The organism is Paenarthrobacter sp. OM7 (assembly GCF_029873575.1).
Classification (GTDB): domain Bacteria; phylum Actinomycetota; class Actinomycetes; order Actinomycetales; family Micrococcaceae; genus Arthrobacter.
On sequence record NZ_CP123579.1, the window covers coordinates 3,494,415 to 3,552,085 of the forward strand.

At 62.4% G+C, this 57,671-nt stretch carries 48 protein-coding genes and 1 pseudogene (2 of these 49 cut by a window edge); 22 read left to right on the forward strand and 27 right to left on the reverse strand.

The window, feature by feature from the left end:
• Nucleotides 1-442, forward strand: partial view of a hypothetical protein gene (locus QEH68_RS16085; RefSeq protein ID WP_242703372.1) — the 3' portion only. 77 nt of this gene lie to the left of the window's left edge; the window shows 442 of its 519 coding nt (coding positions 78-519); its start codon lies beyond the left edge, outside the window; the stop codon is at nucleotides 440-442.
• A 122-nt stretch (nucleotides 443-564) separates the two neighbouring features.
• On the forward strand, nucleotides 565-972 hold the full coding sequence (locus QEH68_RS16090) for a MarR family transcriptional regulator (RefSeq protein WP_280623390.1): 408 nt from the start codon (nucleotides 565-567) through the stop codon (nucleotides 970-972).
• A 339-nt stretch (nucleotides 973-1,311) separates the two neighbouring features.
• Here the strand turns inward: QEH68_RS16090 and QEH68_RS16095 are convergent, their stop codons facing one another.
• Nucleotides 1,312-2,775 carry a protein adenylyltransferase SelO family protein gene (locus QEH68_RS16095; RefSeq protein ID WP_280623391.1) on the reverse strand — a complete coding sequence of 488 codons (1,464 nt, stop codon included), beginning with the start codon at nucleotides 2,773-2,775 and terminating at the stop codon, nucleotides 1,312-1,314.
• Nucleotides 2,776-2,990: 215 nt separating this feature from the next.
• Here QEH68_RS16095 and QEH68_RS16100 point away from each other — a divergent pair, with 215 nt between their 5' ends.
• Nucleotides 2,991-4,085 carry a hypothetical protein gene (locus QEH68_RS16100; protein ID WP_280623392.1) on the forward strand — a complete coding sequence of 365 codons (1,095 nt, stop codon included), beginning with the start codon at nucleotides 2,991-2,993 and terminating at the stop codon, nucleotides 4,083-4,085.
• Nucleotides 4,086-4,319: 234 nt separating this feature from the next.
• On the opposite strand, the gene QEH68_RS16105 is transcribed toward QEH68_RS16100, so the two are convergent.
• The 7 genes from QEH68_RS16105 to paaA are packed head-to-tail and all read right to left on the reverse strand — an operon-like array spanning nucleotide 4,320 to nucleotide 10,208.
• Complete coding sequence (locus QEH68_RS16105) at nucleotides 4,320-5,264, reverse strand: lipid kinase (RefSeq protein ID WP_280623393.1); 945 nt, start codon at nucleotides 5,262-5,264, stop codon at nucleotides 4,320-4,322.
• Between the two features lie 41 nt (nucleotides 5,265-5,305).
• The gene (locus tag QEH68_RS16110; RefSeq protein WP_280623394.1) at nucleotides 5,306-6,085 is read right to left on the reverse strand and encodes an enoyl-CoA hydratase-related protein; all 780 of its coding nucleotides are present in this window, start codon (nucleotides 6,083-6,085) and stop codon (nucleotides 5,306-5,308) included.
• A gap of 8 nt (nucleotides 6,086-6,093) precedes the next feature.
• Complete coding sequence (gene paaE, locus QEH68_RS16115) at nucleotides 6,094-7,299, reverse strand: 1,2-phenylacetyl-CoA epoxidase subunit PaaE (RefSeq protein WP_280623395.1); 1,206 nt, start codon at nucleotides 7,297-7,299, stop codon at nucleotides 6,094-6,096.
• Between the two features lie 8 nt (nucleotides 7,300-7,307).
• On the reverse strand, nucleotides 7,308-7,868 hold the full coding sequence (gene paaD / locus QEH68_RS16120) for a 1,2-phenylacetyl-CoA epoxidase subunit PaaD (RefSeq protein WP_280623396.1): 561 nt from the start codon (nucleotides 7,866-7,868) through the stop codon (nucleotides 7,308-7,310).
• Between the two features lie 5 nt (nucleotides 7,869-7,873).
• Nucleotides 7,874-8,791, reverse strand: coding sequence for a 1,2-phenylacetyl-CoA epoxidase subunit PaaC (gene paaC / locus QEH68_RS16125; protein WP_207594427.1), 918 nt, complete (start codon nucleotides 8,789-8,791; stop codon nucleotides 7,874-7,876).
• Nucleotides 8,788-9,216, reverse strand: a complete 429-nt coding sequence (gene paaB, locus QEH68_RS16130) for a 1,2-phenylacetyl-CoA epoxidase subunit PaaB (RefSeq protein WP_207594428.1) — start codon at nucleotides 9,214-9,216, stop codon at nucleotides 8,788-8,790. Before paaB ends, paaC begins: the two co-directional genes overlap by 4 nt.
• Nucleotides 9,213-10,208 (reverse strand): 1,2-phenylacetyl-CoA epoxidase subunit PaaA, encoded by a 996-nt coding sequence (paaA, locus tag QEH68_RS16135; RefSeq protein ID WP_011775851.1) that lies wholly within the window; start codon nucleotides 10,206-10,208, stop codon nucleotides 9,213-9,215. The genes paaB and paaA overlap by 4 nt, the downstream gene beginning before the upstream one ends.
• A 125-nt stretch (nucleotides 10,209-10,333) precedes the next feature.
• Here paaA and QEH68_RS16140 point away from each other — a divergent pair, with 125 nt between their 5' ends.
• The 3 genes from QEH68_RS16140 (at nucleotide 10,334) to QEH68_RS16150 (ending at nucleotide 15,111) form a co-directional block, all read left to right on the forward strand.
• Nucleotides 10,334-11,989: an alkaline phosphatase D family protein gene (locus QEH68_RS16140; protein ID WP_280623397.1), complete on the forward strand. Its 1,656-nt coding sequence runs from the start codon at nucleotides 10,334-10,336 to the stop codon at nucleotides 11,987-11,989.
• Between the two features lie 192 nt (nucleotides 11,990-12,181).
• Entirely contained in the window at nucleotides 12,182-13,258 is a 1,077-nt protein-coding gene (locus tag QEH68_RS16145; RefSeq protein WP_280623398.1) for an LCP family protein, read from the forward strand.
• Nucleotides 13,259-13,647: 389 nt separating this feature from the next.
• On the forward strand, nucleotides 13,648-15,111 hold the full coding sequence (locus QEH68_RS16150; RefSeq protein ID WP_280623399.1) for a sugar transferase: 1,464 nt from the start codon (nucleotides 13,648-13,650) through the stop codon (nucleotides 15,109-15,111).
• Here the strand turns inward: QEH68_RS16150 and QEH68_RS16155 are convergent.
• Complete coding sequence (locus tag QEH68_RS16155; RefSeq protein ID WP_280623400.1) at nucleotides 15,105-16,493, reverse strand: O-antigen ligase family protein; 1,389 nt, start codon at nucleotides 16,491-16,493, stop codon at nucleotides 15,105-15,107. The two genes, QEH68_RS16150 and QEH68_RS16155, sit on opposite strands and share 7 nt — an antisense overlap.
• A gap of 84 nt (nucleotides 16,494-16,577) precedes the next feature.
• A complete protein-coding gene (locus QEH68_RS16160) occupies nucleotides 16,578-17,687 on the reverse strand; it encodes a hypothetical protein (protein WP_280623401.1) in 1,110 nt (369 codons plus the stop codon).
• Between the two features lie 410 nt (nucleotides 17,688-18,097).
• On the opposite strand from QEH68_RS16160, the gene QEH68_RS16165 reads away from it, so the two are divergent.
• The 4 genes from QEH68_RS16165 to QEH68_RS16180 are packed head-to-tail and all read left to right on the forward strand — an operon-like array spanning nucleotide 18,098 to nucleotide 22,351.
• Nucleotides 18,098-19,123 carry a glycosyltransferase gene (locus QEH68_RS16165; RefSeq protein WP_280623402.1) on the forward strand — a complete coding sequence of 342 codons (1,026 nt, stop codon included), beginning with the start codon at nucleotides 18,098-18,100 and terminating at the stop codon, nucleotides 19,121-19,123.
• Complete coding sequence (locus tag QEH68_RS16170; RefSeq protein WP_280623403.1) at nucleotides 19,120-20,163, forward strand: glycosyltransferase family 1 protein; 1,044 nt, start codon at nucleotides 19,120-19,122, stop codon at nucleotides 20,161-20,163. The genes QEH68_RS16165 and QEH68_RS16170 overlap by 4 nt, the downstream gene beginning before the upstream one ends.
• Entirely contained in the window at nucleotides 20,160-21,218 is a 1,059-nt protein-coding gene (locus QEH68_RS16175; RefSeq protein ID WP_280623404.1) for a polysaccharide pyruvyl transferase family protein, read from the forward strand. The genes QEH68_RS16170 and QEH68_RS16175 overlap by 4 nt, the downstream gene beginning before the upstream one ends.
• On the forward strand, nucleotides 21,215-22,351 hold the full coding sequence (locus QEH68_RS16180) for a hypothetical protein (protein WP_280623405.1): 1,137 nt from the start codon (nucleotides 21,215-21,217) through the stop codon (nucleotides 22,349-22,351). The genes QEH68_RS16175 and QEH68_RS16180 overlap by 4 nt, the downstream gene beginning before the upstream one ends.
• Nucleotides 22,352-22,379: 28 nt before the next feature.
• On the opposite strand, the gene lepB is transcribed toward QEH68_RS16180, so the two are convergent.
• The 4 genes from lepB to QEH68_RS16200 all read right to left on the reverse strand — a co-directional run bounded on the left by lepB (nucleotide 22,380) and on the right by QEH68_RS16200 (nucleotide 26,077).
• Nucleotides 22,380-23,084: a signal peptidase I gene (gene lepB / locus QEH68_RS16185; protein ID WP_280623406.1), complete on the reverse strand. Its 705-nt coding sequence runs from the start codon at nucleotides 23,082-23,084 to the stop codon at nucleotides 22,380-22,382.
• Between the two features lie 2 nt (nucleotides 23,085-23,086).
• Nucleotides 23,087-24,205, reverse strand: a complete 1,119-nt coding sequence (locus tag QEH68_RS16190) for a PqqD family peptide modification chaperone (protein ID WP_280623407.1) — start codon at nucleotides 24,203-24,205, stop codon at nucleotides 23,087-23,089.
• 151 nt (nucleotides 24,206-24,356) lie between these two features.
• Nucleotides 24,357-24,998, reverse strand: a complete 642-nt coding sequence (locus QEH68_RS16195) for a hypothetical protein (protein ID WP_280623408.1) — start codon at nucleotides 24,996-24,998, stop codon at nucleotides 24,357-24,359.
• Nucleotides 24,999-25,189: 191 nt separating this feature from the next.
• On the reverse strand, nucleotides 25,190-26,077 hold the full coding sequence (locus QEH68_RS16200) for a helix-turn-helix domain-containing protein (RefSeq protein ID WP_280623409.1): 888 nt from the start codon (nucleotides 26,075-26,077) through the stop codon (nucleotides 25,190-25,192).
• 140 nt (nucleotides 26,078-26,217) lie between these two features.
• Between QEH68_RS16200 and QEH68_RS16205 the strand changes: the two genes are divergently transcribed.
• Nucleotides 26,218-27,747, forward strand: coding sequence for a polysaccharide biosynthesis tyrosine autokinase (locus QEH68_RS16205; protein ID WP_280623410.1), 1,530 nt, complete (start codon nucleotides 26,218-26,220; stop codon nucleotides 27,745-27,747).
• Nucleotides 27,744-28,373, forward strand: a complete 630-nt coding sequence (locus tag QEH68_RS16210) for a hypothetical protein (protein ID WP_280623411.1) — start codon at nucleotides 27,744-27,746, stop codon at nucleotides 28,371-28,373. Before QEH68_RS16205 ends, QEH68_RS16210 begins: the two co-directional genes overlap by 4 nt.
• Here the strand turns inward: QEH68_RS16210 and QEH68_RS16215 are convergent.
• Nucleotides 28,370-28,792, reverse strand: coding sequence for a VanZ family protein (locus tag QEH68_RS16215; RefSeq protein ID WP_280623412.1), 423 nt, complete (start codon nucleotides 28,790-28,792; stop codon nucleotides 28,370-28,372). The genes QEH68_RS16210 and QEH68_RS16215 overlap by 4 nt on opposite strands.
• Before the next feature lie 221 nt (nucleotides 28,793-29,013).
• On the opposite strand from QEH68_RS16215, the gene QEH68_RS16220 reads away from it, so the two are divergent.
• The gene (locus QEH68_RS16220) at nucleotides 29,014-32,463 is read left to right on the forward strand and encodes a response regulator (RefSeq protein WP_280623413.1); all 3,450 of its coding nucleotides are present in this window, start codon (nucleotides 29,014-29,016) and stop codon (nucleotides 32,461-32,463) included.
• Complete coding sequence (locus QEH68_RS16225; protein ID WP_280623414.1) at nucleotides 32,460-33,371, forward strand: diguanylate cyclase; 912 nt, start codon at nucleotides 32,460-32,462, stop codon at nucleotides 33,369-33,371. The genes QEH68_RS16220 and QEH68_RS16225 overlap by 4 nt, the downstream gene beginning before the upstream one ends.
• A 56-nt stretch (nucleotides 33,372-33,427) precedes the next feature.
• Here the strand turns inward: QEH68_RS16225 and QEH68_RS16230 are convergent, their stop codons facing one another.
• From QEH68_RS16230 to QEH68_RS16255, 6 genes are all read right to left on the reverse strand, one after another.
• Nucleotides 33,428-34,618 (reverse strand): hypothetical protein, encoded by a 1,191-nt coding sequence (locus QEH68_RS16230; RefSeq protein ID WP_280623415.1) that lies wholly within the window; start codon nucleotides 34,616-34,618, stop codon nucleotides 33,428-33,430.
• A gap of 135 nt (nucleotides 34,619-34,753) precedes the next feature.
• Nucleotides 34,754-35,533 carry a PIG-L family deacetylase gene (locus tag QEH68_RS16235; RefSeq protein WP_280623416.1) on the reverse strand — a complete coding sequence of 260 codons (780 nt, stop codon included), beginning with the start codon at nucleotides 35,531-35,533 and terminating at the stop codon, nucleotides 34,754-34,756.
• 30 nt (nucleotides 35,534-35,563) lie between these two features.
• On the reverse strand, nucleotides 35,564-36,601 hold the full coding sequence (locus tag QEH68_RS16240) for a glycosyltransferase family 4 protein (RefSeq protein WP_348537377.1): 1,038 nt from the start codon (nucleotides 36,599-36,601) through the stop codon (nucleotides 35,564-35,566).
• A gap of 110 nt (nucleotides 36,602-36,711) precedes the next feature.
• Nucleotides 36,712-39,738, reverse strand: coding sequence for an oligosaccharide flippase family protein (locus tag QEH68_RS16245; RefSeq protein WP_280623418.1), 3,027 nt, complete (start codon nucleotides 39,736-39,738; stop codon nucleotides 36,712-36,714).
• 46 nt (nucleotides 39,739-39,784) lie between these two features.
• Nucleotides 39,785-41,245: a glycosyltransferase family 4 protein gene (locus QEH68_RS16250; protein ID WP_280623419.1), complete on the reverse strand. Its 1,461-nt coding sequence runs from the start codon at nucleotides 41,243-41,245 to the stop codon at nucleotides 39,785-39,787.
• On the reverse strand, nucleotides 41,242-42,039 hold the full coding sequence (locus QEH68_RS16255) for a glycosyltransferase (RefSeq protein ID WP_207594437.1): 798 nt from the start codon (nucleotides 42,037-42,039) through the stop codon (nucleotides 41,242-41,244). The genes QEH68_RS16250 and QEH68_RS16255 overlap by 4 nt, the downstream gene beginning before the upstream one ends.
• Nucleotides 42,040-42,232: 193 nt before the next feature.
• Here QEH68_RS16255 and QEH68_RS16260 point away from each other — a divergent pair, with 193 nt between their 5' ends.
• Nucleotides 42,233-44,452 (forward strand): S9 family peptidase, encoded by a 2,220-nt coding sequence (locus tag QEH68_RS16260; RefSeq protein WP_280623420.1) that lies wholly within the window; start codon nucleotides 42,233-42,235, stop codon nucleotides 44,450-44,452.
• A gap of 7 nt (nucleotides 44,453-44,459) precedes the next feature.
• Here the strand turns inward: QEH68_RS16260 and QEH68_RS16265 are convergent, their stop codons facing one another.
• Together QEH68_RS16265 and QEH68_RS16270 are read right to left on the reverse strand one after the other, a co-directional pair.
• Nucleotides 44,460-45,269, reverse strand: a complete 810-nt coding sequence (locus QEH68_RS16265; protein ID WP_280623421.1) for a class I SAM-dependent methyltransferase — start codon at nucleotides 45,267-45,269, stop codon at nucleotides 44,460-44,462.
• A gap of 19 nt (nucleotides 45,270-45,288) precedes the next feature.
• Complete coding sequence (locus QEH68_RS16270; RefSeq protein WP_089596025.1) at nucleotides 45,289-45,672, reverse strand: STAS/SEC14 domain-containing protein; 384 nt, start codon at nucleotides 45,670-45,672, stop codon at nucleotides 45,289-45,291.
• A gap of 208 nt (nucleotides 45,673-45,880) precedes the next feature.
• On the opposite strand from QEH68_RS16270, the gene QEH68_RS16275 reads away from it, so the two are divergent.
• A complete protein-coding gene (locus QEH68_RS16275) occupies nucleotides 45,881-47,518 on the forward strand; it encodes an ATP-binding protein (protein WP_280628029.1) in 1,638 nt (545 codons plus the stop codon).
• 161 nt (nucleotides 47,519-47,679) lie between these two features.
• Here the strand turns inward: QEH68_RS16275 and QEH68_RS16280 are convergent, their stop codons facing one another.
• Complete coding sequence (locus tag QEH68_RS16280; RefSeq protein WP_207594441.1) at nucleotides 47,680-47,850, reverse strand: hypothetical protein; 171 nt, start codon at nucleotides 47,848-47,850, stop codon at nucleotides 47,680-47,682.
• 107 nt (nucleotides 47,851-47,957) lie between these two features.
• On the opposite strand from QEH68_RS16280, the gene QEH68_RS16285 reads away from it, so the two are divergent.
• Together QEH68_RS16285 and QEH68_RS16290 are read left to right on the forward strand one after the other, a co-directional pair.
• The gene (locus QEH68_RS16285; RefSeq protein WP_207594442.1) at nucleotides 47,958-49,010 is read left to right on the forward strand and encodes a hypothetical protein; all 1,053 of its coding nucleotides are present in this window, start codon (nucleotides 47,958-47,960) and stop codon (nucleotides 49,008-49,010) included.
• Nucleotides 49,011-49,012: 2 nt separating this feature from the next.
• Nucleotides 49,013-50,566: an EAL domain-containing protein gene (locus QEH68_RS16290; RefSeq protein WP_280623422.1), complete on the forward strand. Its 1,554-nt coding sequence runs from the start codon at nucleotides 49,013-49,015 to the stop codon at nucleotides 50,564-50,566.
• On the opposite strand, the gene QEH68_RS16295 is transcribed toward QEH68_RS16290, so the two are convergent.
• Nucleotides 50,559-51,137 (reverse strand): GNAT family protein, encoded by a 579-nt coding sequence (locus QEH68_RS16295; protein ID WP_207594444.1) that lies wholly within the window; start codon nucleotides 51,135-51,137, stop codon nucleotides 50,559-50,561. The genes QEH68_RS16290 and QEH68_RS16295 overlap by 8 nt on opposite strands.
• Before the next feature lie 108 nt (nucleotides 51,138-51,245).
• Between QEH68_RS16295 and QEH68_RS16300 the strand changes: the two genes are divergently transcribed.
• The 4 genes and pseudogenes from QEH68_RS16300 to QEH68_RS16315 all read left to right on the forward strand — a co-directional run.
• Nucleotides 51,246-51,710, forward strand: a complete 465-nt coding sequence (locus QEH68_RS16300) for a hotdog fold thioesterase (protein ID WP_207594445.1) — start codon at nucleotides 51,246-51,248, stop codon at nucleotides 51,708-51,710.
• Nucleotides 51,711-51,717: 7 nt separating this feature from the next.
• Nucleotides 51,718-53,067, forward strand: coding sequence for a phenylacetate--CoA ligase PaaK (gene paaK, locus QEH68_RS16305; protein WP_280623423.1), 1,350 nt, complete (start codon nucleotides 51,718-51,720; stop codon nucleotides 53,065-53,067).
• Between the two features lie 30 nt (nucleotides 53,068-53,097).
• Nucleotides 53,098-53,700, forward strand: coding sequence for a TetR/AcrR family transcriptional regulator (locus QEH68_RS16310; RefSeq protein WP_089596031.1), 603 nt, complete (start codon nucleotides 53,098-53,100; stop codon nucleotides 53,698-53,700).
• A 99-nt stretch (nucleotides 53,701-53,799) separates the two neighbouring features.
• Nucleotides 53,800-54,386: pseudogene (locus tag QEH68_RS16315) on the forward strand (IS21 family transposase); the annotation flags it as partial.
• 403 nt (nucleotides 54,387-54,789) lie between these two features.
• On the opposite strand, the gene paaZ reads toward QEH68_RS16315, so the two are convergent.
• The gene (paaZ, locus tag QEH68_RS16320) at nucleotides 54,790-56,889 is read right to left on the reverse strand and encodes a phenylacetic acid degradation bifunctional protein PaaZ (RefSeq protein WP_280623424.1); all 2,100 of its coding nucleotides are present in this window, start codon (nucleotides 56,887-56,889) and stop codon (nucleotides 54,790-54,792) included.
• 171 nt (nucleotides 56,890-57,060) lie between these two features.
• Nucleotides 57,061-57,671: the 3' portion of a glycosyltransferase family 2 protein gene (locus QEH68_RS16325; RefSeq protein ID WP_242703379.1), read on the reverse strand. It continues 406 nt past the right edge of the window; only the last 611 of its 1,017 coding nucleotides appear in the window; its start codon lies beyond the right edge, outside the window; it ends in the stop codon at nucleotides 57,061-57,063.

The following is a 57,671-nucleotide window of genomic DNA, read 5'->3' on the forward strand; positions in this document are numbered from 1 at the left end:
GGTGGAAGCTGCGTTGGCTGGCGAATGTCCACCGGTGGAGCGCGTCCGGTACTTGGCGCTGTTGGGCCGGGACAATGAAGCCCTCGACGAAGGCTTCAAGCTGCTGCCCCACACGCCTGACCGCCGCGAGCTGTTGCTCATACTTGCGCAGGTCAATCAACGCCAGTACCGCTGGCACGACGCAGCCGTTCTCCACGAAAAGGCGCTGCGAACAGTCCAGTCACCGGAAGAAGAGGCCTACGTTCGCCACCACATCGGCCGACGCCTTTTCGACGAAGCCCGTTTCCGCGCCGCTGCCGATGAGTTTCAGTGGGCAGCGGACCTCTACCGGGTCGCCGGCCAGCCTGAACTTGCCGAAGACAACCGCCAAGCCATGCGGCACGCCCTGCAGGTGCACGGCGCCGAACGGGCCGTGGGACGTTCTGCATTCGACCTCTCCTGAACCCAACGGCGAGTCCCGCCGTCGCACGCCCACTGCAACGCAACCCCAGCTCAGCACCGTCCTGATGTAACCTAGTAAGGAAGCTGACTATTCTGGAGAGCCTGGGGGCCTGAATGCCTGACATGGACCGATGGCCAACCAGCCGGCTGCTGTCCACGGCGGCACGACTGGTGGAGCTGGCCTGGAACGATGAGTTGCGGCCTCTGGGGCTGACCTATCCGGCAGTATTGACGCTGGAAGCCGTAGCGATGGCAGGGCCTATTGCCCCCGGGAAACTTGCCCAAAGCGTCCGCGTTCAAGCGCAAACCATGGGACCGCTGCTGTCCAGGCTGGAATCCCGGGGCTATATCCACCGACAGCCCAATCTCTTCGACCGCCGCAGCCAACTGGTATCGATTACCGATCTGGGGTTGGCGCTGCTGGAACAATCCCACCATTTGGAGAACGATGTTCTGTCCGCCATCATGTCGGATTCGGGGAACTTGCGCGAAGAGTTGCTGGCAATCGTTCGCCATTCCAACTTCAGCTGAGAGTTAGGCAGTCCCACGTAGACGGAAGTCATCCATCAGGGCAGTATGGAGTTATCCGCTGATGAAGCCCGGCGTCCCAAGGAGAAAACTCTCTCTCCACCACCACACCGGGCCGGCCGCATTATTGGTGACACCCGGGCGAACCAAAAGGACACCATGAGTGATCTTCGAATCGGCGACACCCTTCCAATAGATCTCCTGAGCTTCAGGGCCACAGAATGCCTGGTATCAACACGTGCTCCAGAGGCAGAGGACGTCTGCATCCTTGATGCAGGGCATACCGGGCAACATCTCGCGGCAGGCGCAGACATGGTGGTTCGAGCCGCCTGGAGCTAGCCCCTAGGTGCCGCAGAAGGTTCGGTAGGGTCCGAAGCTCTCCGGCGCCGGCAGTGCGTACTCTTCCAGGCCGGGACGTTCGGTCCAAGGGTCGGAGACGGCTGTAAGCAAGCGCTCTACCGGTCCCATCTCTCCCTCAGTTGCGGCAGCGAGCGCCTCCTCCACCAAGTGGTTGCGTGGAATATAGACAGGGTTGATGCTGTCCATGGCATCGGCGTCCGGCGTGAGTGCACGCCAACGCTCCAGCCATGCGTCAAACGCTGCCAGGTCAAGAACGGTCCCGCGGGCGGGCTCAACCTGCCCTCGGGCCGCTTTGCCGAGATTGCGGAAAAACGAGGTGTAATCCGCGCGCGCCTCCTGGACCAGCTCCAGCAGATCATCCACCAAGGGTGAGGCAACGTCGTCGTCAATGTTCTCCGGCAGCCCAAGCTTGGCTTTCATGCCGTTGAACCAGGCAGCGCTGTACTGCTGGCGGAACCCGTTAAGCGCCTCGACGGCGAGGGCCACTGCCTGCTCCTCATCCTCGTGGATGAGCGGCGCGATCGACTCGGCGAAACGGGCCAGGTTCCACTCCGCCACAACAGGCTGGCTACGGTAGGCGTAGCGTCCCATCTCGTCAATGGAGCTGTACACGGCTCCCGGATCAAAGCCTTCCAAAAAGGCGCACGGACCATAATCGATGGTTTCGCCGGACACTGTCATGTTGTCCGTGTTCATGACCCCATGCACAAACCCGACCAGCATCCACTTCGCCATCAGGGTCGCCTGGACCGAAATTACGCCCCTGAGGAGGCCAAGGTAGCGGTTGCTTTCACCGGCCGCCGACGGGTGGTGGCGCTCGATCGCATGGTCAGCAAGCCGGCGAAGCAAATCCAGGTCATCTGTGGCTCTGGCATATTGGAAACTGCCCACCCGCAGGTGGCTGCTGGCCACCCGCGTCAGAACCGCCCCAGGAAGGAGCCTCTCACGCTGAACCTGACGCCCTGTCCCGACGACGGCAAGGCTCCTGGTGGTGGGAATGCGCAAGGCATGCATCGCCTCGCTGAGGATGTATTCCCGCAGCATCGGACCAACGGCCGCCCGGCCGTCCCCATTCCTTGCGAAAGGCGTGCGCCCCGATCCCTTCAGGTGGAGATCGCGGAGTTTCCCGTCAGCTCCGGTCACCTCGCCGAGCAGCAGCGCCCGCCCATCGCCAAGCCGCGGAGAGTACCAGCCGAACTGGTGGCCCGAGTAGGCCTGTGCCACCGGAGTTGCTTCTTCCGGGACCGCATTACCGATCAACAGCCCAATACCCTCGGGGCTCCGGAGGAACGCAGGATCAAGACCCAGCTCGACGGCGAGTGGCTCGTTGAGTGCCAAAAGCTGCGGTTCGGGAGCCGCCTCCGCCCGCCAGGGAACAGCGAGCTCGGGGAAGTCCCGGGCGAAGTGCCCCTCGAAAGCGATGGTGGAACGCGCTATGTCACTCATCACTCAAGGATATAGATGCTGCTGCCGGCGCGAAATGACGGTACGGTCCGGCTAGCATGTGAACCACTGCCTGTGGCAGGAGATCCATTGGGGGCGGTTTCCGCCAAAAGGTGAGGTAATACGTGGGTTCATTTGCGCAAGTGCGCCGTTTTTCAGCTTCAAGGCGTTGGGCCGTAGGGTGCGCAGCGGCATCTTTGCTCGGGTTCCTGGGCGCTATGGTCCTCTTATTCAGCGGTACTTTCTCCCTACCGTGGACGGAACCCCTACTCCTCATTCTGTCCCGATTCGTCGGCCCGCTCGCGGGGACGTTGTCCGGCGTCGTGCTGTTGCGTCTTGCCGGACGGCTGACTCCTCGTGCCGCGTTGTTCACAGCGGTCGCCGCGGTGCCGGCATGGGCCCTGGCACTGACCGCAGCGGCAAGTTGGTCCGTGGGTTTCGACCAAGCTGATGCGGGCCAACGCCTCAGCTGGTTTGGATCATCAAGCTTGCTGTTCATGATCCTGGGCTGGGTTGCCGGGACAGTGTGCCTTGCGGTTCCGTTGACCGCCCTGCTGGCAAGCCGACGTTCGCTTCCCATCCGCATAATGCAAGCCGTTCTGCTGGCTGCACCAGCCGCGCTCATACTCGGAGCCCTCATGATGATGCCCCCGATGCTGGGTGTTTTGGGCGCGGCGGTGCTTCTCATTGCAGCGTTGCGGCAGGGGCGGCCCGTACCTCCGCCGGCCACGACACCTTCACCATCGATCCCCCTCACCGTGGTCGCAACTAACCGCCGCGGTGTGGGCGCAGCGGCGCTGGCGTTGCTCGTGATGGGTTTGGCGTGCGCCGTCTTCGCTGTCACGGGAAGTACTTGGGCGCCCGGGGTCACCAACTCCACCCATGCCATGAACCTCGGCTTGGCCTACGGCGCTTTCGCCGCTATCCCCTTGCTGGTTCTTGCCGGTGGCGTGCTTGCTCCGCGTCTCGGTCCCACTACGCCGTGGGCTGCCCTTCTCTCTTCTGCAGCCATGGCCGTTGAGGGGTTCGCGCAACTCCTTGGGGCGGGGCACCCATCGCAGTGGCCCGCCACTCTGGTTGCAGCATTGCTCATGGGTTTCGCCATTGCGCTCCCGCTGGGACGCTTGGTCATTGGCGGCCGTTTTACCCGCATCGCCGTGGTCACCTTGATGGGGCTGGCCGCTTCCACAGTCGGCTTCCCACTGGTAGCGATGTCCGCTTTCCTCGCCCCGGTTGGCTCGGCCCTCCTGCTCATCTGGGCCTGGAGGTCCGGAAACGCGCGGCAACCTGAGGCGGGCAAAGTCAGTGCATGAAACCGCTACCGTCCCAGTCGCGATCATATTTACCGCACCTGGTGCAGCGCCTGTAACGCCCGCTGCCATCCTCTGCTGACTCCACATGCCAGTGGTGGTGGAGGTTTAGTTTGCACATCATCTTCTGGAGCATGGCCATCTCCGTTCGAAGCACGCTCGGACTGCACTGCGCATTCAATGCGTGTCCTCAAAGTTTAAGCCGCTGATGCCTGCGGCGGCAGTACTCGTTGTGGGTCAGCCCCGCATCGGTCCATCTAACGAAGCGCTGTTGCTGCCCTGCGGCACCATGACATGCACCGCGTTCCGCTGAACACTGAATTCGGTGGGAGTTACCGCTGCGATTTCGCCGTCGAGGTTCACGGACATGGGCGGCTCCGTGACCAAACGGACCTTTCGGGTCGCCAGGTGGTGGACCCGATCGTGATCAATAAAGCTGCCATCCTTGAGTAACCGTGCAATCTTGACGTGCTCTTTAAGCGGTGCCGCCAGGATCGCGTAGACATCCAGAGTGTGATCGTCGATCCCCGCCATCGGAGCAACCATGTTCCCGCCGCCGTAGTGCTTGCCGTTGCCCACTGCCACCTGAAGCACGTGGTCGAGGTCCATCGGCTCGTGATCGCCGTCCGGGAATTCCAGGCGAGCCCGGAAAGGTCGGTGCCGTGTGTAAGCCCGGATGGTCGCGATGCCGTAAGCCAAAGGCCCCATGTGCCGCTTCAGGCGAGGACTAAGAGCTTCCGTGACACCCACCGACAGCCCCACCGACGCTACGTTGAGGAACGGTTCGCCATTGGCCCGTCCAAGGTCAATGTCCACCACCTTTCCATCCGCGATAACGGCGCAGGCCTCAGCAAGCCCACTCGGTATCTCAAGCGTTCGGGCCAGATCATTGGCCGTACCCAATGGAAGGACACCGAGTATGACGTCCGTCCCGGCAAGGAGTCCGGCAGCAGAGGTCACGGTGCCGTCACCACCACCCACAACCACCAGGTCATGTCCTTCTGAAATCACTTGGCGCAGGGCATCGAACAATCCCGCGCCCGAGGTCACCGGATGCACGGAACGGACTGGCACGCCGGACTTCTTCATTGCGTCCACGGCCAGTTGGCTCGCTGCAGCCCCGCGACGTGATGCCGCATTAATCACCACGGCCGCTGAGCGCACTTGTTTAGGAGCCATCATGTGACCAATGCTAGGCCGAACTACCTTGGAAGAACCTGCGGCTACCCCTTGAAAACCGGCGCCCGCTTCTCCTGGAACGCCCGGAAGCCCTCCGCGTAGTCGTCGGTCTTGCACAGCCGTGCCTGCTCGGCGTTTTCCTCGGTCATTGAAGCCCAGAGGCCCAGGCGCTGATCGCGGATGTGGGCCACGAGTTCCTTCGACGCATTGAAAGCTTCAGTGGCGCCGACGGCCACCCGCGCAACAATCTCCCGCGTCTCGTCCAGCAAAACATCGGCTGGCATGGCACGGCTGAACATCCCCTGCGCCACGGCTTCGGCCCCGGACATGAGGTCGGCCGTGTAGATCAGGTCCAGCGTGCGGTGCATGCCCAGGCGCTCGGTGAAGTACCAGTGCCCGCCCGAGTCCAACGTGGCCCCCAGCTTGGCAAAGGGTGAGCCGAACTTGGCGTTGTCCGCCACGTACACAACGTCGGTGGCCAACAACAGCCCCAGCCCAACGCCCAGGCAAGCGCCATGTGCGGCAGCGAACGTGGGTGTCGGGAAGGCGGCCATCTTCTTCAACAGCGGTTCCACGAGGCCGCCGAGGTAAGCCTGGGCGTCATCGGTTTCGGGAGTAACGGCAGCAATGTCACGGCCCGCGCAGAAGGCACGGCCCTCGCCGCGAAGGAGCAGGGCCCGCACCTCACCACGTGAGGCGGCGGCAGCAGCGTCGTCGTACGCCTTATCCAGGCCGGCCAGCGCGTCCTCGTTAAGCGAGTTCAGCTTTTCGGGGGCATTGAGGACAATTTCGGCAATGCCGTTGGCAATGGAGAGCTCGATCATGGGACTCCTTAGACGTCGAAGTCGACGGTAACTTCTTCGCTGGTGGGGTGGGACTGGCAGGTGAGGACGTAGCCCTTATCCAACTCGTCCTGTTCAAGGGCGTAGTTCTCATCCATGGTCACCGTACCGGTGATCAGCTTGGCGCGGCAGGTGCCGCAGACGCCCCCGGCACATGCGAACGGAACGTCCGGGCGGACACGCAAAGCGGCGTTGAGGATGGATTCGCGGGCATGGGTGGGACTTGCGACGTCGCCGGTCAGGCCATCCAGCGTGAAGGTGATCTTGTACGTATCCTGCGACTCGTCCTCCACAACCGGGCGGCCGGCGTTGCCCTCGGGGCGGTCCGGACGGCCAGTGGTGAACAGCTCGAAGCGAACGTGCTCGGGCTCAACTCCGCGGGCAGCCAAGGTGTCGCGGCACAGCTGAACGAGCTCGAACGGCCCGCACAGGAACCACTCGTCCACATCCTCGGCACGGATGGCACTGCTGAGCAGTGCCTGCAGCTTCTCGGAATCAATACGCCCGGTCATCAGCGGCGCGATCCGCTGCTCGCGCGACAACACGTGATGCAGCGCCAAGCGCGCCGGGTATTTGTCCTTCAGGTCAGCCAGCTCTTCAAGGAACATGACGTCCATGGCAGCCTTATTGGCGTAAACCAGGTCAAACGTTGTTTCAGGATTGGCCGCAAGCAGCGTGCGCGCAATCGCGATGACCGGGGTAATCCCGGAGCCAGCGGCGATCGCCACGAAATTACCCGGCTCCCCCGCCAGTTCCTCCGGGTGGTTCATGGAGTTCATGACGTTGTGCTGAACGGCCGAGCCGTCCTTGCCGTGCCGCGAAATGAACGCACCCTGCGGGCTCATCACGTCCAGAACGTCACCGGCCTTCAGCTCGGCATTGGCCCACGTGGAGAAGACGCCGCCGAGGTCTTTCTTGATGGCTACGCGGATCTCGCTGCTGCCGTCCTCGAAGCTGCGCGGCTCTGCGCAAATCGAGTAGCTGCGGCGGACCTCGTGCGGCTCACCGTTCTCATCCGGCAGCGAGGTGCGCAGGGCCACGTACTGACCGGGAAGGTAGTCGTATTGCCCGGCCAGCTCGGCGGGCACACCGAACGAGACTTCAATGGCATCGTCCGTGAGGCGCCGGACTTCCGAGACGGTCAGGTTATGGAAAGACGCACGACGGCGGCTGGCTGTCTGGGTTTCGGTGGTCATGGAGTTCCTTAGAGGACTTTGAAGTAGTCGAACGGTTCCTTGCAGTCCTGGCAGACAAACAGCGCCTTACAGGATGTGGAACCAAAGCGGGTGAGTTCCTTGGTGTTCAACGACGAACACTGCGGGCATTTCACGGCCAGGCTCAGGCGGACAGGACCGGAATGGCCACCCGCGGCAGCCATACCGCTGGGCGGGGCAATCCCGTATTCCTCCAGCTTGGCCTTGCCGGAATCCGTCATCCAGTCAGTGGTCCATGCCGGGGACAACACCAGGTTGATGCGCACGCTCGCGTAGCCCTCCTTCTCGAAGGCTGTCCGCAGGTCGTCGCCAATGGCGTCCATCGCCGGGCAGCCCGAGTACGTGGGCGTGATGGTGACCTCGACGGCGCTACTTGGCGTGCCGTCGTCGTGCTGGTCAGTTGTTTCGGCCGCCGGGACAACCCGGACGCCGCGCAGGATCCCCAAGTCCTCAATGGTGAGGACAGGGATCTCCGGATCGCAGACCGTGGATGCTATGTCCCAGGCCCGCTGTTCAGCGGTTTTTGACTGCGTCCCTGACAGGGCGGTCATGCCGGTCACCAACTCGCGCCCGGGTGTTCGCGGGCCAGGACCTGCATTTCAGCGAGGATGTAGCCCAGGAACTCGGAGTGCTTGCCACGGCGACCGCCGCCCAGGGCCTGCGGGACGCCGGGAATGTCCAGCTCCGCTTCGGCCATGATCCCGCCAGTGAGGCGATCGAACCCAGCACGGAGGGTGGAGGGCTGAACGGTGACGCCGGCCTCGGCCAGTCGGGTGGTCAGCTCGTCGTCTTCGAAGAGTTCGTCCACGTAAGGCCACACAAGCTTGAAGCCCTGGATGATGCGTGCGCGGGACTCATCTGTGCCGCCGGCAAGGCGAAGCACCCACTGCGCGCTGTGATCGCGGTGGTAATCCACTTCCTTCACGGCCTTCGCGGAGATGGCTGCGAGGGTGGGATCGCTAGATGCCGCAAGCGCCGTGTAGAGCTCGTACTGGTAGTAGCTCACAATGAACTGCCGGGCGATGGTGACTGCGAAGTCGCCGTTGGGCTGCTCAAAGAGGTGCGCGGAACGGAACTCGTGCTCGCGGCGGAAGTACGCCAGATCGTCCTCGGACTTGCCCCACGCGGCGCCGGCATAGGTCAGGAAAGAGCGTGCGTGGCCCAACTGGTCAAGCGCAATATTGCCCAGCGCAATGTCTTCCTCGAGCTCAGGGGCACGGGAAATCCAGTGGCCCAGACGCTGGGCGAGGATCAGGCCGTCGTCGCCGATGCGCAGGGCGAACTCTGCAACATCCTCGGTGGGCTTGACCTGTCCCCGGCTGATCTCGAGCGCGATGTCCTCCGGGCGCAGTGCGTTGCCCGGCGTGATGCGGGTGGCGCTGGCCGAACCGTCGCCGGAGGCACCGGCACCGTGGACGCCGACGGAAATGTCGCCGTGGCCGTCGATGGCGAAGTCAGTGTCTTTTGTATTCACAGGTGCTTCACGCCTTCGCTCTTGGTGTAATACGTTGCGTGGCGGTAATCCTTGCCCTGCGGGGACTCGAAGAACGAGCCCTTGGAGTCAGGGTCGCTGGAGGAAATCGCCTCGGCCGGAACAACCCAGATGGAGACGCCTTCGTTGCGGCGGGTATAGAGATCGCGGGCGTTCCGGAGCGCCATGGCCGCATCCGGTGCGTGCAGGGAACCGGCATGCACGTGGGACAGGCCGCGGCTGGACCGCACAAAAACCTCCCACAGTGACCACGGCGTTTCTTCTGCGGCGCCACGCGGGGTGACGGCCGGGCCTGAGGCGGGTGCCGGCGTCGTGCTTTCAGCGTTGGTGGCCGCAACCTTGGGGGCCTCGCGGGCGATTTCGCTGGCGGCGCTGGCCGGTGCTTCCGGGTTACCGTGGGGGCTCATGCTGCGTGTTCCTTCTGTGCTTGCTTACGGGCGTAGGCCACCGCGGCTTCGCGAACCCAGGCACCGTTTTCGTGGGCCTCTCGGCGCCGCTCGACGCGCTGCGAGTTGCAGGGACCGCGGCCGGCCAGGACTTCCTTGAACTCGTTCCAGTCCAAAGGTCCGTGCTCCCACTTCTTGGTTTCTTCGTTGAAACGGATGTCCTTGTCGGGCAAGGTCAGGCCCAGGACCCGGACCTGCTCCACCATCATGCCGACAAACCGGCTGCGCAACTCGTCATTGCTGAAGCGCTTGATGTTCCAAGCCATGGACTGCTTCGAGTTGGGTGAATCGTCATCCGGTGGGCCGAACATCATCAGCGACGGCGCGTACCAGCGGTTCACTGCGTCCTGGGCCATCTGCTTCTGCGCAGGCGTACCGTTGGCGAGCTCCAGCAGGATCTCGAAACCCTGGCGCTGGTGGAACGATTCTTCCTTGCAGATGCGCACCATTGCGCGTCCGTAAGGACCGTAGGAGGCGCGGCACAGGGGAACCTGGTTGCAGATGGCAGCACCATCAACAAGCCATCCGATGGCTCCCATGTCCGCCCAGGAAATCGTGGGGTAGTTAAAGATGGACGAGTACCGTGCCTTGCCGGCAATCAGGTCTTCCATCATCTGGTCCCGGGACTGGCCCAGGGTCTCGGCGGCCGAGTACAGGTACAGGCCGTGGCCGGCCTCGTCCTGGACCTTGGCCATGAGGATGGACTTGCGCTTCAGGCTTGGTGCCCTGGTGATCCAGTTGGCTTCCGGCTGCATGCCGATGATTTCCGAGTGTGCGTGCTGCGAGATCTGGCGCAGCAAAGTCTTGCGGTAAGCCGCCGGCATCCAGTCGCGAGGTTCAATGCGCGAGTCCTCCGAAATGATGCGATCAAAATACGCCTGTCCGGCTGCCTCCCGCTCCTGCTCTTCCGGGGACAGCTCAGCGGGCACTGACTGCAGATTCTGCGATGCCATGGTTGCTCCTAATAAATTACCGACCGTTCGTTCAGAATATGCGGAGCGGGCGTTTTCAGTCAAGGTCCAGGTTCCTTTACCTCCACCTCACTTTCCGTTCACGGGTGCTGACAAGAGTGGACTGCATGACTGACCTCACACGCCGCACCCTCGTCAAGACATCCCTCACCGGCATCGCCCTGGCCGGCCTTGCCACCAACGCGGCTCCCGCCACCGCCGCACCATCCGCTGTACCGCTGGTCCGCAAGCGGCTGACGCTCCCTACCGGCATTGCAACGGGCGACGTCACCACCGATTCCGCCGTCCTCTGGTCCCGCGCATCAGGCCCGGGCCGGCTGACGGCCCTGCTGCAGGCAGTGGACAAGTCCGGCGAAATCCTGCGCGGCCGCTACGGTTTCAGCCGCACCATCCGCGGCCCCCTCGCCACCGAAGCCAGCGACTTCACGGCCAAAATCCACGCCACAGGGCTCCCCGCCGGCACCCGATTCGCGCTGGAGCTGAACTTCGAGGACGAGAACGGAGCCGGCGAAGCAGTGCGCGGCACGTTCAGCACAGCGCCCGGAAAGCACGACGACGGTCCGAAAGACGAGCACGGAGGCGGCAGGCCGTCGTCGTCCTCGCAGTCCTTCGTCTGGACAGGCGATACCGCCGGCCAAGGCTGGGGCATTAACGAGGACCTCGGCGGGATGCGCGGCTACAAGGCCATGCATGCCACCGGCCCGGACTTTTTCATCCACTCGGGGGACACCATCTACGCCGATGGCCCCATCGCCGCCACGGTCACGGAAAAGGACGGCCAAGTGTGGCGGAACATCGTCACCGAGGAAGTCGCCAAGGTAGCCGAGACCCTCAAGGAGTACCGCGGCCGCCACCGGTACAACTCCCTTGATGCCAACATGCGCGCCATGTTCGCCGACGTCCCCGTGATTGCACAGTGGGACGATCACGAAACCACCAACAACTGGTACCCCGGTGAAATCCTGGACGACCCCCGCTACACCGAACGGAACGTCAATGTCCTCGCCGCCAGGGGCCGCCAGGCTTGGCAGGAGAACATGCCGATCGCCGATGCAGCGGCGCTTTGGCGCCCCGGAAAGGTCGACGACGCCGGGCAGTACCAGCCGGCGCGCATCTACCGGAAGATTTCGCGCGGACCGCAACTGGACATCTTCTGCCTGGACATGCGGACCTTCAAATCGCCCAACACCGACGGCAAGGAACCCTACGCCACCAACATCCTGGGCCAGGAGCAAGTGGACTGGCTGATCAAAGAAGTCCGGAAATCCAAGGCGACCTGGAAAGTGATCGCCGCAGACCTGCCACTGGGCATCATCGTGCCCGACGGCGCCGTGAACCAGGAAAGCCTGGCCAACCGGGATCACGGCGCTCCCCTGGGCCGCGAACTGGAGATCGCCGGCGTGCTTTCAGCGTTCAAGAAGTACGGGGTCAAGAACACGGTATGGCTGACCGCTGACGTGCACTACTGCGCGGCGCACCACTACTCCCCGGAGGGTGCCTCCTTCACGGACTTCGACCCGTTCTGGGAGTTCGTGGCCGGGCCGATCAACGCAGGCTCATTCGGCCCGAGCGAAATGGACGGGACCTTCGGGCCCGAGGTGTTGTTCGCCAAGGCAGGGCGCTTCCCGGGCGAGTCACCGCGCAATGGCGAGAACCAGTACTTCGGCCATGTGGATCTGGCGGCCGACGGCTTGTTTACTGTGAGCCTCCGTAACGCCAACGGTGCGGTTCTGTATTCAAAGGCGCTTACTCCGGAGCGCTGAGCAGGGAATCTTCCTTGGCGGAGCCCCGGTCGAATTTCCCGTGACCGGGGCTCACCTCGCATTATGCTCATCCAATACCGCAATTGGATGAGAGCCAGCAGCGGGCTTAACTGTGCCAAAACTTTTTGAGCTCAAGCCGCTTGTTTTCCGGTTGATAGAATCAACGTTGCTGATGCCGACACCGAGGAACACATGACACTCCCAACAGATACCGACAATTCACCTGAAGCCTCCCCTTCCGGACGTCGAAAGAGTGGCAAGAAAACCGGACGAAACGTACTCCTCGGCTTCGCCGCCGCGGTACTGGTGGTCGGCCTGGTGGCCGGAGCTTACATATTCAATCTGGCCCAGACCTTCAATTCCGGGACCACCAAGATCGATGTCGCATTTCCGGACGAGTCCACCCGACCCCAAAAATCCGAACCCATTAACGGTACAGCTGCGATGAATATCCTCGTCATGGGCAGCGACACCCGGGGCTCCTCCGAGGTAGACGTGGAAACCGACGCTTCCACCGATCAACGCGCTGACACCTTGATGCTGGTGCACATCCCTGCTGATCGAAAGAACGTCTACGCCGTGTCCCTGATGCGGGATCTTTGGGTTGATATTCCAGGGAAGGGCGAATCCAAAATCAACGCGGCCCTTGCCTACGGCGGCGTCCCACTGATGGTTCAGACAGTGGAATCCCTCTTTCAGCAACGCATCGACCACGTGGCAATGGTGGACTTCGAAGGCTTCAAGGGCCTCACAGACGCCCTCGGCGGAGTGGAAATCGACGTCAAGATTCCCTTCTCACCCAACTCCGGCCCCATGAAGGGCCATGTCTATGAAGCCGGCCCACAGACATTCAATGGCGATGAAGCACTCGCCTTTGTCCGCGAACGGAAGTCCTTCAGCGACGGGGACTACCAGCGGGTGCGGAACCAGCAGGCCTACCTCAAAGCGATCATCAGCAAGACCATAGCCAGGGAGACCCTGACCAACCCGATCACGATCAACAACATGGTCTCCTCAGTGTCACCCTTCATCAGCGTGGACAAGAGCCTGGATGCGGCCGCAATCGGAAGCCTTGCCCTGGGAATGAAAGACATCCGGGCCTCCGACACCGTGATGTTCACCCTCCCGACGCTGGGAACGGGCACCTCTGCCGATGGTCAATCCATTGTTGTAACGGACACCACCGCAATCTCTGACATCGCATCAGCGCTGGCCAAGGACCAGTTGGGCCAGTACGTGACGGCGCACGGCCTCGAAAAGGGCAACTGACCAGTCGGGATTCACCGCCATCGACGCAAAAAGTACCATTGATTGCGCAATATGGACCTTATCAGCAGCCTTTGAATGCGCGATTATTATTATTTTCTGCGCGCAATAGACCTTCCCAGCAACCTTGCAATTCATGGCTTGAGGAAAATCACGCAGTGGGCATCTGCCGTAATTTGAGATGCATCTAAAGTCCCTTTACGATTACTTTGAAACGTCAAGTCACACCGCCTGGTGTTACGACGCATTCAACTTTGTTCGCTCCGCAGGGGGCGTTGGGGGCATGGCTATGGGGGCTGGTTCGTGAATAAAACTGTTGTGTTGTGGTACGGGGTATCACGGATCACCACAAGGAAACTCCGCGCTGCCACTCTGTTCTTGAGCTGACCGCAATGACTGCCTTTGTTTCTGCCTCCCGCGACGTCGCTTTCGCTGCGGGCTCTACATGGTTGCGCACCCAAAGCATCAAGATGAGATTCCTTGATCTTGCCTGCGTTGTCATAGCTGTAGGTGGAGCCCATCTGCTGCGGTTCGGCACCGAAGATGTGACCGTTGCCGGCGGAGACGCGGAGCTGTCGTACTCGACGCTCTCCGTTGTCCTCATTCTCACGTGGACTGCCGCGTTGGAGTTCGGCGGCACGAGGGACCGCAAAGTCCTCGGCACCGGAACTGACGAGTATAAGCGGGTCGCCGTATCATCACTGTGGCTCTTCGGATGCCTGGCAGTCGTCTCCTACGTCTTCCAACTCCAGACGGCACGGGGATACGTTTCAGTGGCTCTCCCCCTTGGCGTCGTGCTGCTCCTTTTGGTCCGGTTCGCCCAACGGCGGACCCTGCACCGAAGCCGGCTTGAGGGCCGGAATCTTCACAAAGTGCTCCTGATCGGTGCGTCCAACAACGTCAATCACTTGTCAGACAAGCTGAATCAGCACATAGTGTCCGGGTACAAACCCGTTGCAGCCCTCCTCACCGAACCAGGGTCGACGGCCAGAACAAATTTGCCCGTCCTTGGCTCCTCTCCCAGCGTGGACATGGTCCTCGACTCCATCGGTGAGTCCGGAGCAGACACAGTGGCGGTCTGCGGCGGGGCACACTTGGACCCTGCCTTCCTGCGGCAGCTGGGGTGGGCACTCTCCGCCCGCGACATCGGCATGATCGTAGCCCCTGCACTCACTGACATCTCTGGTCCCAGGATCCACATGCAGCCGGTAGCGGGGCTACCACTGATCCATGTCACAACACCGAAGCTCAGTGGCATGAAGGCGTTCGCAAAACGGGCTTTGGACGTTTGCCTTTCCTCCTTGTTGCTCCTGCTGCTCTCCGTGCCGATGTTGGTGATAGCCATCCTGGTCAAACTGGACAGCCCCGGGTCTGCCTTCTTCTTCCAAGAGCGGATCGGCAAAGGCGGCCAGTCCTTCAAAATGATCAAGTTCCGCTCGATGCGCAACAATGCTGAGACCTTGCTGGAGGCTTTCCAAGCCCAAAGCCAGGACAGCGTCATCTTCTTCAAGATGAAAGACGATCCCCGGGTCACCCGTTTGGGTGCATGGATTCGGCGATACTCCATCGACGAGCTGCCACAACTCCTCAACGTGCTCAACGGAACCATGAGCCTTGTTGGCCCGCGCCCACAGGTGGCCCGCGAGGTGGAAATGTATGACTTCGCCTCCGTCAGGCGACTCTTGGTCAAGCCGGGCATGACCGGACTGTGGCAGGTGAGCGGCCGCAACGATCTTTCACTGGAAGAGTCCATCCGCCTGGATCTTTACTACGTTGAAAACTGGTCCTTGGCCCAGGACATCGTCATCCTCTTCCGGACGGCCAAGGCCGTGGTTGGGAAAGACGGAGCCTACTGACCCCGTGTTTTCATCAACGGTTGCTTCGACTCGACGTCGTCAGCCGCCAGCAGGGCGAAGAATGTCCAGATCGGCAAGAACGTCCATGACGACTGTGTGGAGACACCAAGGGCTGTGAAGACAGCCAGCATGCCCAGCAAGGATGCATTCCTGAAGTTTCGCCACAGAAGGACCAGAATAAGGAGTCCAAAGGCGATAAGAGCGACGTAGCCAAGTTCAGCCGCTACGTGGGCGTACGCATTCTCCGCAATGGGACGCGTCTGGTCCGTGGAGTAAATCCACGGCAACTGACGGCCGCTGACATATTGATCGAAATAGGCGCCATAGCGTCCAGGACCCACTCCAAAAATGGGATTGTCGGAACTCATATCAAAGGAAATCTGGGATTTCACTCCGCGCAGGTTCAATGACGTTGTGGCGTATTGGTAGTCCGGAGCAAATTCGGTAAAACCGATCTTTGCCAACTGCCTGCCAAGGGTGGTCCTCAGGCTGTCAGAAAAAAGCAGCGCCAAAACCCCAACCAGTGCCGTCGCGATCAAGGGAACCAGCACCTTGGAAAACTTGAGGATGACTATCATCGCAATTCCAACAGCAAGTCCTGCATAAGCCGTGGTCGATTGCGAATACAGAATTGACAGGGCCGCAACCACCGCAGCCAGGTAGCTTCTGTTGTACAGGGCCACCAAAATTGCTGCCCCGGCGAAGAAGCCCAGGTGTTGCCCCTCCAGGAAGGGTCCTGAACGAAGAGTCTCCACCGTGTCATCGACGCCCAGTGTCCGGAAGCCAAGGGCGCCGATCAGTTGGGTGTTTCCGGACAGGGCTGAGGCCCACTGCATCAGGACTGCCGCTCCGCAGAGCCAGATCGATGCGACGATTGCCCGCACAGTCCTTTGTCGATCCACACGCCGGAGGACAGACCAGTAGCACAGCGCCAGAAGAGCGTATCCGCTGTACAGAAGGAGATCGGTTTCGTAGCCCCTGTCATAGCCAACCGATCTGAGGCCACCGCTGCCGGGGGTGAAATTGACCAAGGCAGAGAAGACGGTCGCAATGGCAAGGACAGCCACGGCCACACTGGCGAAGTCCCGTTTTCTCCTCATGGATCTCCGGCCAAGCACATACGTGGCGATGCCCATGATCCCGAAAATTTCACTGATCTTGAGGGGGAAACCCACCGGCACGGTCAGCGCATACTGGAACGGCATGAAGACAACGCTGAGCAGCATGAAGCGCTGGAACCACGGCCCTGTGGTCAGTATCTCCCCAAGAGTCTCCGGCTTGGACCTCGGAAGCACTGGTGGCTTTTCCGGTGAGGCGTCCGTGCCCTTCGCCGCGATGTTCGTGCTCACAGCGCCCGCACCGTAACTGATCTGATTCTGCATACAATCGCCCCTGAATTCCTTCGGCCCCCATGACCGATCATTCGCCCTGCATTCCCGCAAACTTCACTCGTTCAACACCCTCTCCTACCAACGGAAGAGCTTCGCAATCCGCCGGAACCTGGCGCCGACGAGACTTGGTGTGGAACGTCCCGCCCGGCCGTCGGAAGCTGCCAGGACCTCAGCCTGAGGCCATACCGCACGCCTGATGAAAAGCAGGCGTTCTTCGGCTGGAAGGGAGCGGAAGATCATCCAGTAGGCCCGCCACCAGCCTTTGCTTTCCCGCCATTTCCAGTTCAGGGGAACTTCGTGATCAACCCGAAGATGGGCCGTTGGGAAGGCAAGCCGCAGGGCGGGCTCGAGGACGGCTGAAGCCTTCACGCTGTTGGCAAACTGCAGCACCTTCTCTCCCCCGAGCCTCAGCGTTTCAGCGTGCTCTCCAGCTCCCACCGCCGTTTTCCCATGCCTTGCTTCCGGCCGGAGATCGTGGAGGGCGAAGATGACTGCGTGTGCCGGGAGGTCGGGCGTCAGCATCGGTACCCCTGCGAACAGCGTGGCTTGAGAGCTTTCCCTCACCCTGCCGAAAACGGCAGCATCGTCTTCCGCGCATCCAGGAATGTGGCGATGCACGTCCAGCTCACAGCCCCACGACCCAGGTTCAAGGGCCACCGAATGGTTGAAGGAGAGCCCGGACCACTGGTCCGTCCTTCCGTTCCAACCCCATGCTTCGAGTGCGGAGCAAAGAACCTCAAGATGTGCGGGATCGGCCCAAACATCCACGTCACCGGAATGCTCCCTTTCCCGCAAACCTTGGCGGTGGAGCATTGGCCCCTTAATGGATATGGCGTCAACTCCATGGTCGCGGGCCACGCTGGCAACCAACGCGTAGACCATCTCATGGACGGGCGAGGACATCCACGGCACCCTGAGTTCGAGTATCCGTGCCGGATGTGACGGGTCCTCGGATGCGATGCCCGCCGCCGCGAACTCCCGGACCAAGGCCTGCTCAGCATCATCGAGGCCAGTGTCAGGCACCGGACCATCCATAAGCTTCCGCCAGAGGACGGCCGGCACGTCGGCCAAACCTATGGGTTCCGACGGCATTGTTGGCAAAAGCATCAGTTCAACGTCCGTCTGATTCTCGTGCCAGCCACGGAGGTCCAGTGCGCCATAGGCGATTGCTACCCAGCTCGTCATTCGCCGCCCTCCCCTGGGACCGTGTGAACGGCGTGGAACAGCTCGAGATTCCCGCACGCATCTGTAATTTTCAGTCCTGATAAATCTACCGCAATTAAAACTGCCGGATTAATCAGGACGCTTACAGTAAACAATCCGCACAAACCCGAATATGCCCGGGCATCGGTTATCCTTGACTTTGGTCGAACACCAGACGGGCTCCGTTGTTGCTACCTCCCTCACATCAGATTTAGGGTGAGGCACTGCCACGGGCCGGGAGTCTACATCTGATGCGCCGATGAATGGGGGAGCGTGGCAATCTTGGAACTTTGGCATGGGCTTTATTACCAGCCGTGCAATGGACAAATCGACTCGGCGTTCACGCAAGCAGGTGCCGGTTGGTAGCCGCTGATTCCAGTCGGATTCTTCATGTGGTTGACCGCATCGATGGCGGGGTGCCAAAAGCTGTCCGGAGCTACATTGAAAACAGCCCCAAGGAGTTCATCCACCTGGTTTTGTCGCCTTTTCAGAAAGGGCAGCCCGCCCCTGTGTGGCAGGGCTTGGCCGTTGAGCACCACGATCTGGGGCCAGGGCTCTTCAAACGCATTGCCACGGTTGGTACCACCGTCGACCTGCTGATGCCCCAGGTGGTCCACGCGCACTCCAGCTTCCCCGGTCTCTACACCCGTGCGCGGCGCATAGCGGCACCGGTGGTCTACGAACCTCACTGCTTCAAGCATGACGACCCAAACACTTCTCCAGTGAAGCGGGCACTCTTTCGAGGTGCCGAGAGATTCCTCGCACCAAGGACCTGGAAATTCGGGACACTGTCTTCCCACGAAGAGAACCTGGTGCGTGCGCTTAGCCCGTCAGCTACCTGCGTCCCCATCCCAAACCTGCCCACAGTCGCCTCCCGCTCAGCCGGGCATGGGCCCCTGACCAGTCAGGCCATACCGGTGATCTCCATGGTGGGAAGAATCGCCCGGCAGAAGGACCCTGTGTTCTTCAGCGATGTTGCCGCTGCTCTGCGGAGCAAGGTGCCATCCGTGCGCTTTCAGTGGATTGGGGATGGCGATCCGGAACTGCGAAGAGGCCTTGAACAGGCCGGAATCCAAGTCACCGGCTGGCTCGACAACCACGGAGTGGCCGAATCCCTCGCTTCCAGCAGCGTCTACGTTCATTCCGCCGCGTATGAAGGCTTCCCCCTCAGCATCCTCGATGCCGCGGCCCAGGGCGTTCCCATTGCTGCCCGCAGCATCAGCGCCCTGGGAGACTCCGGCTTGCTGCAAGCAGATGATGCCGACGGAGTGGCCGGTCTTGTCGCCGCCATCCTCAGCGATGCCGGGACAAGAGAGCTTGCGCTGGCGGCGAACCGTTCCCTGCTGGCCCGCATGAATCGTTCGACCCTGCACACTGCTCTTCGTGACCTCTATGACCTGAAAGGGCCTGATCGTTGAACCGACTCAAGCAAGTGTCGTTCCCGTCCCGGATTCTCTCCCGCCACGTTGGCGGAAACACCACCTATGCACGGGAGATCGCCAAAGGCCTTGAGCTGAGGGGCGTCGAGATCAGCCAACTTCGCTCATCGAAACGTGCGGCACTCACCGCCCTCATGGAGACATGGCAAGGTCTTACGGTGCCCGCGAAACCTGGCTTTGTATTGCACTACAGCGCTGACACTGGCCCGCTGCTGCCCACCCGCGCTCCCTCGGTGGTGACCGTGCACGGTGTTGCGAGCCGCTGGATCACCACGGCGAGATCGGCCCGGCAGGAAATGATCTGGCGAACCCGGGTCCAGCGGGCCATTCAATCAACGGATGCGGTCATCACTGTCTCCAAGTCCAGTGCAGACGATGTTTCCGAGGTGTTCGGCATGGACCCGGCCCTTATTACGACGATTCCCCACGGCATCGACACTGAATACTTTGCGCAGCCACGGGCTCTTAGCGACCGGCTTCAGCACCTTCGCTCCACTCCCTACGTGCTTTACCTCGGAAACATTGAACCCCGGAAAAACCTGATTGAACTTGTACGTGCGTTCTCGCTGCCCCAACTCAAGGATCTTGGCGCAAAATTAGTGATCGCGGGAAAACCCGCGTGGAACGCGGCTGAGACCATGACCGCGATTGAGTCTGCTGGAATCGAGCATCTGGGTTTCGTTGATGACGACGAGCGGGTGGCACTCATGCAGCATGCAGCCCTCTTCGCCTTCCCCAGCCTTTACGAGGGCTTTGGATTTCCCGTTCTCGAAGCCATGGCCTCCGGAACTCCCGTCATTTGTTCGGACCGCGGCTCCCTCAAGGAGGTGGCAGGTCCGGCCTTCCTGTTCGAAGACACCGATGCCGACTCAATCGCCCGTGGCATTGCAGGGGCTCTCGGCAGTTCCGCAGGAACCGGGCACTCACGGGATGCCGGCTTCGCTTGGGCAAAACGCTTCAGTTGGGATGCCAGCGTGGACGCGCATACCGAGGTCTACGAGCAGGTGTTGCAGCGATGAAAGTCCTCATTCTCCATGGCTACAGTGCTGACAACATCGGCGACGGCATGCTGGTCACCGAAGCAATCGAACTCATCACCGCGACCTTCCCGGCCGAGGCCATCGATCTCACACTGTTCGCCTCCGATCCTGGGAGTTTTGATCTCCCTGGCGTCTCACTGCGTCGAAGCAAGCCGTCCCTCCGCGGCTATGACCGTGACTACCTCGCGACCCTGCGGAATCTCGACAGCTTCGACCTCATTGTGGGCGTTGGCGGTGGGTACCTGCGCGGCGGAAACTGCGTTGAGCTGGCCAAAGCGCTTCTGGTCCATGGTGTCCAGTTAAGGGCAGCCAGCCGGCATGGAGCAAAAGTTGTCTATCTTCCCCAAAGCATCGGTCCCCTGAGGCTGGGCAGTGCCCCTTGGTTCAGGCGGCACCTGGGCCGGCTCAGCCGGGTCTGGGCCCGCGATGACCGCACGGTCCAGGAGCTTGGGCTGACGTCCGTCGTCCGACGCGTGCCGGACATGGCAGTCCTCCGCGTTCCGGCCCGGACCACACAGCCAGTGGAAGCCACTCCTGTGTACTCGGTACGAAACCTTCGTGGTGGCCTCCCTGCTCCCATCATCGAGCTGGCGGGCTTGGTGGGGTCCTTCGACGGTTACGTACAGAGTCAAACCGGTGGAAATCAGGACCTCTCCCCCATGCAGAGCCTCAACCCGCGGCGGATCCTCAGCCGCGGGGATTTCCTGAATGGCGCTTCCGCCAAACGGGTGGTGGTTGCCGTGCGCTTGCACGCTGCCCTCATGGCCTTGCAGGCGGGCCACTATGTTATTCATCTGTCGTACGAGCGAAAAGGCTTTGCTGCGTTCGAGGATCTGGGCCTCAAAGAGTACGTCCACAACGCGTTCAGTTTTGATCCGGAGACGGTTCACGCCCACATTGACCGTCTCCTGAACAGTGAGACGGCCCGCGAAGAATACGACGCTGCGGTCAACCGTTCTGCCGCAAGAACGGACGAGGCCTACGAGGCACTGGGGGCAAGCCTTCGGGACGCGGTCTTGGGCGTCACGGCATGACCACTGCTACGGTCACCCGGAGCAACGTGCTCCAACCGCTGGTCATGGTGGCCTCAGGAGCTGTTACGGCCATCGTCCCAGCGGCATTCCAGGCCGTTGCAGCCCGGCTTTTCGCCCTTGAAGGCCAGGCCCAGATAGCACTTGTCCTGAGCATCGGCGCCTTTTGCGCCGGTGTGATCGCCGCGGGTCTGCTCGAGCCACGAATGGCCGATTCCCGTTTGGTCGACAAGACGTACATCCCGGCCTGGGCCACAGCGTTGGGCGTTGCGGGAACACTGGCAATGGTCATTTTCCCGAGCTCAATTGCGGTCCTGGCGTTTGGCCTGCCCTGCGCCATGGTGGCCCTCCAGATAGGGCGAATGCATGCTGCCTATACGGCTGGGTGGAAGATGGAGGCCTTGACTGCTGCCGCGTTGGTCCTGGGTGCGGGCGCTTCCTTGGTCCTTGCACAACAAAATTCACCGTGGGCGGTCTCTGTTTTAGCCGCATCCATGGCAGCGGCCATCGTGATCAGGGCCCTGAGGACCCCCTATAAAGCGTCGGGGCGCCCACGTTTGGCCCCAACCGCCTGGATCACCCTTGAAACTGCCATGGTGGCCCTGGTCCCGTTGGGCATTGTGGCCACGGTGTACCTGCTTCAACGGGATGAGGAAGCTGTTGCCCTCAAGGCGACCATAACGGTCCTCGGAGCACTCCAGCCCATCCTCGGGTACATGCGGACGCGGCTGCTCGGAGCGGAATCGAGAAGCCTGACGCTGGGCATGTCCGCCCTCAGCGTCCTGGCCATTGCGCTCATCCTGGTCCTGGGGGTTCTTGGCGTGTTCCAGGCCCTGTTCGGCTCTGCCTGGAACGTGGTGACTCTCGGTGCTCTGTCACTGGCGTGTCTTTGGAAACTGGTCAGCATCCCCGGCACCCTTCCCTTCACCTACCTGCGTCGCGCAGGGATGGTGGGCCAGGTTTTCTGGATCAGGATTGTGTCGTCGTTGTTGTATCTCGCAGTCAGCGTGGCCTTGATCCTCTGGAGCGATTCACTGGCGGTGCTTTTCCTGGGACTCACCATCGTGGAATCGGTGACAGGTCTATTGCTGTACGCGAGATACCGTTCGGTCTCCAAGGCGCTGCAGCAGGCCTGACACGTCGGTCCGGTTGGCAGACGTAGGGTCAGGAACCCAAGGCTCCCCACTTATCGAAGGGGAAGACGAGCCAATCCACACGGCCCGTAATGTCCCCCCGGTGAACAGTTCTGACGCAGTCGGGAGGGGCCGCGGGGTTTCTGCATGCTGAGACGGAATCTTCCGAAACAGAGCGGTGATCCCCCAGCAGCAAATACTGCCCCTCACTGAGGATAAGTGGCGCAAAGCAGCGCGGTGACTCTACCGCCGTCGAGCAGTCAAGAGATCCCGCGTGGAGGGGGAAATCCTGATGAATGTACGGTTCACTGATGGCAACCCCGTTGACCTTGACCGCGCCAGCGGCATCACAGCATTCAACGGTGTCACCGGGCACCCCGATGATCCGCTTGACCAAGTACTCGGTGTTGCCAGGGCCAATGCCGGTCAGTTCACCAAACCAGCCCACGCTGGTGCGCAGGAAGCTGCGGTCAGGCGCGGGCCCCCAGCCCGGCGGTTTGCGGAAGACAACCACGTCCCCGCGTTCAGGCACTGAAGCGAAGTACGCAGTCCGGTTCACCAGCACCCGGTCGCCGACGTTGAGGGTCTGCTCCATGGAGCCGGTGGGCACGTGATGGATCTTCACCAGGAAGCCTTGGACGAGTGCCACGAGGATCAAGGCCAGCAGCGCATGGCTCCACGGCGAACGAAGCAATCGACGACGCCTGCTGGCAGCTTTCGCAGTATCGGGACCCATTGTTATGGGGCCGGGAAGCGAACGAGCAGGCCGGCATCCGCGAGAGTTGAAAGAATCCCCACCACTGCTTGTTCGAGCTTCTGCTCAGGTGGAGCACCAAACTGGCGCTCCACCTCCCGTGCAAGCGAAGCAAAATCACGGCCCACACAGAGCGACTTCCAGACCAGCGGCCCCACTCCATCAAGGACGTGGACAGTTCGGTTGGCGTCCAGGACGGCGGTCAGCCCACCGGCTTCCACGGCGTCCAGCACCGGGGCAGGTAGATATGACTCCGGCGCCAGGGGACTCACCACGCCCGTGGTTTCCCCTGTGGGCAGGACGGCCTCCCACGCCTCAGGCGGCTCCCACGCCATCAGCTCAGGGACGAGGGGCAGGACCTCAAAGGCCTCACTGTAGGTGACCCGCCGAATCGCGCCGCAACGGTCGACGTGCGATGCAATGGTTTGGAGCGGTTTGTCCATGTCGGCCAGATAGCTGATCTCCGGGACGATCTCGACCAGGGCTTCGCATAACCCCAACGTCTCAATCCGGGGCGCACCGGAATAACCATCGCGCCGGGAAACCAGCACCAGCCCGGCAAGGGCAAGGGACGCAGCGGGCAGCTCACCAAGACCCAGGACAGAAGGGGCCAGTTGCTTTTTGTACGCCTCGCCGGGCTGGATGACGGACAGAGGCTTCCGGTAGGGATGCACTGTACCGTCGGCCTCGATGCCTACGGTTTCATCGGTGACGTAGCCATATTTGGCACCGAGGTGCCGGGCCAAGGTGGTCTTGCCCCTCCCGGACGGACCAATGAACGCCAGCACCTGACCGGAGGGGTGCGCGATTCCGGCGGCGTGCAGCATCAGCAGGCGGCCGCGTTGTGCCTCGATAGCTGCCAATGTTGTGTGGGTGGAAAGCTCCGCTACGGAACCTGGGAGCCCGTCGTCGTCCGGGAAAGCCCAGAGAAGCTCGGCGACAATATCCCTAACAACCGGGATCGCTTCCTGTTCAGGCATGGCATCAGACCAAGGCCCGTGGAGTTTTTCGAAGCGCGCTTCATCAAACTGTTGTCTCGAAAAATCGAATCGAATCCTGACTAAACCGCCCAGCGCATTGACCAGGATCTCATCAGTCTGCATTTCCTCCACCTAAGATCAGCCGGCCATACCAACCGAAAAGGGATTACCGTTGGAGGCCTTCAAATACCCTAATCCGCATTCCCGGAACGCACGAAAACGCGCCAGCCTTCCGACTGACGCGCATTCGCCTGAAATGTTCTTCGAAAAGGCCCTAGAGGAGACCCGCACCGACGGGAACGGAGATTTCGCTCGTGGCAGTAAGGGTGCGGCCACCAATAACCACGGTGACCGTGACGGGGAATGTTGCCAAAGCGCTGATACCAATTCCAGTGCTGACACCCGCAAGGCCGAAGACGATGGGAAGGTTCAGCGTGCCATTGCTGGCGACGGTGACGGGAACGTTGTTGGTCCACGTCGTAGCCGGGAAGCCGTACTGTCCAATAATGGGGGCCGACTGGTAGACGGCAGTGCGCTGTCCGGCGGTAGTGAGGGTGCCGTCGAAGGAGTACACGCCAAAGCCGCGAGCCCGGCCAACGCTGATGTTGATGCCGGCAGGGCGGGCAACAGACACTGTCACCGCGGCAGTCTCCGTCACGGCACCCGGACCGTTGGTGAAGGTCAGGGTGGTGGGAACGGTGACCAGGGCCGTGGCCGTGAGCGTTCCGCCGCCGTCCAGCAGGGCGAGGGAAAGGAGTGAAGTGGAGGAGGCCGTGAAGGCAAGGCTCAAAGTGTTCACGGACGCTACGGCAGCCGGGGCGGCCACGGCAGCGGCGATAACCGGCACGGACCAGGCGGCACCCTTGACTACGGCGCGGCGGGAGTGCGGCTTTGAAACGGTGACTTCGTCGCTCATTGTTCTTCTCTCAACTCGGAATGAAAACCATCGGTTGGAATCCAGCACATGCCGAGTTCCCCCATCAGGGATAGACATTACCCACGTGTTTTTGCCGGAAAGTCCAGATCTGGCCCGCGCCCGAAGTTTTGTCGCTCAACGGTTCAAGGTCTGCGCGGAACGTCCTCTGTGCCCGCCACAAACGTGAATCTTCACGGCTGGGAAGCGTCGACGCCCCGGCGTTCCCTGAGATCCCGCGGCCCGCAACCATACAGCTCATCCAACGCCCTGCGCAGGGCGGCCGTTGTACCGAATCCGGTCTGCTCGGCAATTTGTTGGACGCTGAGGACGTCATAGCGGGCATCCGTGAGCAGCGTTCGTGCCAACCTGCCGCGCTGCCTGCGAATCTCCGCGGCAATGGAGTTTCCCACCTCCGCGAACGCGGCCTGCACCCGCCGCAATGACGACTGGACAGCCTTGGCCACGGCCTCGGGATTAAGCTCCCGGTCAGCGCATCGCTGGGCAATTACCGCCATGGCCTGGTCCCTAAGCACCGACGTCAAGGACGTGGAATCCCAGGAAACTCCACAGTGATCCAGCAGGAGGCTGCCCGTCAGTTCAAGCAGGATCTGCTCGGTGGCGTACAGCTCAATGGCAGAACCGTGCCGGGCAGGCTGATTCAGGATGGCCCCGATGAAGGCCTCAGCAGCAGCATCGAGCCGGGAGCGGACGGGGGTGACGGTTACGCTGTCCAGTGCATGGGGGACGAAAGTCTCCGCCGCGCTTCTCTGGATCCGGATCCGTTTAGCGTCCGCGTCCCCGACGAATGGCGAGGGCAGGCCCCTGCCGCCAGGGACAACAACAACAACCGATTCGCCGCCCGGGAGGTGCGTCCCTGAGTGGGGATCCCGGATAAGGCCGGACGCGACGAAATAAATGTCCACGGTGTCGTCATGTCCCGTGGCATCGGGGGCAGTGAAATCGCCCGAAAGTGAGCTAATGGTCAGCTCACCAAAAACGCATTCGGCATGCCTCTGAAGACCGTGTTGATCCTGCGCGAAGTACACCGCTCCCATTTGGAGAAAGTCAGTATCCTGCATTTGTCATAAACCCCCCATCCCACCGCGAGGTGGGTATCCCCTTTAGGTCAGCACGTTACGATACTTACAACGCAGTGCAAGAACTGCGTTCTTTTTGTGTCGACGTGTCGACGCCACACAGCATCAGGGGGACCAATTTCATGGAGCTCACGGACTATTGGAAGGTCCTGCGGGCACACTGGATTTCAGTGATTGCCATTACCGTGTTGGGTGGAATAGTCGCATTCGGCTGGACTTTGACCCAGACCAAGGTCTTCAGCGCCGATGCCAGCGGCATCATTTCGGTAGGCGTCAATAAAGATCTTGGTACGGCCATGGCCGGCGAGAGCTACTCCAAGTCCCGCGCAAAGTCCTACTTGGACGTCGCGAAATCCCGGTCCGTGGCGGAAACCGTCATCCAGGACCTCAAGCTCCAAGGCACCACTCCTGAGCAACTGATCAGCCGTATTTCGGCCCAGAACCCGCAGGACACCGCCACCCTCAAATTCTCCGCACAGGCCAGCAGCCCGGAGGATGCCCGCGACCTGGCCGAGGCCTGGGTCCGGGCCGTCGGGGAGCAGGTTGCCGAGCTTGAAAAGGGCAGCAACAGCAGTGAGACGTCCATCGTCAGTTTCCGCTCGCTGGACGCCGCACAGCTCCCCACCACTCCGACATCCCCCAATACCAGGCTCGCGCTGATGATTGGCGTCGTCGCCGGCCTGCTGCTGGCGATCGGGTACGCACTGCTGAGGAATATCTTCGACCGGCGCGTCCGTTCTGCAGTCCAGCTCGAAGCCGAGACCGGCGTCGCCGTCATTGGAACCATTCCGTTCCACAACAATTTCGACGGCGTCAACCGCCTCGTGTTGTCCCGCGGCGGTAACGATCTTGAGAACAAGAACCATCAGGACTACGCCGTAGCCGAGGCCATCCGTGAACTGCGGACCAACCTCCAGTTCATGGACGTGGACGAGCCGCCCCGCATCATCGTTGTCACCTCTGCCCTCCCGGGTGAAGGAAAGACCACCGTGGTGGCCAACCTTGCCCAGACCATCGCGGCATCCGGGCAGCGCGTTGTTGTGGTGGACGGCGACCTCCGCCGCCCCACCGTGGCCAAGACGTTCGGGCTGCTGACCAACGTAGGGCTCACAGATGTCCTCATCGGCAGGGCCACCCTCAACGACGTCCTGCAGCCCTGGGGCGAAAGCGGCGACCTCTTTGTGCTCGGCGCCGGCTCTGTACCTCCCAACCCCAGCGAACTTCTGGGGTCCAACGTCATGCGGGCCCTACTTGAGGACATTGCCAAGCACGCGATCGTCCTGGTGGACGCCCCACCGCTGTTGCCCGTCACCGACGCAGCGATCCTCACCGCCCGCACCGACGGAGCCCTGGTAGTCAGCCGCGCAGGCAAGACCACCTACGACCAACTGAAGCGTGCCCTGCAGAACCTCGAACGCGTCAAGGGCAGGCCCCTGGGTCTGATCATCAACGGCGTTTCCCGCAAATCCTCCAAGGGCGAGGACTACGGCTACCAGTACTACACGTACTACAACCGCAAGGACACCGGTGAGGAAGCGGCCAAGGCCAACCACGTTCCCGCCACGGAATCGACTCCCGTGGCCGCGACAGAGCAGGTCCAGCTGACCGACCAGCGCCGTGGCCGCCGCCGCGAAAGTACGAACGCCCTGTGAGCCTGACCAACCAAGGTGCCCATCCGTCGTCGTCCATTCTGACCGTCTGCACCGGCAACATCTGCCGGTCGCCGCTGGCCGAGCAACTGATCCGCGCCCAGCTCCATGACAACGGCCTCAGCAGCCTTCAGGTGGTGAGTGCAGGCCTGCATGCTGCGGAAGGGGCGCCCATGGAGCCTCTTCCCGCTGCCCTGTCCAGGGAGTACGGCGGCACCCCGGATGGCTCGGTGGGCCGGCAGATCTCGGCCGGGGTTGTCGAGGCGGCCGGCCTGGTGCTGACCATGACCCGCAAGCAGCGCGACGAACTGGTGAAGAAGTATCCGGGTGCCGCGCAGCGCGCGTTCACCATGGCCGAGTTCGCCCGCGCAGCAGCTAAGGTACCTGCCGGCGAAGGCATGGCAGCTCCGGCCGCCGCCAGCTGGGCATCGGTAACAGGCGCAGTGACGAACACCCCCTTGGCCGGTCTGGTCAGCCGAACGGCAGCCATCCGGTCCACCGCCGAACTCCGCGACGAGGACGATATCCCGGACCCCATCAACGCCAGCGAGGCCGTGCACCGCGACGTTGCCCAGCGCATTGCCGGGCACTGCAAGGACGTCGCCGACATCCTGCGGAAGCACCTCTAAGCAATAGCCGTCGCAAGCCTCTTCATCACCGCGAGGCCCAGCAAGGCGCCCAGGGTGTTCGCCACAACATCCGACAACGCTGTGACGCGCCCCGGAACCACCAGCTGCACCGTTTCGATCAATGCCGACGATCCGACGGCGAGCAGCCCCGCCGCCCACCAGTTCCACAGCGCGGGCCGGAGGAGGCGGAGAAACGCCCCGAACGGGATGAACAGGACAATGTTGGCAGCGAACTCCACGCCCACTGCGGCGGCACCGAACGGCAGGCCGAGCAGCGAAAGCCACCCGGCGATGACCCCCACAAACCCAGTGACGGTGCTGGCTTCACGCGCCGGCAGGAAGACCACCAAGGCCAACGCCACCAGATACGCGCCGAACATGACCTGGATCCAACGACGGGCGACCTTGGGGTAAACCACCAGCAACCTCCTCCAGCGTGTGCGTGCCTGCAGCCATCAACTATAGGGGCGAGCCGCCTGTGCCCTTGATTTGTCAGGATTCCTAGCGGCCTGCTCTGCTCTTTGGGCGTGTTTTCGGCGTATGCTCTCCTCAGCGCAGGCAAGGCGCGTTGTTCGCTTTTGGTGGGGCCACTTTCGAAGGCAGGGGTTCAGTGGCAGGAGTGAAGCACGGGGTTCTTCCGATGCGCTCGTCAGCACGGCACGGTTGGCCGCTTTTTCTAGTGCCCGTGGCGTTGTGTTTGGTGCTGCTGGCCGTCGGACTGGCAAGCGGGACAGGAACGCCCACAGCGCAACTTGCCGGCGACTTGGCGATCCTCCTAGCGTCGCTCACCGCACTGGCCACCCATGCTCTGGCAGCCCGACGACGGAAAGACAACTCCGCGGGCCGCTGGTTCATCGTGGCAGGCCTGGCCGTGTGGAGCGCCGGGCAAATTGTGTGGACATTCAACGGCATCACCCTGAACCACCAGTACCCCTTCCCGTCCTTCGCGGACATTGGCTTTGTTTGGTACGCACTGCCCACCTCCATTGGCCTGATCCTGCTGCTGAGGGGCCAGGGGCTGCGTCTTCCTCTTCGCCGCACCATCCTGGACGCCGGAGTAGTGGCGAGCTCCACGTTCTTCATTGCGTGGAGCTCTGTACTGGGTCCCTTGGCTGGAGCCACGAACCAGGACGCTTTCGCGCAGATCACGCAGATGGCCTACCCCATCGCGGACGTTTTTATGGTCTCGGTGGTCATTGTGCTGACCATGCGCGCAGCCCGCGGACGCAGATTGCCGTGGCTGAGCATGGGTCTTGGTTTCTGGATCCTCGCCATCACCGACCTGACGTATATGAGTTTCACCCTCCAAGGCATCACAGGTGTCACAGGATCTCCGTTGGCCCTGGGATGGGTGCTCGCCTTCCTTTTGGTGGGACTCAGCCCCCTGCTTCCGGAAGCCGGAAGTACCCGCAAGGACGGGCGGGCCTATGCCGCAGCCCTTGAACTGCTCCCCTACGTGCCCGTGTTCAGTGCAGTGTTCTTCTCCCGCAGCCGACCGATTGGGGCGGATCCCATCCTGCTGGTCACCGGGCTGGTGGTGGTGGTCTTCGTGATCGTGCGGCAGGTGCTGATCGTCGTCGAGAATGTGACACTGACACGGGACCTTGAATCGAAGGTGGCCGAACGGACGGCCCAGCTTGAAGGACTGGGGGCTATCGTCAATTCCTCCGGCGATGCCATCATCGGCGAAACACCCGAGGGCGTTATCACCAGCTGGAACCCCGGGGCGGAGCGAATCTTCGGCTACCCGGCGTCGGAAGCCATCGGCAGGAAAGGCGATTTCTTTGTCCCGGCCCACCTGCTGGAGAAGGAACGGCAAGTTTTGGAATCGACCGCCCGGAGCGGTGAAGTGCAGAACTATGAAACTGAACGCACACGCGGCGACGGCGCCACCATCCCCGTCTCGGTAACCCTGTCCCCCGTCCGCGGCGAGGGCGGCATCAGCGGCGTCGCCACCATCTCCCGCGACATCACCGAGCGCAAGGCTGCCGAAGTGGAACTGCTCGCGGCACGTGAGGCGGCGCTGGAAGCGAGCAGGCTCAAGTCCGAGTTCCTGGCCACCATGAGCCACGAGATCCGCACTCCCCTCAATGCTGTGATCGGGCTGACCTCACTGATGATGGACACGCCGCTCAGCGAGGGCCAGAGGCAGTACGCGCAGGGCGTCAAAGGCGCCGGCGAGGTTTTGCTGACCCTGATCAACGACATCCTGGACTTCTCCAAACTGGAGGCAGGGAAAGTGGACCTGGACGTCAACGCCTTCGACCCCCGGTCTTTGGTGGACGAGGTGGCCGGGTTGGTTGCGGAGGCGGCCCAGGGCAAGAATCTGGAACTCATCTCTTACTGCCACCCCGACGTACCGGCACGCCTGATGGGCGACGCCGGACGCATCCGGCAGATCCTGCTGAACCTGTCCTCCAACGCGGTCAAGTTCACCCCCGCCGGCGAAGTCGAGATCCAGATTTCCATGATCAGCCGGGATGCAGACAACGCCTCCCTGCGGTTCGAAGTCAGGGATACCGGCATTGGAATCAGCGCCGAGGACCATCACCGCTTGTTCGAATCTTTTGCCCAAGCCGACGCTTCCACTACCCGTCGGTACGGAGGCACGGGGCTGGGCCTGGCCATCTCCCGGCGCCTCACCGAAGTCATGGGTGGGAGGATCGGACTGGAAAGCGAGCCGGGAACGGGCAGCAAATTCTGGTTCGTCCTGGACCTTCCCATTGGCCCGGACGCTTCCGACACAGGGACCTTGCCGGCTACGCTCGTCGGCCGCAGGGTCCTGGTGGTGGACGACAATGCCACCAACCGCCTGGTGCTGGAAAAGCAATTGGCCAGTTGGGGCATGCAGCCGGTGGCCGTTGCTGACGCCACCTCCGCCATGGAGGAGTACCGCACAGCCGTGTTAACACAACACCCCTATGACATCGCCGTGGTGGACATGTGCATGCCCGAAACCGACGGCTTGGAACTGGCACGCCAGATCAAGGGCGAGAGTCATGGCTCCGGGTCGCCTGCGATCATCCTGCTGACTTCCACCATGCAGGTGGAGAGGGTGGATCTTGTCAGCGCAGGAATCCGCGAATACCTCACAAAACCCGTGCGAAGCTCAGAGTTCTACAACCGCCTCCTGCGCCTGATGGCCACCCGGACTGTGGGATCACCTGCGCAGCCCGTGCAGTTGGATGCAGCTGCGTTGGCCGAACCGGTGCCACGGCTGGGCAAACTCCTGGTGGCCGAGGACAACGAGGTCAACCAGTTGGTAGCCCGCGGGATGGCCAACAGGCTGGGTTACGACGTTGACATTGTGGACGACGGCGCCAAAGCAGTGACCGCAGCCCTGTCCGGAAGGTACGCGGCCGTTCTGATGGACTGCCACATGCCCGTGATGGACGGCTTCGACGCCACCCGGGCCATCCGTGCCCGGAACGGCCACGCAGCCCGCATTCCCATCATCGCCATGACCGCAGGAGCGCTGGACGAGGACCGCGAGCGCTGCTTCGCCGCCGGCATGGACGACTACCTCAGCAAGCCCGTGGACCTCGCCAAGCTCGCCGCTGTGCTGACGCGCTGGGTTCCGGAACAAGAGCAAACATCGACGGCGGTGGGCGGCTCTGTGCCCGGAGCGGCGGTGGGCGTCGCGGAGGTGCCGGCGGGCGTCGAACGTATGCCGGCGGCAGCATCGGCGTCGAATGTTGGCGTTGAGGACGCCGCTGTTCCCGACGCTGTGGTTCTTGACGCTGACCGGCTGCAGATCCTCCGCGAGCTTGGGCCGGCAGACGGCCTGGGGCTCTTGCCCGACGCTATCCGGGCTTTCCGGCAGGACGCTCAAACCACTCTGGAAGCACTGCGTACCGCGCTGGGGGCGGGGCAAGCCGCTGCCGTGCAAGCGGCCGCACATAAACTCGCCGGTGCGGCCTCCAACATCGGAGCAGCCGGCGCCGCGGTGCTGTGCAAGGATCTGGAGCGGTTCGGCCGCGAGGCGGGACCGGACCTGGCTTCAATCGGCATGCCGGTGCTCACGCAATTGCAGTCAGAACTCGAGCAGGTGGACGTTGCCCTCGAACGCACTCTCCAAGGAGCTTCATGAAAGTCCTGATCGCCGACGACGACCAGATCTCCCGGATGATCACCAAGGTCGCCGTCGAGCAGTCCGGCCATGAGTGCATCGTGGCGGAGGATGGCGACTCGGCCTGGCAGCTGTACCAGGAGCACGGCCCCGAAGCCGTAGTTACGGACCTCATGATGCCCGGCCTCAACGGGCTGGACCTCTGCCGCGCCATCCGCGCGTCCGAGGAGGACAGCTACACGTACATCATCCTGGTGACCTCGCACGGTTCCCGGAAGGATGTGCTGGCAGGCATGGAGGCCGGTGCGGACGACTACGTCACCAAGCCCTTGGACCCCTTTAGCCTTCACATCAGGCTCCTGGCTGCCCAGCGGATCACATCCTTGCACGCAGACCTTGCACGCTACCGATCGGCGCTGACCGAGCAGGCGCGCACTGACCCCCTCACCAAGCTGCACAACCGTCTGAAACTCACGGAAGACCTGGGCCTCCTGCACAGCCTCGACGATCACGATTACTGCCTTGCGATGGTGGACGTGGACAACTTCAAGAGCTATAACGACATATACGGGCACCAGGCCGGTGATGCCGCGCTGGTGGCGATCGCAACAACCCTTGCCCGCGAAGTCCGGAAAGCCGACGCCGTCTACCGCTTTGGTGGCGAAGAGTTCCTCTTGGTCCTGCAAGACCAGTCCCCTGCCACCGCCGCTTCCGTCATGGAACGTGTCCGGTCCGCGGTCCATGACCTGCGGATCGCGCACTCCGGAGATCCGGACGGTGTCCTTACCATCAGCGCCGGAGTCTCGGCCTTCACGGACGGGCACCGGGCAGGCAGCGAGCAACTCCTCCGGGAAGCAGACCTCGCCCTCTACGCGGCAAAGGCCTCCGGCCGAAACCGGGTGACTCTGGCCGATGCCCTCGCGGGATGATCAGACAGGATGGTAGCTGGGTGACGATGGCCATAAGGCGTGGTCCTCGTCAATAGTCAGCATGTTCCTGTCTGAATGGTGTTGTTCTGGTTGATGTTGCCGGTTCCGGGTGCGATGTAAATATTCCCGGCTGCACACGCCCTGTTGTTCGTGGCTACGACGTTCGTGATCGGGCCGTGGCCGTCAAAGTCGCCGATGTGGATAGCGTCGTAGCTGCCGTCGGGGAACGCGTGACCGGCTTTCAGGTCGTGGATGTAGTTACCAGTCAAGCTCACCCCGTTGACCGCGCCGGTCCCGTCGTCGTAGTAGCCGGTGCGGATACCGTACGGCGCCCCATAAAACTCGTTATCGGCGATTTTCACGTTGTAGATGGAATGGTTACCGACGGCCAGTTGCATGCTGCTGCCCCGGTGTCCGCCCCGGACTTTGTTCCCAATGTAGTCAATGTCGTGGGTGGTTCCGTTGATGGTATGCGCGACGAGGCCGTCGTCGCCGTCGGTTCCAACGCGTTGGTCGATGGTGTTCCTGATGACATCGCCGAACGATGAGTCCAGGACATGGATGCCGTCGAGTTGGTTGTATTTGCCGCTCGTTGCGACGATCGTGGTGCTGTTCTTCACACAGAACTTGGTGGTCCCGACAGCGACGATAGAGTACGTGAAGGGGTTCCTGACGTGCACCCCATCCACGAGGTTGTTGGAGCCGCCCCGGATATCAACGACATACTCGTCCAGACGCCCGCTCATGTTGACACTCGCTGGGAGGGTATTTCCTGAATGGTCCGCTGTGAGGTTCGTGATCGTGGTGTTCGTCGCCCTGTTGGTGGTGACGATGGGATAGCCACCTGACGGCCCCTTTGTGGACAGGAACTTTGGTCCAGCCTTGAGAACCGTGCCGGGGCCCTCGCCCTGAAGTTTGACGTTGTTCGCCATCCGGAGTTTGCCGTTGATGATGTATGTCCCGGCTACGAGTTTGACCACACCGCCGCCAGCTGCCCCTGCTGCGTTGATGCGGTTCTGTATGGCGCTCGTGTCGTCCCCCGCGTCATTGACGGTGGTGGTGACGTTGTAGGCCGTGGTTGCGTTGCTACCCGTCGCTCCGCTCTTCGTGCATACCGCTACCGCACTGGTGGCTGTGGACGTTCCTGAAGCTGAAGGTACCTGGCTGGGGGTGGCTGGCGGCGTGTTCTCAGCGGGAGCAGCGGAGACCCCACCCAATGTGAGTAAAGCGGCTGCGGCTGCAACCACCAAAGCTGACCACCGCCGTCGTAACTGCGCCAAAATGCGGCGTATCGACAGTCCCGAATCAACGTCAACCGTTCTCACTGCAATCCCCCCAAAAAAGTGCCAAGACACTCCGTCCCGCACCGTTCCGCGATGTCATCATGCGGTGTCGCTAGTATGTCCAGGGACAAAGTAAGTTTCCGGTTTCTGTGGAATCTCTCCGTCAGGGAAAAGGGCGTCCGCCTGCGTTGCGTACTGTCTGATCCGTCGGGGTTTGGCATCCAGTCCCGTATCCCAGGTCCACGGAACAAACCCCATTTTCGACAAATGCGGTTGATCCGGAGTTGCCGTCAAGTCATAGGGAAAGTCTGAATACATCACCACGTTGTCCGGGTGCCCCTTACCCACTTCGCGGGTGATCAGATGGTCCACGTGTCTTCCCACTCCTGCGGGGCAGAAGAGCAGCTCGGCTTGGGTTTGCGCCATGAGCCCGGCAACATCGCCCCGGAGTTGGCGGATGAGCGCTTGATCGTCCCTGGCGATCCTGCCCAAGGCGATGTCGAACCGGTAGGTGGCGTAGCGGTGGTTGAGTTCCGGCAGAAGCCGGTCCCAAGCACTGCTTCCCAGCAACGGTGGCTTGCGGCGGCGTCGAAACAGCGCATCAACTTCGCCAAGATGAATGGATTGAACTCCCATGCCAGCCAGTACGGCGCGGTCTTCCGACTGCCTGGCTTGGTAGAGCTTCGCCGCGTCGGGCACGGCACATTGGCGCAGAAAGGACCGTGTGGCCCGCGTGTGCGGTTCCGGCCCTGACTCTGTGAAAAGAGTAGCGACGACGATCTCGCGTCCCTGTGCTTCGGCTTCCATGAGGGCGCCGCAGGACAGCACTGCGTCGTCCAAGTGGGGTGAGAGGAACAGCCAAGGCGCATCCCCTGCCATGGAACGTTCAATTCTGGATTGCAGCGGCATTCAAGCCCTTTCAGCGTGGCGGGCGTTCGTCCGCCGGGTTGGAGGATTCCCTAGTTCTGTGAGTGCGGTGTGGTAGGCCCGTGCTTGCATGTCAGCGAGCGCATCCCAGTTGTAACCGGCGGCGAACTTCCGTCCTTGCGTGGCCACTTCCTCCAGACCGGCCTGCGGGTACCGGCGGGCGATCTCGTCTCCCAGCGCCTGAACGTCGAAGGCGTCAACCACCCATCCTGTACCGGGCGGAATAATCTCCCTCAGGCAAGGGATATCGAACGCAATAACTGGAGTACCCGCTGCCAGTGCGTCAATGGCCACCAAGCCGAACGTCTCGTGCCGGGACGGCACTACCAGAAGCCGGGCATCGCTGAGCGCCTGGAACTTCTTGTCCCCGGACAGCCACCCGAGCATCTGCACGCGCCCGGAAAGACCGGCATCCCGGATGGCTTCGCGCATCCGCTCCTCATCCGGACCAGTGCCGGCGATCAGCAGGTTTGCGTCGACCCTCTTACAGGCGTGCGCCCAGGCTCCCAAGAGGAGATCCAAGCCCTTGTGCCCGTATTCCAGGCGCCCTATGAAGAGGACGTCCTTCCCCAAACGGGGTTCGATATTCCAGACCGCGGGATCCACACCATTGCCGATCACGTCCACATGCAGGTCCGCGTTGAGCTCCTTCAGGCGGTCTCCGATCCCCTGCGAAACCGCAATGAGCCTTCGGTGCTTTCGGACGCCCAGCCGCTCAATCCAATGCAACGGGAGTTTGTACTGCCGCGCCTTCTCCCTGGCATGAAGCCACTGCACAACTCCGATGGTGGGTCGCTTGGTCCACAGGGGGGCGGCCATGGTGGAAAACGGAGCGAAGAAATCCTCGACCACCAACTCAACAGTTGACCGGCGCTTACGTACTTCCACAGGCAGCCAGGCAATGTACGCCAGCAACCTGGCCAAACGGTTGCCGCCCTTGCCGAAGCCGATGGGTACATAGTGCACGCCGTCCTCCACCCGTTCCTGCCAGCCCGGATACCGTGCAGTCAGTACCGTCACACGGAAGCCTTTTGCGGCCAACCGGCTGTTGATCTCATGGGTCCTCACTGAACCCCCGCCCGCTCCGGGCATGCGTGGATCTTCAAAACCTAAATGTAGAACTCTCATTGTTACCGTTCCGTCCCGTAGTCCTTGTGGGGCACCCCAACGTTGGCCGCAGCCGCTGACTCGAGAGCAGACGGATCCACGTACCAAATGGTGGTTTCGCCGTTAGTGGGGCCAAATGTTGTGACCATGGGAGATGCATGGCCCTCTAACCACGCCAGCATGGTGGGGTTGGCGTATCCATAGCCCTGCCGGGTGGGCTTCGATTGGGTAAGGATGTAAGTCGCCCCTTGCTCTTTCATCAGCGGCGCCGACGGCCAAATACCAAACCGGGGATCATGCATATAGGCGAAGTGACCCGTGCTGTTGGTGACGCTGATCCGCGCATCGGCAGGCAGATTGGCCTGCACCCAGTCGTTGGCCAGGACAAAGCCGTTGTCCAGGGTCAGGGCGGTGCGGATTCCCAGCACCACGGTCAACACCACGTAGATCACACTGACGACAGCAAGTGCTTTGCGGCCCTTGGGATACCTATCCCGAAGTTCCACCACCACCAGGACCGAACAAATTGCTCCGAACACCATGACGCCGTATCCGTACTGTTCCTCAAACGTGCCGAACACGGCGCTGTAAGCACCGGCAGCACCCAGCGCCAGGCCTCCCAGCCCTACTAGACGCCGCTCGGCATGATGGCTGAAACACAGCAGTAAGCCCACCACCGGGCATAAGCCCAGCAGGATATAGCTGGTACCGAAGTATCCGCTCTGCTCGATAAGCCGGGAAACGATGCTTGGTGATCCTTCGGACGTGAAGCCAGTGGTCTTCTCTACACCGGACATGCGCAGCAGCCCGTTGCTCTTGGCCCACACCCAGCTGGGGAAGTGTCCATGGGCGGCCACGACAATCAGGTAGATCACGTAGGGCACGAAACCGAAGCCTGCTACCACGAGTCCCTGACGCCAGGGGATTGTTTTCTTCCACACCATGGCCGCAAGCACCGGGGCAACTGTGCTGATGAAGAAGAAGTCCTTGCACAGGATGGAGTAGCCAAGCAGTAGGCCGGCTGTTGCCAGCCGCAGAAACGAAAGCATTTTGCTCTTTGGCTGCCGGTGGTCCACCAGAAGCAGCAATCCTGCCAGCCCCGGCACCATGGCCGAGGTCTCCAGGAACGCATGGCTGTTGTTTCTCAGGATGAATGGTTCGAAGGCCAAGAGCACGGCAGCGAGCCAGGCGGCGGTGGGAGCGGACAGCTTGCGCACCAGGAGGAAACCAAGTCCAACGGTCAGGGCACCCATCACGCCGTTGAGCCAGCGCAGTTGGAGCGTCACCTCGATGATTTCGCCGGTGATTCCGAAAATCTTAATGACCCCAGCCTCCAGCAAGAAGTACCCGGGCGGGTGGAGGAAGAACGGCCCGTCAGGCAAGGTTGGGAATTCCCCGGCGCTGACGGATTCACCGAGCCGGACATACAACATCTCGTCCACCCACAGTTCGAAGCCCCGCTCAAGACCAAGCGCGCGGACGCCGAAGGCGCCGGCAACCACCACGATGAATGCGGTCAAGTTGCCCGAAAGCGCCCCAGCGACCCAATTGGGCAGGGGGCTCGTTGCAGGTGCTTGAGGCTTGACCCGGCGGCCGATAGTTTGGCCGTTTGTGCCAGCCTGGCGTCGTCGTCGAATTTTGACGTCGTTTCTGTGCGGCAGCAGCCCCCGTTGATGAGCGAGAACCATGAGGCCGCTGACAGTGGCCAGGGCCAGCCACACCAAGGGCTGGACCCGGGCGGCCACAGCGAGCGCCACTATCAAGGCGCCGGCCAGAACCAGGAACGGGCCAGCTCCCCGGCCGGGGTGTGCCGCAATGAGTACCGGACGTGCCAGGAGAGCCAGCACACCACCGGCCATGACGGCACCCACAGCGGAACCCACAGCCATGCCCGTGACGGCGTTCACCTGCCAGCCAACCCAGAGCCCACCCACCACCAGGAGACACGCACAAGCGAGGCCGATCTGGCATCGGCGGTAGGCCCGCAGAGCTAGGAGAACCGTGGAAAGCACCATGAGGACCGCATAGCCCAGGCCGGACGCGGCCAACCACGGCAGGAGACCCAGGGAGCCGTGGTACTTCTGCGGCACGATGAATCCTGCCATCAGCGGTGGAGCTGTGGCGATGATGGCGAAAGCCACCACGGCAAGTTGTCCGAACGACGCGAAGGCAGCACCAAGAACCTGGCCCGCGTTGGCACCGGGCGTGCGCAGCAACGGGAAGGCCACCAACGCGGTTCCGGCTGCCACGTAGACAGGCCCCTTGGCGATAGTGGCAAGCGCCTGGAAACCTGCTGCGGCAGCCGAGCCGCCATCCAGGAAACCGACCACCACGACGTCGACACCCACCAGCACGGAGACAACGCCGAGAACGGAGGCGATGTCACTGGTCTCGGCCCATCTCCACTTCTCCAGCACAACCCGCGGACGCCACCGCAAGTCACGGTAGAAGGACCACGGCACTATTAACGGCGCCAGGCACCCCACTACGAAACCTAGGACCGCTCCCCCGGCACCCCATGCCATGGCGATCACCACCATGCTGAAGATAAGCCTCAGGAGAACCTCGCCCACGGTGGACAGCGCGTACCAGGTGAAACGGAGCTCACCCTGCAACCAGCCCGCGGGTGCATTCGCCACGAAGATGACAAAGGCCGCCAACGCCACCACTGCGGCCAGGACGGGGTCGGCGAGCGCGAGCGTCACGCTGCCTGAGATCACTGCAGCGGCAACGCCCGCCAGGCAGGACACAAAGACCGAGAAGGCCACGCCATTACGCCGTTCCTCGGAGCCTGCCGGGTGGACGGCAACAACGTGCGACAAGGGAAGCGGGACCAAGGCATTGGCCACGATCCCCACCACCCCCAGGATCATCGCCGCGGCGGCGAAGATCGTATAGTCCGCGGTATCCAGCATGGTGGCCATGAGAAGCGTGCAGGCGTAGCTCATCACGCCTACAACCCCTGCGGACACGGCAAGGAAGCCGCTGCTCGCGGCAATTCCCGGGTCTTTTTCCGAAGCCCTGCGGTGTGACCGGGGTCTTTCCCGCACAGCAAGAGTCATTGTTTTCTGGGATGAATCCATGGATGAACGTCCGTTACTGGCCATCAAGGGCATCGGAGGGAGTGAAGGCGCTCCCGGGGCCGGCCAGCAGAGTGGTGCGTCCGGCCGAACGGAGTTCCGCAGACGTCACGCCGATCTTCTGCATTGCCGCGAAGGCCTCGAACTCGTCACGTCCCTTCATCAGCACAGCGACATGTCCATCATCCGCAATGGCAACCTCATCCGTCCGGTGCAGGATGGACTGAAGATCGGCATCTTCAGGCAACACGAACCGGACCAAGGTGGAAAGGTCAGAGTGGAACGCACGAGGACCCGCGCCGTCGCGCCGTATCTTCTCCTCTTCCAATACGGCTCCAGTGAGCAGTCTGGTGCTGCGGTCCCAGGTGAAGCAGCGGGCCCATTCCCGGCACTCCGCTGAGACCACCGCTTCCGAGTCCGGCTCACTCAAGGCGGTGAGGGCCTCAACCATTGCGGTCCCAAGCTCCTGGGGAGTATCCACCAGCCAACCGGTTCTGCCGTCCACTACGGAGTCCCGGATGCCTGGAACACGCAGGGCCAGGCAGGGCACGCCCCACGCGGCGGCTTCGATCACCGAGCAGCCCCAACCTTCTGACGCCGAGGTGGAAGCAGTCAGCCAAGCCCGGCTCAACAACCTGTCACGGACCTCATTGGGCTGGTAGCCGTGGAACGTTACTGCGTGGTCCAGGCCGAGGTCCATGGCCAACTGCTGCAACCGGGCCCGTTCCGGGCCGTCCCCCACAATGTCCATCCGCAGCTTTGGAATGCTGCGCACTGCCACGGCAAACTGGCCCATCAGCAGGTCCAGCCTCTTATGCGGCACCAAGCGGCTGACGACGGCGATGGTCGGGTGGGGCGCGCGGGCGGCAACCTCCTCCGGAATGTCGATGGTTCCGTTCGGCACCACGTGGACAGGACCGGAGAACCCGAGTTTCCTCAGTTCCAGCCGGGTAGAGGGTGAAACCGCCACAATGGAACGCTGGCCGTACACCGTCTTGGCTCCCGAACTTTCCAGGAACCGGCCCACGGCGGCCAAAGGCGGAGAGAACCTGGTGCGGAACTGTTCCTGGTGGACGTGATGGATCACCTGGATGATCGGCAGGTTCCGTGGCAGGAACAAAGGCGAAAAGAACGGTATCCCGTTCTGGCAATCCACCACGGCATCAAATTCGCCCCCGCTCTGCAAAAGCCCGCCGGTCCGCACAAGCCGGAGAGCGGCATGTCCATAAATGGACATGGCTCCGCCTCCGCGCAGGATGCGGATGCCGTCAATGACATCCTCAGGTGACTGGCCGTCGTCGCGCCCTGTAAACCAGGTGACGTGGACGCCGTTCTGCACCCACCTCTTGGAAATCTCGTGCATGTACTGCTCGGCGCCGCCGGCCTGTGAGTGCTGGACGTCGCGCCAGTTGAGGACCAGCACGTGCTTTCCGGCGAGAAGGGTTGGAGAGTTGATGTCAGGAAGGCCGGACATCATGGTGTTGCCCTCTGGAGTTGGATCACCGAGGCAAAGCTGGCCACCCCATCCTGGAAGGGGCGGAACGTTGATGCAGCTCCATCGGTCCATGCCACGGGAAGTTCGATGATGCTGGCGTTGTTGTCCTGCAGGCGCAGCAGAAGCTCAACGTCGAAAGCAAAACCAGTGCTGCGGCACTGAACCATGGCTGCTGTGAGGGCATCGCGTTCGAAGAATTTGAAGCCGCACTGGGTGTCCTGTATGCCCTTGACCTTTGATTTGGTCAGCGCCCGGAAGGCCGTGCCGCCCACCCTTCGTCCAAGGTGTTGGGGCCGGACCAGGGTTGAGCCGGGTGCGTGGCGGGAAGCGATCACCGCTGCTGCACCGTCTGAGAGATGAGCCATGGCCTCGGTGAGGGTTTCCAGCGGCGTGGCGAGGTCGGCGTCGAAAAAGCCCGTGAACCTGGACGTGCCGCTGAGGAGGCCGCGACGGACTGCCGCTCCCTTCCCCTTCCGTGAACACCCCACCACGGAAATGGGAACTGCGTCCCCCTCTTCCCGGGAGATCCTGCGGACCACTGCGGCGGTCTCATCAACGCTTCCGTTGTCCACCACAACAATCCGCGAAGACCACGGCTGGTTGGCCAGGAAATCGACCGTCTGTTTCAAGGTGTCGGGGATTCTCGCGGCCTCGTTGTAGGCGGGAATGACCACCTCCAGATCCACGCGGGAGCGGCGCAGCGAGTCTGAATGTCGGCGCGCCTGCAGGCTCCCTCTCTTGCCTATGTGCACACTGTGCTGTTGAAGAAGGACCATCTGAACCTCCATATATCCGGGTACGGCACAAAAACGTGCTCGCAATATAAGGAGTGGGGGCACCCCGGAAGTCATGACGCCAATCCAGCCGTAGTGCTCCAAGTCATGGACCACTCTCAATACCGGGAGCGGTGCCGGGCGCTCTGAGCGAAATTGCTGGTTCCTTGTCTGACCCCGTCTATAGAGTGGCCACATGAGCCACACATCTTCCGTCCCTGCCGCTGCTCCGGAACCAACAGCGGTGCCTCCTGTCGCCAAGCGGGTCCCCACACGCCGTGAACACCACGGCGACGTTTTTGTGGACAACTACGAGTGGCTTAGGGACAAGGAATCCGTTGAGGTGGTGGACCTCCTGAAGGCCGAGAACGCCTACCAGGAAGCCGTCACAGCGCACCAGGAACCATTGCGGGAAGCCATGTTCCAAGAGATCAAGGGCCGCACCCAGGAAACGGATCTGTCCGTGCCCAGCCGTAAGGACGGCTGGTGGTACTACAGCCGTTCGGTGGAAGGGAAGGAGTACAGCATCCAGTGCCGCGTCCTGGCCCACAACACCGGGGACCCCGTAGCGGACTGGACGCCCCCGTCAGTGGAGCCCGGCGTGGAAATCGACGGCGAACAGATCCTCCTGGACGGCAACATCGAAGCCGAGGGCCAGCCGTTCTTCAGCGTGGGCGGTGCCGCGGTGACAGTTGACGGCAACCTTTACGCCTATGCCGTGGACAACTCAGGCGACGAACGGTTCACCCTCAGGATCAAGGACCTGCGCACCGGGGAGCTCCTCCCGGACGTCATTGAGGACATCTTCTACGGAGTGGCCTTCTCCCCCGACGGCACGCGCCTCTTCTACACGGTGGTGGATGATTCGTGGCGCCCCTACCAGGTGAAGGCCCACGTCCTGGGTACGCCGGTGGCCGAGGACGAGGTTCTCTACCAGGAGGACGACGTCGCCATGTGGCTGGGGTTCGATCTCTCCGCGGACAGACGGCACTTGGTGCTCAGCATCGGCTGCTCGGAGTTCAGCGAGACGCAACTGCTCCGCTTCGACGACTACGACGCCGGCCTCAGCACTGTGATCTCCCGGGACCACCATATTCTGTACGAGGCTGAGCCCTTCCTCCTGGACGGCAGGGAAACACTCCTCCTGACCCACAACAAGGACGCCATCAATTCGATGGTCAGCCTGGTGGACCCCGCTGAGCTGACCAAGCCGCTGGCAGAGCAGGACTGGCGTACCGTCGTCGAACATTCCAACGACGTCCGGGTCAACGGCGCCGGCGTGACATCCACGCATTTGGTGCTCTCCGTTCGTAAGGACACCATCGAACGGGTCCAGGTGCTGCCCTTGGCCGGCCTCGGCACCGAGGCCCAGGGTGCGCCGGTGGAACCGGCCTTTGACGAAGAGCTCTACACCGCCGGGGTTGCAGGTTCGGACTACGAGGCTCCCGTCATCCGCATGGGCTACACGTCCTACTTCACGCCGTCGCGCGTCTACGACTTTGTGCTCCCCACCGCCGGGTTGCCTGCCGGCCAGCTGCTCCTCCGGAAGGAAAGCCCCGTCCTGGGCGGCTACACGGCGCAGGACTACGTGGCTACCCGCGAATGGGCAACGGCCGACGACGGCACCCGGGTCCCGCTGTCAGTGCTGCGTCACGCGTCGGTACAGCAGGACGGCACGGGCGCAGGGCTGGTTTACGGCTATGGCTCGTACGAGATGAGCATGGATCCAGGCTTCGGCGTAGCCCGCTTGTCCCTCCTGGACCGCGGCATCGTCATGGTGATCGCCCACATCCGGGGCGGCGGCGAATTGGGCCGCCAATGGTACGAGGACGGCAAGAAGCTCACCAAGAAGAACACCTTCACGGACTTCATCGCGGCCACCGATTGGCTGGCTGGATCGGGGTGGGTTGACCCGTCCCGCATCGCGGCGATGGGTGGATCGGCGGGAGGATTGCTCATGGGAGCAGTCGCCAACATGGCCCCGGAAAAATACGCTGCCGTGGTGGCACAGGTGCCGTTCGTGGATGCGCTGACCACCATCCTGGATCCCGAGCTTCCGCTCTCCGCCCTGGAATGGGAGGAATGGGGCAACCCGATCACGGACCCCGAGGTCTACGCCTACATGAAGTCCTACACTCCGTACGAGAATGTGGGGGCCGTGGCCTACCCCAAGATCGCTGCCGTGACATCCTTCAATGACACCCGGGTGCTGTATGTCGAGCCTGCCAAATGGGTTCAGGCACTGCGCTCCGTGTCTACCGGTTCCGAGCCGATCGTCATGAAGATCGAAATGGACGGCGGGCACGGCGGGGCCTCGGGCCGGTACGTCCAGTGGCGTGAGCGGGCCTGGGACTACGCGTTCGTCGCCGACTCCCTTGGAGCCACCGAACTCCTGCCTGGAGCCGGCCTGAAGTAGGAGTTTTTTAGCGCTGGCGGGCCCGGAGGAGTGCGAAGTATCCAGGGATCAGGTCCGGGGTTGACGGGTTGCTCAGCGGGCGCGTCTCGATGCTCGCCGAGCCTTCAACGATAAGGTTCCAGTCCGCCGCCGCGAAGGCCTTGGCCCGTTGTGCCGCTCCGAACCGGCCGGGCATCGGCAGCCCGCGGATGGCCCACTCCAACGGGGCGGGAATGGAACTGCGGGTGGCACCCAGGTGGCTGACGTAGTCCACCGGCGTGCCCGGAAAGTTGGTTTCAGTCAGGAACACGCCTCCGCGGGTCCCGACGACGGGCAGCAGGTTCGCAGCCAACGCGGCGCGGCCGCTTCGGTCCAGAACGTGCAGGACACCACGGATGAAGATGTTCGCATCCCCCGTCCAGCCTGCCGCTTCGAGGGCCGTAGCGACAGTCTGCGCTGCGTCCGGTGCCGTCATGTCGCAGACCGCATATGACGCCGTCGTGGTTCCTGCTGACTCCTGCCGTGCCCGCTCAACCGCGTTTGCAGAGTAGTCCAGCCCCAATGCGTGCGGGAAGTGTTTGGCCAGCAGGCGCGTGAAACTGCCGTTGCCGCATCCGACGTCCACCACGGGCAAAGACGGGTCCAACTGAGCCATTTGGGGGAGGTAGCCGTTGAGTTCATGGTCACTGCCCGAGTCCCACAGGACGTCGCCAGTGGCACCGGTTGAGCGGATATCGCCCCAAAACCGGTCCCAGGCAGTGCGGGGATCCTTGGGCGCAGCGGAAGAGAGCCTGATGAGGCGGGGAATCAGCAGGTACTTCCTGAAAGCGGAGAACATTCTCCAAATATAGGTGGCCCTACGCCTCCACCAGCCACTCCAACGCCTCTGTTTCAGAAGTGAAGAACTTGGTGGGGCACGGAGGCTTCATGATGCCCAGAAAAAAGTTGGCAATGACCCTGTCCACCGGAGATGAGCCCCAGAGGGCGATGCGGTTGGCCTGGCACGGTTTGGCAAACACGGAACGGGCACCCCGGGTGACATCGTCCGTGGTGGCCATGTCAACGATCATGGGATGGCGTTCCTCGCCGCAGAGCTCGTTCACCCGGTCCATGGCCCGCTGGGCGTCAGGTTCCTTGATCCTTGCCCCGCGCGGCCACGTCAGGCGAAGAATGCCTGGTTCTTCGAGCTCCAGCTCGAACGTCACCTGTTGGTGGTCCTGCGGTGTTGCTGGGTGGTCCACAGTGCTCCTTGCGCGGTTGGTGCTGCTGCAGCGGGTTACCTCTGCTGACACCCTCAAGGCTGTCGAATCCACAGGGCAAAGTAAAGGTGTGTCCCAGGACTCATCCAACCCATTTGCCGCGTGGTCACCTTTGGCCGCAGTGCCGCTGATAGGGTGTTGCCACATCATGAAAACACCGTGAATGAACCGTTGGAACGGAAGGGGCTCAGTGGGCGAGACCGTTGCCGGCGTACAGCATGCCCGCTCCGCCGTAGTGGCGGATTCAGACAAGGACCGTTTGGCCGCGACGACGGCCGCCCTTGCCGCCGCGGGATTCAGCGTGTTCCCTGCCGTGGATGCCGCCGCCCTGGCCGCCCATCTACAGCACCAGCGCCCCTCGGTTGCGGTGGCTGAGAGTTCCCTGGCACACGGACTGCGCAGCCCCGGGGTTCCCATGCTCCTGGTCCTTGCCTCCCAGGAATCCCTTGACCTCCGGGAAGTGGAATCCTGGCGCGTAGCGGACTACGTCATCAGCCCCGTGCAATCCGGGGAACTGGTCCACCGGGTTGAAACCCTTATCGGCCGGGCCGCCGAGCGCGCCCGTTCACGCGGCGAAATCGAAGCACTTCGCGAAAGCCTCCGCAATGTCTCCTCGGCGATCCGGGAGACCAATGATCCCCAATTGATCTCAGACCACGTGGTGCGTGGCTTCGGTGAGGCGCTGGACGTGGACCACGTATGGTTTGCTACCTTCCGCGACGAACGTGTTCCCACCATTCGTGCACAGTGGAACCGTCCTGGCCTTCCGCTGCTTCCCGCGAGGCTGGGTGAGAGCGAAAACGCCATTATCGAGGCCGCCAACAGGCTGTGGGCGGATGCGGACGTCCTGGCGGTCGCGGACCACCGCGAAGACCCCGACTCCAGGATCGCCACGGCACTGCGGGAGTGGTCAGGCGAGCTCGACCCTGTGTCCACCGTCCTTCTCCCCGTGGGTGAGGGAGCGACGGCGTTGGGCATCATCCTGCTCTCCACCGTCCGGGAACGGCACGATTGGACCCGCCCCGAGATCGCGCTGATGCAACACGTGGCCGGGAACGTGGCCCACGGACTCATCCAAGGCCACCTCATCAGCGCCCAACAGCGGGTCCTGCACCAGTTGAGGCAACTGGACAAGGCCAAGACCGACTTCCTGGCCACCGTCAACCATGAACTCCGGACACCGCTGACCTCCATCACCGCTTACCTGGACATGATCCAGGACGGATCCGGCGGGCCGGTTCCCGACGGCATCAGGAAGATGCTCGATGTCATCGCCCGGAACTCCAACCGCCTCCGCAGGCTCATCGAGGACATGCTTACCGTGTCCATGCAAGACGGCAGCAACCTGGACCTCAAACCGGTGGATATTGCCAAGCTCCTCCAGGTGGTGGTGGCCACGCTTCGGCCGCTGGCAGAGTCCCGCCACGTTTCGTTGTCTTTTACCGATGGGACTGACGACATCGAGGTTACGGCCGACGAAGCGAAGCTGGAGCAGGTGTTCACCAACATCGTGGCCAACGCCATCAAGTTCACGCCCGAGGGCGGAAGGGTGGGCATCACCAGTTCAGTCTCGGACTCCGAGGGCGGCGGGCTGGCGCTGGTAGAGATCGCAGACAACGGACTGGGCATTCCCGAGCACGATCTCCCCCACATCTTCACCCGCTTCTACCGGGCCTCCAACGCAACATCCGCGGCGGTCCCCGGCAGTGGGCTCGGACTGGCGATAGCGCACGACATCATCAGCCGGCACATGGGCCGCCTCCTGCTGGATTCCACCTTGGGGTCAGGCACCACGGTATCCGTGGAGTTGCCGGTGGGCGGGCCCTAGTCAAGCCCCTGCCCGGCGTGACAGGCGTGTCAACGTGAGGTCCGTACCAGTGCTCTACGGTCACTAATGCTCGACATACTGCGAAACAAAATTGATGCCCCGGACCGCAGCCCGGGGCATCAATTGACGTTATATGGCCTTGAGAGGCGCTCCCCCAATGTTTAGTTCGGCCACCAACCGATGCTGGTGGTGTTCGTCTTAGTAGTGGTGAAGCTGTTAGGCCACCAACCGATTGCCGTGCTGTCCTGCGTGGGCTCGGCATTAGCCGGGGCAGCGAAACCCGTTACTGCCAGAACCGCCGCCATGAGCAGGGTTGCCGCAAATTTTTTCATCCGCTATGCCCTTTCGTACTGATGCGAATTTGTTGTCTGTGACTTGAATAAAGTCACGGTGCAAACTATACGAGCTTTTCTTCCGCAATGACATGGATAATGGGCACATGCAAAGTCCGCACCTCGCCTCCCACTTCGTTGCCGGTCTCACGGCACGCGCCAAGTGGAAGGAGCGGGATTTCGGCGAGGCCTACCGCCTGGCCGGAGAGGCTGCCGGACTGTCCACCGCGGCCGGAGATGACGAGTCCTGGTGGAACATGCGGTACCTGCAAGCGGAATGCCTCCGGGACCAAGGCCGCATTGAGGAATACCTCAACGTCGCCATGGAGCTCAACAACCACAGCCTGACCGCGTCCTCGCCCGAACTCGGGGCCAAAGCAGGAACCATGGTTGCCGTGGCATTCCAAGGCCTGGGCAGGCTCCCCGAGGCTGCCACCATGGCTGCAGAGGCGGCCAAACTTGCGGCCGGGGACGCCGAGTTGCTGTACGTTCAGATTCTCGCCCAGCGCGCCCTGATCGCGGCATTGGCGGAGAGCCGGCTCCTGAACGATGCCTGGCGCGAATGCCTCGTCCTGGAAACCCTGCTGACCGACGACGTCGACGAAGACACTGCCGGCAAAGGCTATTGGGTGATTGGCAACGTTGCCTTTCTTGCCAATCGTGTTGCCGACGGCGGCCTTTACCACGATCTGGCGGCCGAACGGCTTTCACCGTCCAAGGACGTTGATTTGTGGGCACGCTTCAACAGGGCATCAGCGGAAATGCGCCTTCAGGCAAAACTCAGTGATGCCGCAACCCTCCGCTGCATTGAAAGGGCAGAGCTCGCCACGGATATTGTGGGCGGCTCTGAACGGGACCACTTGGAAATGTCGCTGGTCCGCGCCCACTGGTATTTTCTCAGCGGCGATATGCAACAAGCCACCGCTATCCTAGAACCCCTGTGCGCCCGCTCCTCCATTCTGGCCACGCAAACCTCGGCGGAAGCACATTTCCTCTTGGCCAGGACCTTGCTTGAATCCGATCGACGGCAGGATGCACTGGTGACGTTCGAAAAAGCTGCCATGCTGTTCGAACAGGCTGCATTGCCCGAACGCAGCGCAGCCGTTCGGGAGTACCTTCGAAATAGCGATGAACAACGAGGCGAGCCACACGGGGGGTGAGCATGTCCGAAGGGAAAATGTACTCCGGCGAAGACCCTCGCCTAGGGCTGCTCCTGGACGGAATCGTCAGGTTGGCGGCCGGGGATCTCAACACCAGAATCGACGTCTCCGAGGCGCGTGACGAAATCGATGCCGTGATCATGGGCACCAACCTCCTGGCCGAGGATCTCCAGATCGTTTATGAAGAGCTGGAGCAACGGGTGCGGGCCCGTACCCAGCAGCTCAATGAAGCCCATCTGGCGATGCAGCACATGGCCCTGACCGATCCCCTCACAGGCCTGAACAACCGCTCAGCATTTGCCACGGCACTCAGCGAAGCCCAGTCCAGTGGGGCGCAGAGCGGCCGAAAGGCAGCCATCCTCCTCCTGGACATGGACGGGTTCAAAGCGATCAACGACTCCCTGGGGCACACTATCGGGGACAAGGTCCTGGAGACGGTGGCCAATCGGATCACCGGCGCCGTGCGGGATCAGGACATGGTGGCCCGCATGGGCGGAGACGAATTCGCGGTGCTGATCCCCGACGTGACTCCCGCTATCGCCGCCTCCATCGGCAACCGTATCCTTGCCGCAGTGGTGGGCGTTATGGAAGTTGAGGGCCATCACCTGCGTTGCGGTGCCAGCATGGGCCTCCGGATGGCCGATCCCGGCCACCGCGCGGAGGAACTGATGATGGAAGCAGACATCGCCATGTACGAATCCAAGGCCGACGGACGTGGCAAGCTCAAAGTCTTCGAACCCGCCATGCTGCACGCCAGGCAAATGCGGAACCAACTGGTGGGCGAACTCAAGGAAGCGATATCCGGCTCCCAGCTGGTGCTCTACTATCAGCCGATCATCCGGTTGGATACCCGCGAAATCGAGGGTGTGGAGGCGTTGGTCCGTTGGAACCACCCCACCCGCGGTCTCGTCATGCCGGACGAGTTCATTCCTATTGCAGAGGAAACCGGAATGATTTCCGATCTGGGCGGCTGGGTGCTCCGCACCGCCGTCGGGCAGTTGAAGCAATGGCGCACCGATCCCCTCACGTCGGGCCACAACTTCAGCATGCGCATCAACGTTTCGGCGGCGGATCTGCAGCGGCTGGAGTTCATTGAAGACGTCCGCGAGGCTTTGGCGTCAGCCGGGCTGGACCCGTCGCTCCTGGTCCTGGAACTGACAGAGAGCGCAGTCATTCAAGGTAATGACTTGGACCGCTACACGCTCAACAGCCTGCGCCGACTGGGTGTGGGACTGGAAATCGACGACTTTGGCACCGGCTACTCCTCCATCAGTTACCTGCGCCAGCTTCCAGTGGACACCGTCAAAGTGGACCGGACCCTGCTCTCAGCACTGGGCAGCGACCCCTCGCAACCCGCGCTGCTGGCCGCCGTGCTGCAGTTGATCCGGGCTTGCGGTTTGGCTGCGGTGTGGGAGGGCGTCGAAAGTGCCGACCAAGCCGAGTATCTCCTCAGCATCGGGTGCACCAGCGGCCAAGGGTACTACTTCAGCAGGCCGCTGCCTGAAGAGCAGCTGACCGAGCAGTTGAAGCACCACAAGACGTGGCCCGTCAGTTGATGGTCCGCGTCCATGGATGGTGGCGGGTCCGCCACTCGGAGTCGAGAATCGCGTAGATGTTCTCCGTGGCCCACTGGCCCTTGTAGTGCCAGTTGTCCACCAGCGTCGCTTCCAGGCGCATGCCCAGGCGCTTGGCGATGCCGGCCGATCCTTCATTGAGGGCATCCAACTTGGCGTCAACGCGGTGGAATGAGAGTGTCTCGAACGCAAGCCTCAGCACGGCTTCCGCGGCTTCGGTAGCAATGCCGTGGCCCTGGGCATCAGGATGGAGAATCCAGCCCACCTCTGCCTGCCCTGTCCCCTCAAGCCATTTCAACACCACCTCGCCCATGAGGCCCGGGTGGTCCTTCCTCTCGATGGCCAGGCAAATCCAATCTCCCTCCTGGTTGAACTCGAAGTTGGCGTACCGGCCCAGGACTTCCATGGATTTGGTCCTGGTCAGCTCATTGCGCAGAAGGAACCGGGCAGTTTCGGGAAGCGACTGGTATCCGTGGAAGCGATCGAGGTCCTCGGCTTCGAAGCGGCGCAGAATGAGTCGGTCTGTGGTGATGGGGAGCTCAATTTCGGGCATGTCTCCGAGGCTACTAGGTGCAGGCGAATACTGGTCCAGTCTTGACACGTGGCGCGATCTGGGATTACCTAATGAACATTCGGTAAATAAAGCTGGAGGCAATGACGCATGGTTGAAACAACCCTCTCCGGTGCATCGCACCACATCCTGACGAACGACTACGCGTCCGAATGGATGGGCATCGAGGTCCTCAAGCTCGATGACGGGCACGCCACCATCCGCATGCACCTCCGCCAGGAGATGCTCAACGGATTCGGAATGGCCCACGGCGGAATGATCTTCGCCTTCGGGGACACCGCCTTCGCGCTGGCCTGCAACCCAGCCAACCCCACGCCCAAGCAAGCCGCCAACATCACGGTGGCGTCCGGCGTCGACATCAACTTCATCAAGCCCGCGTTCCAAGGCCAGGTGATCACCGCCGTCGCAAACCGCCGCGCGAGCACCGGCCGAAGCGGCCTGTACGACATCCAGATCTACGCAGCTGCGCCCGACGCCGATTCAGCCCCCGACGCCGGGCATGGTGAACTCATTGCCGAGTTCCGTGGCCGCAGCCGCACCATCTCCAAGAAGTAGGAACCCCATGACGCAGAACACCGTGGCCGCACCCGCAGTTTCCTCCTCAAAAGCAACTGCCCCCGTGCTGGACCGTGAAGAAACCATCTCCCGCGACGAACTCGAGGCCCTGCAGCTCACCCGCCTGAAACACACCGTGGCGTACGCCTACGATCGCGTGCCTCTGTACAAGCGCAAGTTCGACGAAGCCGGCGTGCACCCCTCGGACCTCCGCGAGCTGAGCGACCTGGGGAAGTTCCCCTACACCACCAAGGAAGACCTCCGCCTGGAATACCCGTTCGGCATGTTCGCCGTCCCCCAGGACCAAGTGGCACGCATCCACGCGAGCTCCGGCACCACCGGCCGCCCCACCGTGGTTGGCTATACCAAGCAGGACCTCGCCAACTGGGCAACCTTGGTGGCCCGCTCCTTCCGCGCCTCCGGAGTCCGGCCCGGCATGAAGGTCCACAACGCCTACGGATACGGCCTCTTTACTGGCGGCCTCGGCGCACACGCCGGTGCTGAAGCGCTCGGCTGCACCGTCATCCCCATGTCCGGTGGCCAGACCGAACGCCAGATCCAGCTCATCCAGGACTTCAAACCGGACGCCATCCTTGCCACGCCCACCTACTTGCTGACCATCGCCGACGCCATGGCGCACCAAGGCATCGACCCCACCTCCACGTCGCTCAAGTACGCCGTCCTGGGTGCCGAGCCGTGGACCGAAGAAATGCGCCACGAGCTCGAAACCACCATGAACATCAAAGCCTCGGACATCTACGGCCTCTCCGAGGTCATGGGCCCGGGCGTCGCCGGTGAAGCCGTTGAGACCCAGGACGGCTGCCACATCTGGGAGGATCACTTCCGCCCCGAAATCATCGACCCGTTCGATCACTCCACGGTCCTGGGCGACGGCGAACCCGGCGAACTCGTCTTTACTTCCCTGACCAAGGAAGCGCTCCCGATCATCCGGTACCGCACCAAGGACCTCACCCGCCTGCTCCCCGGCACCGCCCGCCCGGCGCACCGCCGCATGGGCCGCATCACCGGCCGCAGCGACGACATGATCATCCTCCGCGGCGTGAACCTGTTCCCGTCGCAGATCGAGGAAATCGCGCTCCGCATCCCGGAACTCAGCCCGCATTTCCAACTCGAAATCACCCGTCCCGAGGGCAAGCGCATGGATTCGCTCACCGTTAAGATCGAGCGCCGCGAGAACGTTTCCACCGATGCAGGCACGACGGCGGCGCACACCTTGCGTGAGCAGATCAAGATTCACGTCGGGTCATCTTGCGTAGTGGACGTAGTAGAGCCCGGTTCCCTTGAGCGGTCCAACGGCAAGCTTCGCCGGATCTACGACATGCGCCCCAAGGGCTGACCTTGCTTGAGATCGTGAGAAAATGCCAGCATGCCTACTGAGACCACCACCAAGCGCGGACGGCCCGGTTACGACCAGCAGTCGGTGCTCCGCATCGCCGTCGACGTCTTCAACCGCCACGGGTACGATGCTACGTCCATGGGCATCCTGGCCGAGAACCTCGGGATCTCGAAGTCGGCTATCTACCATCACGTGCCGTCCAAGGGCGATCTGCTGAAGCTCGCCCTGGACCACGCGTTGGGCGGCCTTGAGGCCATCCTCGAGGAGCCTGCTGCCACGTCCGGGCCCGCCGATGCGCGGCTGGAGTTCGTGCTGCGGCAGACCATTGCGGTGCTGGTGGACCGGTTGCCCTTCGTCACGCTTCTCCTGCGACTCCGAGGCAACACGGAGATTGAGCGCGACGCCTTGGAACGCCGCCGCGCGTTCGACCACAAGGTAGCCGAACTCATCTCCGCCGCCCGCGAGGACGGCTCCCTGCGGCAGGACATCGATCCGCGCACCGTGACGCGCCTGCTGTTCGGCACTATCAACTCGATCGTGGAATGGTACAAGCCGGGCGGCTCGCTGTCCCCCGAGAAGCTCGCGGACGACGTCATCACCATGGCCTTCGACGGCCTCCACACGGCCGCCTGACCCTCTCTCACCTCCCAAGGGCTTGAGCCGAACCCTCTCTCACCTCCCAAGGGCTTGAGCCGAACCCTCTCTCACCTCCCAAGGGCTGATTATGGCAGTTTGAGTGGAGACCGGTTCTGCAGTTTGAATCGGGCCCAGTTCCGGGCCCTTGCTCGGGTGCACCGGGTATCGAGGAGGACGGTCCGTTAGGCACTCGCGGCTGCGGTACCGCCTGACCGGAAAGCCCCGGCGCGGCGGGCGACGAAGCTGGGTCCCTTGAATGCTGCCCTTGACGCGATGCTGCTCGCTGATCTGGATGCTCCACCAAAACAGCGCCATACTGCGCAAAGGGTTTTGACCGTCTGGTTGATGAACACCAGGCGGTCATTTCGTATTCATCGGTTCGTCAACACGTCAAAGCACGCCGGGCCATCATCGCGGTTGAGTCGGGCAATGCGCCGGTGGAACCGTTCGTGCCGCAGGAACACGCTCCGGGTGCGGAGGCGGAGGTGGACTTCGGCGATGTGTGTGTGGATCTGGACGGCGTGCAGACTCGTTGTTACATGTACGCTTTCCGGCTTAGCAACTCTGGAAAGTCCGTTCATCGGATATATCCGACCTGCGCGCAGGAGGCTTTCTTGGAAGGCCATATCGAAGCGTTCAACACTATTGGTGGTGTCTCTGCCCGGCATATCCGGCATGACAACTCACCTCGGCGGTGACCGATTACATCGAAAAAGTGGTCCCGAAACGGGTTGCCATTCTCACTGGGCTTGGAAGCATCGAAAACGGTTTGAGGAGTCAGACCAGGTCACGAAAACTGGGTTTGGCGACAGGTCACAGTCGACAGGCAGCTTCGTCGGACGGTCTCGTGTCCGCCCACAACCGAAACGTCGAACGCCTTCCCCGTCATGTGGGAAGGCGTTCGATCGGTCGCCGGCACATCAGTTTCCATTTGAGCCCGCGGGACATGAGAGAGCGACCCACCCAAACCCGCGGGACATGAGAGAGCGACCCACCCAAACCCGCAGGACATGAGAGAGCGACCCACCCAAACCCGCGGGACATGAGAGAGCGACCCACCCAAACCCGCGGGATGTGAGAGAGGGTTTACTTCTCCACGAGGGTGAGGACGTCGTAGGTGGCCACGATTTCGTCGTTCTGGTTGGTCAGGACAGCGTCCCAAGCAACTTCGCCGTATTCGTCCGTCTCACGCGGAGTGATCTTCTTGGCTGTCAGCGTGACCCGGATCGAATCTCCCGCCGCTACTGGGGTGATGAAGCGCAGGTTCTCGAGGCCGTAGTTGGCCAGGACGGGACCGGGCGCCGGCTCCACGAACAGGCCGGCTGCCCAGCTCAGGAGCAGGTAGCCGTGGGCAACGATGCCAGGGAAGAACGGGTTGGCTTCTGCGGCCTCCTGGTTGGTGTGGGCGTAGAACGTATCGCCCGTGGAGTTGGCAAACGCAGTGATGTCCTCGAGCGACACTTCGCGAAGTTCCGAGCGAACCGCGTCGCCGATCCGGAGGGTGGACAGGTTCTTACGGAACGGGTGCTCGCCCTCGGTCTCCGCAGTGAAGTTGCGGTCAGCGCCGGTGTGCCAGACGCCCGTCACTGCGGTCAGCATGTTCGGGGAGCCCTGGATGGCGGTGCGCTGCATGTGGTGCAGGACGGAGCGGATGCCACCGAGTTCCTCGCCGCCGCCGGCGCGGCCCGGACCGCCGTGCACCAAGTGCGGAACCGGGGATCCGTGACCGGTGGAGGAGCGGGCGTCTTCACGGTTGAGCATGTGGACGCGGCCGTGGTGGGCTGCGATGCCAAGCACCAACTCCTGCGCCACGGAAGGATCGTTGGTGCACACCGAAGCTACCAGCGAACCCGAGCCGCGGGCGGCCAAGCGGACCGCGTCGGCCAGATCCGAGTAACCGAGCACTGAGGAAACCGGGCCGAAGGCCTCGAGCGAGTGGACTTCCTCGGTTTCGGCGTCCGCCCAGCTCAGGAGAACGGGCGACATGAACGCGCCATCCTCCACCACGCCCACGGCGCCGCCCACCGAAGTGACCGACGGCGTCTCGAGGGAACCGTACGCAAGCTCGCCACCGGCGTCGAGCATTGACTGAACTGCCGCGCGGACATCGGCGAGCTGTTCCAGCGACGCCAGCGCACCCATGGTGACGCCCTCGGCGCGGGGATCGCCGACGACGACGCGTTCGTTGATACGGGTGCCGATGGCTGCAGCAACATCAGCCGTGAGCGACTGGGGAACGATGATGCGGCGGATGGCCGTACACTTCTGGCCGGCCTTGACGGTCATTTCGGTGACGACGGCTTTGACGAAGGCGTCGAACTCCGGGGTACCGGGCACAGCGTCCGGGCCAAGGATGGCAGCGTTGAGGGAGTCGGTTTCAGACGTGAAACGGACGCCGCCCTGGACCACGTTCTTGTGGCCCTTGAGCGAGTTGGCAGTAGACGCCGAACCCGTGAAGGACACGAGGTCGCGGTAGTCGAGTTCATCCAGGATGGTCCGGGCCGAACCGGAGATCAGCTGGAGGGAACCTGCCGGGAGAATGCCCGATTCGACGATGGCCTTGACCGCAGCGGCGGCCACGTAGCCCGTGGGCGTCGCCGGCTTCACGATGGTGGGAACACCGGCGAGGAAGGCGGGAGCGAACTTCTCCAGCATGCCCCACACGGGGAAGTTGAACGCGTTGATCTGCACTGCGACGCCGGGGATGCGGGTGTAGATGTGCTCGCCCGCGAACGAGCCGTCCTTGGACAGCACTTCCATGGGACCGTCCACCACGACCTGCGAGTTGGGCAATTCACGGCGGCCCTTGGAGCCGAACGTGAAGAGCACGCCGATGCCGCCGTCGATGTCGATCATGTTGTCGATCTTGGTGGCGCCGCTCTGCGACGAGGACTCGTACAGCTCCTCACGGCGGCCGTTAAGGTACTGGGCAAGCTCCTTGAGCTTGAGCGCACGCTGGTGGAACGTCAGCTTCCCGAGTTCAGTTTGGCCTGTGGTGCGGGCGAAATTCACGACGGCGGCAAGGTCCAGTCCGTCGGTGCTCACGTTGGCCAGGACTTCTCCGGTGCTGGCATCTCGGACCGGGACTCTCCTGGCATCAGGCGCCGGTGTCCACCAGGCATCCTGAACATAGCTGGGGACGGTTGCAACGGCTGTGGTTTCCGGGGCGACTGCGGTAGTGGTCATCGTCGACGGGTCCTTCCAAGGCACGTGAAATCGGCACGGTCTGTGGTAGTGCCCGAGGGCAAACATTACTGACCGGCCGTTCGGTAATATATACAGGGTACATGAATGCCCGGAGGAGTACAGCAGTTATTTTGCGGGACGCCCCTATCCGGGACGTCCCTGCGGGGAGGCTTAGCCCTTGCCGCCCAACTTCTTCGCCAACAACAGCGGCTTCTTGAGGAACTCCCCCACACTGGTCCGGGCAATGACCGTCTGGTTCAGGGCATCCAGCCGCTCCAGAACATGGTCCAGCTTGGCACCTGCCTCGTCGAGGCGACGCTCCTGCGCGCGGATGAGCTCTTCCTGTTCAGCCAGGACTCGGGTCAGGTACAGCATCCCACCGAGCCCTCCCTGTGCGACGCCATCGCGAAGATGCTCATCGCGGACCAAGGCATCGTAGCGGGCATGCTCGGCGGCCTTTGCGAAAATGCTGTTGCCGTCATGTCCCTCGGACTCCGGCCGTTGAGACCAAAACGCGAGCGGTTCGCCGTCGATGAACCCCACGCGCGAGTGGCTGAGGGTGCGCAAGTGGAACTCCCAGTCGCCCACCACCGGGAGGTCCTCGTTGTAGTAGCCCACAGCGTCGTGCAGGCTCCGGCGGTACAGGAAGGAAATGGGAACGGCCCGGTTGATCTTCAGCATGTCCGCAAGGGTGATCTGCTGCATACCCGCCCAGAAGAGCTCACGGCGGATCGGCTCAATCCGGTCCCCCACCAGTTCCTCGATGACGATCTCGGTCCGGA

What these genes read in the sequence shown, in the direction of transcription:
- QEH68_RS16090 (WP_280623390.1), top strand. Translation starts at nt 565, where the DNA reads ATGGACCGATGGCCAACCAGCCGGCTGCTGTCCACGGCGGCACGACTG.
- QEH68_RS16095 (WP_280623391.1), bottom strand. Translation starts at nt 2,775, where the DNA reads ATGAGTGACATAGCGCGTTCCACCATCGCTTTCGAGGGGCACTTCGCC.
- QEH68_RS16100 (WP_280623392.1), top strand. Translation starts at nt 2,991, where the DNA reads ATGGTCCTCTTATTCAGCGGTACTTTCTCCCTACCGTGGACGGAACCC.
- QEH68_RS16105 (WP_280623393.1), bottom strand. Translation starts at nt 5,264, where the DNA reads ATGATGGCTCCTAAACAAGTGCGCTCAGCGGCCGTGGTGATTAATGCG.
- QEH68_RS16110 (WP_280623394.1), bottom strand. Translation starts at nt 6,085, where the DNA reads ATGATCGAGCTCTCCATTGCCAACGGCATTGCCGAAATTGTCCTCAAT.
- paaE (WP_280623395.1), bottom strand. Translation starts at nt 7,299, where the DNA reads ATGACCACCGAAACCCAGACAGCCAGCCGCCGTCGTGCGTCTTTCCAT.
- paaD (WP_280623396.1), bottom strand. Translation starts at nt 7,868, where the DNA reads ATGACCGCCCTGTCAGGGACGCAGTCAAAAACCGCTGAACAGCGGGCC.
- paaB (WP_207594428.1), bottom strand. Translation starts at nt 9,216, where the DNA reads ATGAGCCCCCACGGTAACCCGGAAGCACCGGCCAGCGCCGCCAGCGAA.
- paaA (WP_011775851.1), bottom strand. Translation starts at nt 10,208, where the DNA reads ATGGCATCGCAGAATCTGCAGTCAGTGCCCGCTGAGCTGTCCCCGGAA.
- QEH68_RS16140 (WP_280623397.1), top strand. Translation starts at nt 10,334, where the DNA reads ATGACTGACCTCACACGCCGCACCCTCGTCAAGACATCCCTCACCGGC.
- QEH68_RS16145 (WP_280623398.1), top strand. Translation starts at nt 12,182, where the DNA reads ATGACACTCCCAACAGATACCGACAATTCACCTGAAGCCTCCCCTTCC.
- QEH68_RS16150 (WP_280623399.1), top strand. Translation starts at nt 13,648, where the DNA reads ATGACTGCCTTTGTTTCTGCCTCCCGCGACGTCGCTTTCGCTGCGGGC.
- QEH68_RS16155 (WP_280623400.1), bottom strand. Translation starts at nt 16,493, where the DNA reads ATGCAGAATCAGATCAGTTACGGTGCGGGCGCTGTGAGCACGAACATC.
- QEH68_RS16160 (WP_280623401.1), bottom strand. Translation starts at nt 17,687, where the DNA reads ATGACGAGCTGGGTAGCAATCGCCTATGGCGCACTGGACCTCCGTGGC.
- QEH68_RS16175 (WP_280623404.1), top strand. Translation starts at nt 20,160, where the DNA reads ATGAAAGTCCTCATTCTCCATGGCTACAGTGCTGACAACATCGGCGAC.
- QEH68_RS16180 (WP_280623405.1), top strand. Translation starts at nt 21,215, where the DNA reads ATGACCACTGCTACGGTCACCCGGAGCAACGTGCTCCAACCGCTGGTC.
- lepB (WP_280623406.1), bottom strand. Translation starts at nt 23,084, where the DNA reads ATGGGTCCCGATACTGCGAAAGCTGCCAGCAGGCGTCGTCGATTGCTT.
- QEH68_RS16190 (WP_280623407.1), bottom strand. Translation starts at nt 24,205, where the DNA reads ATGCAGACTGATGAGATCCTGGTCAATGCGCTGGGCGGTTTAGTCAGG.
- QEH68_RS16195 (WP_280623408.1), bottom strand. Translation starts at nt 24,998, where the DNA reads ATGAGCGACGAAGTCACCGTTTCAAAGCCGCACTCCCGCCGCGCCGTA.
- QEH68_RS16200 (WP_280623409.1), bottom strand. Translation starts at nt 26,077, where the DNA reads ATGCAGGATACTGACTTTCTCCAAATGGGAGCGGTGTACTTCGCGCAG.
- QEH68_RS16205 (WP_280623410.1), top strand. Translation starts at nt 26,218, where the DNA reads ATGGAGCTCACGGACTATTGGAAGGTCCTGCGGGCACACTGGATTTCA.
- QEH68_RS16220 (WP_280623413.1), top strand. Translation starts at nt 29,014, where the DNA reads ATGCGCTCGTCAGCACGGCACGGTTGGCCGCTTTTTCTAGTGCCCGTG.
- QEH68_RS16225 (WP_280623414.1), top strand. Translation starts at nt 32,460, where the DNA reads ATGAAAGTCCTGATCGCCGACGACGACCAGATCTCCCGGATGATCACC.
- QEH68_RS16235 (WP_280623416.1), bottom strand. Translation starts at nt 35,533, where the DNA reads ATGGCAGGGGATGCGCCTTGGCTGTTCCTCTCACCCCACTTGGACGAC.
- QEH68_RS16250 (WP_280623419.1), bottom strand. Translation starts at nt 41,245, where the DNA reads ATGATGTCCGGCCTTCCTGACATCAACTCTCCAACCCTTCTCGCCGGA.
- QEH68_RS16255 (WP_207594437.1), bottom strand. Translation starts at nt 42,039, where the DNA reads ATGGTCCTTCTTCAACAGCACAGTGTGCACATAGGCAAGAGAGGGAGC.
- QEH68_RS16260 (WP_280623420.1), top strand. Translation starts at nt 42,233, where the DNA reads ATGAGCCACACATCTTCCGTCCCTGCCGCTGCTCCGGAACCAACAGCG.
- QEH68_RS16265 (WP_280623421.1), bottom strand. Translation starts at nt 45,269, where the DNA reads ATGTTCTCCGCTTTCAGGAAGTACCTGCTGATTCCCCGCCTCATCAGG.
- QEH68_RS16280 (WP_207594441.1), bottom strand. Translation starts at nt 47,850, where the DNA reads ATGAAAAAATTTGCGGCAACCCTGCTCATGGCGGCGGTTCTGGCAGTA.
- QEH68_RS16285 (WP_207594442.1), top strand. Translation starts at nt 47,958, where the DNA reads ATGCAAAGTCCGCACCTCGCCTCCCACTTCGTTGCCGGTCTCACGGCA.
- QEH68_RS16290 (WP_280623422.1), top strand. Translation starts at nt 49,013, where the DNA reads ATGTCCGAAGGGAAAATGTACTCCGGCGAAGACCCTCGCCTAGGGCTG.
- QEH68_RS16295 (WP_207594444.1), bottom strand. Translation starts at nt 51,137, where the DNA reads ATGCCCGAAATTGAGCTCCCCATCACCACAGACCGACTCATTCTGCGC.
- QEH68_RS16300 (WP_207594445.1), top strand. Translation starts at nt 51,246, where the DNA reads ATGGTTGAAACAACCCTCTCCGGTGCATCGCACCACATCCTGACGAAC.
- paaK (WP_280623423.1), top strand. Translation starts at nt 51,718, where the DNA reads ATGACGCAGAACACCGTGGCCGCACCCGCAGTTTCCTCCTCAAAAGCA.
- QEH68_RS16310 (WP_089596031.1), top strand. Translation starts at nt 53,098, where the DNA reads ATGCCTACTGAGACCACCACCAAGCGCGGACGGCCCGGTTACGACCAG.
- paaZ (WP_280623424.1), bottom strand. Translation starts at nt 56,889, where the DNA reads ATGACCACTACCGCAGTCGCCCCGGAAACCACAGCCGTTGCAACCGTC.